Origin of the sequence: Kitasatospora sp. NPDC047058, assembly GCF_040643935.1 — a bacterium.
Classification (GTDB): Bacteria; Actinomycetota; Actinomycetes; order Streptomycetales; family Streptomycetaceae; genus Kitasatospora.
Genome location: NZ_JBEYVJ010000026.1, coordinates 1 through 45,109, shown reverse-complemented (window position 1 = coordinate 45,109; position 45,109 = coordinate 1). Strand labels below are relative to the sequence as shown.

Below are 45,109 nucleotides of genomic sequence, written 5' to 3'. Positions count from 1 at the left end.
CCCGTTCACCGTTTCCCGGCGAATGTTTCACGTGAAACACGGACCGGATCCATGGCAGTCTGGGCGGGTGGCGATCATCCCGGACCGGCGTCGGCGGGCACACCCTCACCGCCGACCTGCCGGCGGGCAGCACCGGGACGGCCCTGCTGTCCGTCCCGGCCACCACCGGCTGGACCTGCTCGGCCGGTGACGGGACGGCCGCGGCGCCGCGGTCCGTGCTGGGCATGATCGGGGTGCCGCTCGGCGCCGGCGCGGGCCGGATCGCGTGCTCCTTCCGCCCGCCCGGCCTCGCCGAGGGCCTCACCCTGGCGCTCGCCTCGGCCGCCGTGACCACGCTCGCCGCCGTCCTCGGCCGCCTCCGCCGCACCGCCGCGGAGGCGGCCCCGCCGCAGGAGCGGGAGTCCCGGTGACGACCCGCGCGGCGGGAACGGCACGGAGCCGCCGCCCCTGGCCGGGGCGGCGGCTCCTCGGGTGCGGGCCGGGGCGTCAGGGCAGGGTGAGGATCTGGCCCCGTCGGTCGTCGCGGTTGAAGTGGTGCAGGAGCAGCAGCCGGGACGTGCCGGCGTCGGCCCGGTGGACGTCGAGGACGGTGCCCGGCGGGAGGGCGGCGGCCATCGCGGCGGGGCCGCCCGGGCCGGTGCGGACGTCCACGGCGGGGTTCAGGACGTCGACGGCGAGGGTGGGCCGGACGCCGCGCAGGCCGACCGCCGAGAAGGCCTCGGCCGGGTCGGGCTTGCCCGTGGTCGCGGCGCCGGTCCAGAGGCCGTAGCGGACGGTGCTGCGGCCCGCCTGCACGCCCGGGAGGGCGGCGATCCGGACCGGGAGCACCAGGACGTCGCTGTCCAGCAGCGCGGTGTCGGTGTCGCCCCAGCGGGCGTTGAGCGGCTGGACGTCCAGTTCGGCGCCGGTCCGGGCGTCCAGGGTGCGGGCCACCAGGACGTCGCTGCCGCGCTGCCGGTCCGCCTTGACCAGGACGTCCGTGGTGCCGTCCCCGTCGGTGTCCAGCGAGGCCCGGACGCCGAAGACGCCGACCGGGGTGGCGGCGGGGGCCCAGACCTGGGCGGCGAGGTAGAGCATGCCCTGCCCTTCGGCGACGGCCGGGGCGTCCGAGGCGGCGCCGACCGCCCGCAGGTTGGCGGCCCGGTCGCCGGGGCGTTCGACGCAGACGTCCTGCGGGGCCTGCGCCTCGGTGCTGTCCTCGGGGACGATGCCCGCGCCGGGGCCGACCGCCGCGCCGCTGTCCGGCGGGCAGTCGGGCCAGCGGGCCCCCTCGCCGCCGAGCGCGAAGGCGCTGAGCAGTCCGGGCTGTCCGGCCGGCGCGGGGGTGCCGACGAGGGTGACCAGCGCCTCGGAGCGGCCGAGCCGGATCGGCGCGGCCCCGGTGAGGTCGGAGGCGGGCCGCGGGGCGGCCAGCACCGGGACCCGCAGCACGGGCAGCTCCTGGTCCGACTCGGGGGTGAGCAGCAGCCGGCCGGAGAGCTCGCCCCGGTAGCTGCGGGCCTTGCCGCCCTGGAGGGTGGCGATGGTCGGGTCGGGGGTGCGGCCGAGCTGTCCGGGGACGGCCAGGGTGACCCGGACCCGGGCGGTGCCGCCGGCCGGCACCTCGACCCGGCCGGGCGCGATCTCGTAGCGGGCGCCGGGGAGCTCGGTGGCGGCCGCGTAGCCGGTGCGGTAGGTGACGGCCGTGCCGGAGAGGTTGCGGACCTCGACCTCGCGGGTGGCGGTGAACGGCCCGCCGACCGCGACCGGGCCGAAGGAAACGCCGACGCTGCCCTCGACCGCGCCTTCACCGGCCGCGTAGGCCACGGCGGGGGTGCGGACGGCGGCGTCGACCCGGGCCCGGCCCGCGCCGGTGCGTTCGGGGCCGTAGACCGGGCCGGTGCCGCCGTCGCCGAGCCAGGTGTCCCCGGCGGTGTTCATCAGCGCGGCCTTGAGCTGCTCCACCGTCCAGTCGGGGTGGGCGGCGCGGACCAGGGCGGCCAGCCCGGCTACCAGCGGGGTGGCCATCGAGGTGCCGTCCTCGCGCTGGCCCCCGCTGCCGCTGCCGGCCTTGGCGGACCAGATGGTCTCGCCCGGCGCGGCCAGGTCGGGCTTGACGACCCCGGGGACCCCGATGCCGCGCGAGGTGAAGTCGGTGAGGGTGTCGGTGCGTTGCGGCTGGTCCTGGGGGACGACGCCGTGCAGCGGGTTGCCGGGCGCGGCGAGCCGGACGTCGACCGGGCCGGCGGCCGCGCCCTGACGCAGCCGTTCGCCGTCGGCGTGGGCGAGCAGGGCGGCCGGGATGCGGTCGTTGCCGGCGATCTCGGCGAGGTGGTCGTCGTCGGCGGCGAGCAGGACCCCGACGGCGCCGGCGTCGGCGGCGTGGTCGGCGCGCGGCCCGGAGCCGCAGGCGCGTTCGGACTCGCGGGTGCTCCACGCCAGGACGGCGATCCGGCCGGTGAGCCGCTGCCGGTCGGCCTCGGTGAAGGCGGCGCAGCCGTCGGACTGGTCGGCGGGCAGGGCCAGCCGACCGGTCACGTCGGCGGTGGACCAGTCCTGGTAGCGGCCGCTCCAGTGGGCCGGGACGGTGCCGGCCAGCGGCTCGGGGGCGAGCACGGTGATGCCGTCGGCGTCGCTGTGCGGGTCGACCGAGGCGGCGACGGCGAGGGCCCGGGCGGCGGTGCCGGGGCTGCCCCCGATGCCGTAGACGTCGCCCTCGTTGCCGGCCGCGGCGACCACCACGGTGCCCAGGGCGGAGAGCCGGTCGACGGCGACGGCGTCGGCGTCGTCGGGGGAGCCGAAGCGGCTGCCGAGCGAGAGGTTGACGACGTCGAGCCGGTCGCCGAGGTCGCCGTCGCCGTCCGGGTCGGCGGCGACGTCGAGGGCCTGGGCGAGCTGGTCGGTGGCGCCGTCGCAGCCGAACACCCGGATGGCGTAGAGCTGGGCGCCGGGCGCGGCGCCGGGGCCGACCTTGAAGCCCGCCGGGTCCAGGCCGGGCCGGTAGGGCCCGCGGTACGGCTGCCCGTCGGTGGTGACGCCGAGCCCGGCGGCGGTGCCGGCGACGTGCGTGCCGTGGCCGTTCAGCGCGCAGTCGATCGGGTTGTCGTCGGGGTGCGGGTCGGGCTGGTAGCCCGGGGCGGACGGGTCCGGGTTGTAGTCGTCACCGACCAGGTCGCGGCCGCCCACCACCTTGGCGGTGGGGTAGAGCCCGGCGGGGGCCGGCTTGGCGCCGTCGACCGACCGGTACGCCTCCTCGGTGCCGGGACCGCCGAAGTCGGCGTGGGTGTAGTCGATGCCGCTGTCGATGATCCCGATCCGGACGCCCTGCCCGGTGGTGCCGCCGGCGTCCGCCGAGCTGCCGGCCCAGACCCCGGGTGCGCCGGTCAGCGGGACGGAGTACGCGTTGTCCCGCTGCTTGCGGACGACCAGGTGGACGGCCCGGACACCGGGCAGCGCGCGCAGCGCGGGCAGCCGGTCGGCGGGCACGGTGACGGCGAGGCCGGTGAGCAGGGTGCGGGTGCGGTAGAGCTCGCGGGCCGTGGGCGCCGCGCCGTGGACGGCGGCGGCCAGCCGGTCGAGCGCGTCGGAGGCCCGGGCCCGCTGCCCGCCCCCGGCCCGGGCGGCCTCCCGGCGGACGGTCTCCGGGGGGCGCTGGGCCCGCCGTGCCTCGGCGGCCGCCCGCCGCCAGGCCGGTCCGGCGGCCTCGGTGGTGAGCTCCAGCAGGACGGAGGCCGGACGGTCGGGCGGGACCGCCGGCGGGCTGCCGGCCGCCGGGACCGCGCCGAGCAGCGCGGGCCCGGTCAGCAGACCGAGGATGAGTCCGATCCGGGCGATCGGACGACGGACGGGTGGCTGACGCACTGGGCCCTCTCCCCCGGCAAGGGGGACTGATCCGCACGCCGTGTCGCTGACGCCCGCCCGCGCGGACGTCGATCACCCCTCCGGGGCCCCACTTATAGGAGACCGCGCCGACGAGTGCGAGCAACGTCCCTCCAACGGGCGCCACAAGCACTCCCGCGGGTGACGGACACTCAATCCGTCCGGCCCATTCGGCAGATGAACGCCGCCGGGCGGGGGAACACCGCCGACCGGTGGACGCCGCCCGGCCGACCGGGGCTCAGAGGTGGCCGGTCACGCCGCCGTTGTCGCGGCGGTCCAGCGAGCGCTGCAGGGCGGCGGCCGCGAAGGGGCTCCGCTCGGTCGCGCGGCGGCGGCGCGGGGTGCGGGTGGGGGTGGCGGCGGGCGCGGGAGTGGCGTGACGGTCTGCGGTGGGGGGCATACCGGGCTCCTTGGATCGGATGCGCCGGGGCACCGGCGCAGGGCGTGCAGAGGGTGAGGAACGGGGGTACCGCACGGAGCACGTCGCGATGGGCGTGACGGCGGGAGCGGACGCCGGGCGGGGATCGCCTGCCCTTGGCGTACGGGCGCACACGGGCCGCACGCCCTGGCTACAGGGGCGGCACACCGTATGGCTCTTCCACGGTACGACCAGGGGCCTGCCGTGTCTGCACGAATACTTGGATTTCCTACTATCTGAGACGGGAGCCGCCCGGAGGCATGCAGCAGGGCCCGGACCGCCGGTACGACCGGTGGTCCGGGCCCTGCCGGAGAACTACTGCCGGGGCCGTGCTCAGGCGCCCAGGTCGACCGAACGGGCGAAGCGGGCGCCGATCTCGGAGGCGATGGCGGACAGCACGTCCTGCGGGATCTGGCTGTCCACGGTGATGGAGGCCAGCGCGCCGCTGCCGTCGCGGGCGACCTGCATGCCCGCGATGTTGATGCCCGCGTCGCCGAGGTGGCGGCCGAGGACGCCGACCACGCCCGGGCGGTCCTCGTACTTGAAGAACGCCATGTGGTCGGTGAGCGCGACGTCCACGTCGAAGGCGTCCACGCCGACGATCTTCTGGGTCTGCTTCGGGCCGGCCAGGGTGCCGGAGATGGCGATCTCGCCGCCGTCGGCCAGGGTGCCGCGGACGGTGATCACGTTGCGGTGCTCGGGGCTCTCGCTGGAGGTGGTCAGGCGTACCTCGACGCCGCGCTCCTGGGCGAACAGCGGGGCGTTGACGTAGGACACCGTCTCCGCCACGACGTCCTCGAACACGCCCTTGAGGGCGGACAGTTCGAGCACCTTGACGTCGTGCTGGGTGATCTCGCCGCGCACCTCGACGTCGAGCCGGACGGCCACCTCGCCGGCCAGCGCGGTGAAGATCCGGCCGAGCTTCTCCGCCAGCGGCAGGCCCGGGCGGACGTCCTCGGCGATCACGCCGCCCTGGACGTTGACCGCGTCCGGGACGAGCTCGCCGGCCAGCGCCAGGCGCACCGACTTGGCGACCGCGATGCCGGCCTTCTCCTGCGCCTCGTCGGTGGAGGCGCCCAGGTGCGGGGTGGCGACCACGTTGTCGAAGGCGAACAGCGGGGAGTCGGTGCACGGCTCCTTGGCGTAGACGTCCAGGCCGGCGCCGGCCACCCGGCCGTCGCGCAGGGCGCTGGCGAGCGCCTCCTCGTCCACGATGCCGCCGCGGGCGGCGTTGACGATGCGGACGGTCGGCTTGACCTTGTGCAGCGCCTCGTCGCCGATCAGGCCGATGGTCTCCGGGGTCTTCGGGAGGTGGACGGTGATGAAGTCCGAGACCTCCAGCAGCTCCTCCAGCGAGACCAGCTTGACGCCCATCTGGGCGGCGCGGGCGGCCTGGATGTAGGGGTCGTACGCGACGATCTTCATGCCGAAGGCGGACATCCGCTGGGCGACCAGCACGCCGATCCGGCCGAGGCCGACGACGCCGAGGGTCTTCTCGCTCAGCTCGACGCCGGTGTACTTGTTGCGCTTCCACTCGCCCTGCTTGAGCGCGGCGTTGGCGGGCGCGATGTTGCGGGCGACCGAGACCAGCAGGCCGCAGGCGAGCTCGGCGGCGGTGACGATGTTGGAGGTGGGCGCGTTGACGACCATGACGCCGGCCTTGGTGGCGGCGGACACGTCCACGTTGTCCAGGCCGACACCGGCCCGGGCGACCACCTTGAGCTTGCGGGCGGCGGCCAGCGCCTCGGCGTCCACCTTGGTGGCGGAGCGGATCAGGATGGCGTCCACGTCGGCGATCGCGGTCAGCAGCTCGGTGCGGTCGGCACCGTTGCAGTGGCGGATCTCGAAGTCGGGGCCGAGGGCGTCGACGGTTGCGGGCGACAGCTCTTCAGCGATCAGAACGACGCCATTTTTCACAGTGGAAGCAGTGCTCACGACAGTGTGTCCTTAACTGTCCGGTTCTCCCCGGCACGAAGGTGGCGTGGGTCCCGGGGGGAAGGTGGCATGCCGCGTAGGTAGACGCACGACGCTGTGAGCCTGACGCGCACTCGGAAGTGTATCGACGGGCCGGGTACCACGCTGCTCCCGTCCGGCGAAATCACCCGGACGGGAGCAGCCTAGTTGTACAAGGGCCCTACGGATTCGAACAGGGCCTCAGGCGGGCCGGGTTGGCCCGGAGGCTCAGGCCTCTTCCTTGACCCAGCTCATCAGCTTGCGGAGCTTCTTGCCGGTGGTCTCCAGCAGGTGGTCCTCGTCGGCCTTCTTGTACTCGTTGTACTTGGGCAGACCGGCCTTGTACTCGGCGATCCAGGTGTTGGCGAAGGTGCCGTCCTGGATCTCGGCGAGGACCTTCTTCATCTCGGCCTTGGTGGCGTCGGTGATGATGCGCGGGCCGGTGACGTAGTCGCCCCACTCGGCGGTCTCGGAGACCGACCAGCGCATCTTCTCCAGGCCGCCCTCGTACATCAGGTCGACGATGAGCTTCAGCTCGTGCAGGCACTCGAAGTAGGCGATCTCCGGCTGGTAGCCGGCCTCGACCAGGGTCTCGAACCCGGCCTTCACCAGGGCGGCGGTGCCACCGCAGAGGACGGCCTGCTCGCCGAACAGGTCGGTCTCGGTCTCCTCGGTGAAGGTGGTCTTGATGACGCCGGCCTTGGTGGCGCCCAGGCCCTTGGCGTAGGACAGCGCCAGCGCGAACGCGGCGCCGGAGGCGTCCTGCTCGACCGCGACGATCGCGGGGACGCCGCGGCCCTCCTCGTACTGGCGGCGGACCAGGTGGCCCGGGCCCTTCGGGGCGACCATGCAGACGTCGACGTCGGCCGGCGGCTTGATGAAGCCGAAGCGGATGTTCAGGCCGTGGCCGAAGAACAGGGCGTCGCCGGCCTTCAGGTGCGGGGCGATGTCGGCCTCGTAGACGTCGGCCTGGATCGGGTCCGGCACGAGGATCATGATGACGTCGGCCTCGGCCGCCGCCTCGGCGGGGGTGACGACGCGCAGACCGGCCTCCTCGGCCTTCTGACGCGACTTGGACTCCGGCTTCAGGCCGACCCGGACGTCCGCACCCGAGTCGCGCAGGGACAGCGCGTGGGCGTGGCCCTGGCTGCCGTAGCCGATGACCGCGACCTTGCGGCCCTGGATGATGGACAGGTCGGCGTCGTCTTCGTAGAACAGCTCGGCCACGGGGGCACATCTCCTTGCGTGATGGTCTTGCCGGGTACTGCATTTCCTACGGTACGTGGACCCGGCGGTGGGGTGGGGCGTTGCTTCAGGGGGTGAGACGGGTCAGGCGCTGCGGTCGAGGGCGCGCAGTGACCGGTCGGTGATGGACCGGGCGCCGCGCCCGATGGCGACCAGGCCGGACTGGACGAGCTCCTTGATGCCGTACGGCTCCAGCATCCGGAGCATCGCCTCCAGCTTGTCCGAACTGCCGGTGGCCTCGATGGTCACGGCGTCCGGGGACACGTCCACGGTCTTGGCGCGGAACAGCTGGACGATCTCGACGATCTGCGACCGGGTCTCGTTGTCGGCGCGGACCTTCACCAGGACCAGTTCCCGCTGGATCGCAGCGGACTGGTCGAGCTCGACGATCTTTATCACGTTGACGAGCTTGTTGAGCTGCTTCGTGACCTGCTCCAGCGGCAGGTCCTCGACGTTGACCACGATGGTCATCCGGGAGATGTCCGGGTGCTCCGTCGGGCCGACGGCGAGGGAGTCGATGTTGAAGCCCCGACGGGAGAACAGCGAGGCGATGCGGGCGAGCACGCCGGGCTTGTTCTCGACCAGGACGGAGAGGGTGTGCTTGGACATGTGTCTCTGTTTCCTCGGTCGTTGATACGTCGTTGATACGGGGCCGTCAGTCGGTGTCGTCGCCGAAGTCGGGACGGACGCCCTTGGCGAACTGGATCTCGTCGTTGCTGGTGCCGGCCGCGACCATCGGCCAGACCATGGCGTCCTGGTGGACGATGAAGTCGATGACCACCGGGCGGTCGTTGATCTCCATCGCCCGCTCGATCACGGCGTCCAGGTCCTCCGGGCGCTCGCAGCGCAGGCCGACGCAGCCCATCGCCTCGGAGAGCATGACGAAGTCCGGAATCCGGGTGCCCTGGGCCGGCGGCTCGATGCCGTCGTGGCCGGGGCCGGAGTGCAGCACGGTGTTGGAGTACCGCTGGTTGTAGAACAGGGTCTGCCACTGGCGGACCATGCCCAGCGAGCCGTTGTTGATGACCGCGACCTTGATCGGGATGTCGTTCAGGGCGCAGGTGACCAGCTCCTGGTTGGTCATCTGGAAGCAGCCGTCGCCGTCGATCGCCCAGACCACGGCCTCCGGCCGGCCCGCCTTGGCGCCCATCGCGGCCGGGACGGCGTAGCCCATGGTGCCCGCGCCGCCCGAGTTGAGCCAGGTGCCCGGCTTCTCGAACTGGATGAACTGCGAGCTCCACATCTGGTGCTGCCCGACGCCCGCGGCGTAGACCGCGTCCGGGCCGACCAGCTTGCCGATCCGCTCGATGACCTGCTGCGGGGAGAGCTCGCCGGACGGGGCCGGCTCGTAGCCCAGCGGGTAGGTCTTCTTCCACTCGTCGAGCTTGACCCACCAGTCCGCGTAGTCGCCCTTGTGGCCGGCGTCGAACTCGGCCTGGACGGCGACGATCAGGTCGGCCAGCACCTCGCGGGCGTCACCGACGATCGGCACGTCGGCCGGGCGGTTCTTGCCGATCTCGGCCGGGTCGATGTCGGCGTGGACGACCTTGGCACCGGGGGCGAAGCTGTCCAGCTTGCCGGTGACGCGGTCGTCGAAGCGGGCGCCGAGGGTGAACAGCAGGTCCGACTTCTGCAGCGCGGTGACCGCCGGGACGGAGCCGTGCATGCCGGGCATGCCCAGGTGCTGCGGGTGGCTGTCGGGGAAGGCGCCGAGCGCCATCAGGGTGGTGACCACGGGGGCGCCGGTCAGCTCGGCGAGGATCCGCAGCTCGGCCGTGGCGCCGGCCTTGATCACGCCGCCGCCGACGTACAGCACCGGCCGCTTGGCGCTGACCAGCATCTTCGCGGCCTCGCGGATCTGCTTGGCGTGCGGCTTGGTGACCGGGCGGTAGCCCGGCAGCGAGGTCTCGGCCGGCCAGCGGAAGGTGGTGGTGGCCTGCAGGGCGTCCTTGGCGATGTCGACCAGGACCGGGCCGGGGCGGCCGGTGGCGGCGATGTGGAAGGCCTCCGAGATCACCCGGGGGATCTCGGCCGGGTCGGTGACCAGGAAGTTGTGCTTGGTGATCGGCATCGTGATGCCGCAGATGTCCGCCTCCTGGAAGGCGTCGGTGCCGATCGCCTTGGAGGCGACCTGGCCGGTGATCGCGACCAGCGGGACGGAGTCCATGTAGGCGTCGGCGATCGGGGTCACCAGGTTGGTCGCGCCCGGGCCGGAGGTGGCCATGCAGACGCCGACCCGGCCGGTGGCCTGGGCGTAGCCGGTGGCGGCGTGGCCGGCGCCCTGCTCGTGGCGGACCAGGATGTGGCGCACCTTGGTCGAGTCCATCAGCGGGTCGTACGCGGGAAGGATGGCCCCGCCCGGGATGCCGAAGACGGTGTCCGCGCCCACGGCCTCCAGCGAGCGGATGAGCGACTGGGCGCCGGTCATGGTCTCGACGACGTGCTGGGGAGCGGGAGCGTTGGCGGCCGGGGCGTCCCCGCGACGGGGGGAAGCGGCGTGCTCAGTCATCTGCCTGTCTCTTCTCGGTTCTTGCCGGCCCGGGTGGTTTTCGGGCCCCGGTGGTTCGAGGGTGGGGTCCCGTGGTCGGGCCGATCGCCGGCTCTGCCCCAATCGTCCCGCTTTTCCCTCCGGAATCGGGAGGGGATCGGGCGGCCGGGGCCAGTGGTCTTGCGGAGTGGAACAGTGTCAGTGCAACAAAAAACCCCTCGTGCCAAGGGCATGCGAGGGGTGGCGCGTCGGTCTCTCACGAGTCGGGCATGGCCCGCTCAGCCGACGCGCCCGCCAAGTACGAGAATTCGGGTGCGCATGGCAACGACCTTCCTCCCGTGCGGGGTCGACTGTCAAGCAGGTGGGACGACAGTCTCGCCATGCGGACCATGCCCCGGACCTGCCACGGCACGGTGTTCGGGCAGGTCGGAGGCTCCGTGGTGATGTACGACACGCCCCGCCGTGGACTCCCCGCGGCCACTCGTACGGGTGTCCGCGGGGAGGTATCCGCGGCGCGCCGAGAGCGGGCCGACCGGCCGCGGCAGCGGGTAGACCCGGCGGGCCAGGGCGCGGCGCAGCCGGGACTCCTCCAGCGGCGGGGCGAAGGCCGACCCCTGGCCCTGCCGGCAGCCCAGCTCCTGGAGGACGGCCACCTGGCGCGGCAGGTCCACCCCCTCGGCGGCGGTGACCAGGCCGAGGTCGCGGCCGAGCCGCAGGGCGTGCCCGGCCAGCGTCCGGCCGAGCCCCGGGTCGCCGAGGTCCTGGACCAGCGTGCGGTCCAGCTTGAGCGCGTCGAAGGGCAGCCGGGCCATCGCGCCGAGCGAGCCGCTGCCGGCCCCGAAGCCGGCCAGCGCGGTGGAGACGCCGAGCCGGCGCAGGGCGGCCAGCCGGCGGCCGAGGTCGTCGGCCAGCCCGTCCGAGCCCATCCGGGCCACCTCGACCACCAGCTGGCCGGCCGGCAGCCCGGTGTCCCGCAGCGCGGCCACCACCGCCTCGTACATGCCGGGTGAGCAGAGCCGCTCGGCGGAGAGACGGACCGAGACGGGGACCGGGGCCGGGCCGGATCGGGTTCTGGCGGGCAGCCCGCGGCGCACGGCGGCGGCGGTCACCGCCTCGTGGATCAGCCAGCGGGAGAACCGGGTGGCGGCGTCGCCGTGCTCGGCGGAGCGCAGGAACTCGGCGGGGGTCAGCAGCAGGCCCTGGGCCGAGCGCCAGCGGGCCTGGGCCTCGACGCCGGTGACGGTGCCGGTGGAGAGGTCCACCACGGGCTGGTGCAGCAGGGTGAAGCCGCCCTCGCGGACGGCGACCCGCAGCCGCTCCTCCAGCTCGGTCCGGCGTTCCAGGTCGGCCCGCATGGCCGGGGTGTAGAGCACGACCCGGCCCTTGCCCTCGGACTTGGCCCGGTACATCGCGAGGTCGGCGTTGCGCATCAGCTCGTCGGCGGCGGCTCTGGGGTCGGCGGCCGGGCCGCGCTCGGGGGTGCCGAAGGCGATGCCGATGCTGGCCGCGACGGCCAGTTCGGCGCCGCCGATCCAGTACGGCTCGGAGAGTGCGACCCGGAGCCGCTCGGCGAGCTCCTGGACCTGCAGGCGGCCGAGCGGGCCGCAGACCAGGGCGGCGAACTCGTCCCCGCCGAACCGGGCCACGGTGTCCCCGCAGCGCACGGCGCCCTGGAGCCGGCGGGCGGCCTGCACCAGCAGTTCGTCGCCGACCTGGTGGCCGGCGCTGTCGTTGACCGCCTTGAAGCCGTCCAGGTCGAGGAAGAGGACCGCGATCCCGGCGCCCGTCGCGCCCAGCTGCCCGCGGGCGGCCAGGGCCCCGCGCAGCCGCTGCGCGAACAGCGCCCGGTTGGGCAGGTCGGTGAGCGGGTCGTGGAAGGCGTTGTGCTGCAACTGGGCCTGCAGTATCACGCGTTCGGTGACGTCCCGGCTGTTCAGGATCAGGCCGTCGCGGTACCGGTTGACGGTCGACTCGACGTGCAGCCACTCGCCGGTGCCGGCGCTGATCCGGCACTCGACCCGGGCCGCGGAGGGTTCCGCGGCGGAGCCCGGCGAGCGGTGCGCCAGCAGCCGGCCGCGGGCCAGGAAGCGGCGCACCTCCAGCAGCACCCGGTCCACGTCCTCGGGGTGGACGAGGTCCAGCAGGTTGCCGCCGACCAGTTCCTCCGGGTCCCGCCCGTAGACGCCGAGGGCGGCCGGGGAGACGTAGGAGAGCACGCCGCTGGCACCGGCGATCATGATGACGTCGCTGGAGCCCTGCACCAGGGAGCGGAAGTGCGCCTCCTTGTGGGCGAGCTCCTGGGCGAGCGAGAGGTTGTCCAGCAGCATGACGCCCTGCCGCAGGATCAGCGCCAGCCCGACCGTGCAGGCGGCCACGGCCACCACGGGGTCCATCGGACGCCCGCCGAGGGCGTTGTAGAGGATCCCGGCGGTGCAGACGGCGGCCGCCGCGTACGGGGTGAGGGCACTGAAGGTGGTGGCGACCCGGCGGCGCGGCAGGCCGCCGGCCGAGGGGTGCTCGCGCAGCGGACGGCGCCAGCGCGGGGACCACGGCGCCCAGGCGAGCAGCAGGCTGCCGGCGAACCAGCCGGCGTCCAGCAGCTCCCCCGAGCGGTAGCTGCTGCGCAGTTCGGGGGAGGTGAAGAGGGCGTCGCAGAGCACCGTGACGGCCAGGCCGACCATCGCGGTGTGCACCGCGGCCCGGTTGCCGTCCCGGCCGCCGAAGCGCAGCCCGACCACCAGGCTGACCAGCAGGATGTCCAGCACCGGGTAGGCCAGGTTGAGCGCGAGGCACAGCGGGGAGCCGTCCTCGCCGGCGGCGATCCGGCCGAGCGCGAGGCTCCAGCCGAGGGTGAACAGCGAGCCGGCCACCAGCCAGCCGTCCAGCAGCAGGCAGAGCCAGCCGGCGGCGTTGCGCGGGCGCTGGGCGAGGACCAGCACGCCGGTGATGGCGAGCGGGGCGAAGAGCAGGAAGGCGAACTCGGCGAGCGACTCCTGCGGCAGCGCGGTGCGTTCGACCAGCTCGTACCAGCCCCAGGTGCCGTTGCCGAAGGCGACCATCAGCGAGGAGAGGCCGAACAGCAGCCAGGCCGGGCGGGCGTGGCCGCCGACCGCGCAGCCGTACGAGAGGCAGGACAGCGCGGCCGCGAGGGCGGCCGCGGCAAGGCCGAAGTCCCCCATGAAAACCGCGAGTTGGCGGGAGCCCCAGCCGAGGGCCGCGCCCAGCGCGTAGGCCAGGCAGAGTCCGCCCAGGGCGGCGCCGGGCAGGCTCCGGCTGTGGAGCAGGCGGCGGACCGGGCCGCGCCGGACGGCCTCGGACACGTCGGCGTCCGGTACGCCCGGCAGTCCGGCTCCGGGCAGCACCGCATCGGTGGAGCTCACTCGGCCTCTCCCCCTCCGGCCCGGGGCCTCGCGCCCCGGCCACGGGCCACCGGCCGCGCAGCTGGTGGCCGTACGCGGTGACCTGGCGCCCCGTCAGGGCGGTGGCCCAGGGAGCGGCCGGCCTGCCGGCCGACGCACCGCACCGATGTTCCCGATCGGGACCCTACACCACTTCGGTCACTCAATGACACGCACACTCAACTTAGAGTAATGGCGTAGGGATGGGGAATTGCACCCGATTCCGCCGGAACGGGCCGATTGGCGGGGGCGCACGGGTGGGGGCACACGCGGCGCGCACGGGAGCACGCGAAGGCGCCCGGCGGCCGGCGGCCGGTCCGGACCGGGCGGCCGACGGGCGCCGACGGCGGGGCGGCTCAGCGGCCCGCCGGGGCGAGGTCGTCGGGGAAGAGCCGCAACCGGTGGGCCAGCGCGGCCGCTTCGACCCGGCCGGCCACCGCGAGCTTGCCGAGGATGTTGGAGACGTGCACGCTCGCGGTCTTCGGCGAGATGTACAGCTCCTCGGCGATCTGCCGGTTGGTGCGGCCCCGGGCGAGCAGCCGGAGCACGTCCCGCTCACGGGGGGTGAGACCGAACCCGTCGCCGGCCGGAACCGGCTCGGCCGGGGCGGCGGCGCGTCCGGGGCGCACGGAGAGCGTCAGACCGGCCCGTTCGGCCAGCGCGGTGATATCGGCCAGCAGCCGCCGGTCACCCCGTTCCCGGGCGAGTGCCCGGGCCTCGCGCAGCCGTTCGGCCCCGGCCTCGCGGTCGCCGGCCAGCACCTCGGCCTCGCCCGCCCGCAGCAGCACCAGCGCCAGCGGGTACGGCAGCCCGGTCGGCCGCAGCGCCTCGGCGGCCGCCGCCCAGTGCGCCGGGGTGTCCGCGCCCTCGGCGCGGGCGAGTTCGGCCTCCACCGTCCGGGCCCAGCCGTGGTGCACCGGGACCGTCGGGGTCAGCCCGGCGGCCGCTGCGGCGATCTTCGCCAGCACCCCGGCCCGGCCGGGCTCCATCGCGGGCAGACCGCGGTGGTCCGCCTCCATCCCCGCGCCGAGCGCCAGCAGCGGGTACAACGAGGACTCCGTCCCGGCCGGGAGGTGCTGGTCGATCACCGCGAGCAGTTCGGCCCGGGCCTCCTCCGGGCGGCCACTGCGGGCCGCGGTCACCAGCGCGAGCCGGGATATCGGCACGATGTGCTGGAACTGGCAGTTGTGCCGGAAGGCGCGGGCCTGGGCCAGCAGGCCGGTCGCGCTGGGCAGGTCGTCGCGCAGCAGGGCGAGGTCGCCGCGCAGCCGGTCCAGGAACTCGGCATGGCTGCCCGGGGGGTCGTGCCGCTCGGACGCGGCCAGCGCCTCGGCCGCCTCCTCGATCCGGCCGAGGTCGAGCAGCGCCTCGGCGAGGTTGCCGGTCAGGATGGTGCCGCTGTTGCGCAGCAGGCCGTTGCCGCCGGCCGCCTCCAGGCCCTCCCGGGCGAGCGCCACCGCCTCCTCCGCCCGGCCGAGCGACTTCAGCAGGCTGGCCAGGTTGTTGATCCCGCGCAGCAGGACGTCGGGGACGCCGAGCCCGCGGGTGGCGGCGATCGCCGCGGACAGCTCGGCGATGCCCCGGTCGGGGTCGTGGTCGAGGTCGTTGCGCAGCATGCCGAGGGTCATCCGGGCGTGCTGCTCCACCGAGTGCGCGCCGACCTGCCGGGCGATCGCGACGGCCCGCTCGGCCAGGGCGGCGTCCTCCTCGGTCGGGTCGTGCAGCACCGCGATGCCGGCGCTCAGCGCGAACACCTCGGCCTGCACCGCCGAGGGCGGCAGGTGCTCGACCAGACGCCGGGCGTGGGCCGCCTCGTCGTGGTTGCCCGCCCGGTTGAGGTGACCGAGCATCCGGGCCCGGTTCATCCGGAACCAGGCCGCCCGGGCCGGGTCGCGGCTCTCGTCGACCAGCTTCAGCGCCCGCTTGGCCAGGCTCAGCCCGCGCTCGCGGTCGCCGCTGCGCCGGGCCGCGACCACCGCCTCGGCCAGCACGTCGACCAGTTGCAGCCGCTCGCAGTCCTGGTCGTGCGGCTCCACGTCGCAGGAGCAGGGCGGGTAGCTCTCGGCCCAGTCGTACGGCCGCAGGGTGTGCGCGAGCGGGCCCTCGGGGACGTCGTCCCAGAGTTCGAGGGCGCGTTCCAGCATCCGCAGCTGCTCGGCGAAGGCGTTGCGCCGGCGGGCGGCCCGGGCGGCGTCCAGCGCGCTCGGCAGGGCCCGGGCCGGATCGTGCGCGTGGTACCAGTAGTTGGCCAGCCGGGCCGGGCGGACGTCACTGCCGACCAGGTGCGGGTGCTGCTCCAGCGCGGTGGCGAAACGGCGGTTGATGCGGTGCCGTTCGCCGGGCAGCAGGTCGTCCGAGACCGCCTCGCGGACCAACGCGTGCCGGAACCGGTAGCCGTCGCCGTCGGTGTCCGGCCGCAGGATGTTGGCGCCGACGGCCGCCCGCAGCGACTCGATCAGCTCCTCCTCGTCGTCCAGCACGGCGGCCAGCAGGGCGTGTTCGACGTAGGAGCCGCCCTCGGCGGCGATCCGCAGCACCCGCTGGGTCTCCTCGTCCAGCGCCTCGACCCGGACCAGCAGGATGTCCCGCAGCGAGTCGGTGAGGCCGGCCGAGCAGCCGTCCTGGAAGGCCGTGGCGAGCTCCTCGACGAAGAACGGGTTGCCCTCGGAGCGGCGGTGGATCCGGTCGACCAGCTGCCGGTCGGGGTCGGCGGTGCCGAGGATGCCGGCCAGCTGCGCGGCGACCTCGCCCGGGCCGAACCGTTCCAGCTCCATCCGCTGGACGGTGCGCAGCCGCTCCAGCTCGGCCAGGAAGGGCCGCAGCGGGTGCCGGCGGTGCAGGTCGTCGGTGCGGTAGGTGGCGACCAGCAGGACGCGGGCCCGGTGCAGGGTGCGGACCAGGTAGGCGAACAGCTCCCGGGTGGAGCGGTCGGACCAGTGCAGGTCCTCCACGGCGAGGACGAGGGTACGGTCCGCGCCGAGCCGTTCGAACAGCCTCGCGGTGTGCTCGAACAGCCGGGCCCGGCCGTACTCGTCGTTGGGTTCGCCGTCGGCCTCGCCGAAGTCGGGCAGCAGCCGCGCGAGATGACCCTCCATCCCGGCGGCGGCCACCTCCAGCTCGGAGCCCAGGCCGCGGTGCAGCCGGCGCAGCGCGGTGGCCAGCGGCGCGTACGGCAGGCCCTCGGCACCGACCTCCAGGCAGCCGCCGACCGTGGTGGCCACTCCCCCGCCGGCGCCGGCCAGGGCGAGGAACTCCTCCAGCAGCCGGGTCTTGCCCACGCCGGCCTCGCCGCCGATCAGGACGGTCTGCGGGCTCCCGGAGCCGGCCCGCCGCAGCGCGTCGGTCAGTTCGGTGATCTCGCTGCCGCGGCCGACGAAGACGGGACTCACCGATGTCTGCTGCATGGAGGCGAGCATGCCATAAGCCGACTGGCCCGGCCGAGGGGATATCCCGGTTCCCGTACACCCGGAAGGGGAGGTGCCCTGGTGCGGCACCTCCCCTTCCTTCTCCCGTCCGGCACCAGGGTGGTGCCGGTCCGTCAGCATTCGGCCAGGCGCGCGGGGCGCTGCTCGGTGCGGGCGGCCGGACGGCGGCGCCAGCTGCGGCGGCCGCCCTGGGCCTCACGGACCAGGCGCTGGTGGTCGGCGCGCTCCTGGAGTTCGCGGACCTGCTGCTGGATGAGCTCGTACTCGATCACTTCGGTTCCCCTTGTGGGTCTCACTGCGTTTCGCTGTCGAGTAAGAGCTTCCTCCCCCAGGTGGGGCCGTCACATCGGAAGCCTGACCGATCTTCCGGGCCCCGGATGCCTTAGACGGGGCCCCGGACAACGGCAAAGGCCCGGCCTCGCTCCGATTCGGAGGTAAAGCCGGGCCTTAGGCCCTACTTAGAGAGCCTTAGACGCCTTAGGTGCCTTAGGAAGCTCAGGGTGTCGAGCTACTCCAGGTGCCTACTGGCTGTGCCTACTGACCTTCCACGCCGAGGCGCTCCAGGCTGTGCCTACTGACCTTCCACGCCGAGGCGCTCCAGGATGAGGTCCTTGACGCGGGCCGCGTCGGCCTGGCCGCGGGTGGCCTTCATGACCGCGCCGACCAGCGCGCCCACCGCGGCGACCTTGCCGTCGCGGATCTTGGCGGCGATCGCCTCGTTGTCGGCGATGGCCTGGTCGACGGCGGCGCCAAGCGCGGAGTCGTCCGAGACGACGGCCAGGCCGCGCTTCTCGACGACCTCGTCCGGCTCGCCCTCGCCGGCCAGCACGGCCTCGATGACCTGACGGGCCAGCTTGTCGTTCAGCTTGCCCTCGGCGACCAGCGCGGTGACCCGGGCGACCTGCGCCGGGGAGATCGGCTGCTCGCTCAGCTCGGTGCCGGTCTCGTTGGCCCGGCGGGCCAGCTCGCCCATCCACCACTTGCGGGCCTGGTCGGCCGGGGCGCCGGCGGCGATGGTCTCCAGGATCGGCTCGACCGCACCGGCGTTCAGCACCGACTGCATGTCCTTGTCGGACAGGCCCCACTCGGCCTGGAGCCGGGCCCGGCGGACCCGCGGCAGCTCGGGCAGCCCGGCCCGCAGCTCCTCGACCCACTCGCGCGAGGGCGCGATCGGGACCAGGTCCGGCTCGGGGAAGTAGCGGTAGTCCTCGGCGTTGTCCTTGATCCGGCCCGAGGTGGTGCTGCCGTCCTCCTCGTGGAAGTGCCGGGTCTCCTGGATGATCGTGCCGCCGTCGATCAGCACGGTGGCGTGCCGCTGGATCTCGAACCGGGCGGCCCGCTCGACGCTGCGCAGCGAGTTGACGTTCTTGGTCTCCGAGCGGGTGCCGAAGGTCTCGGTGCCGTTCGGGCGCAGCGACAGGTTGACGTCGCAGCGCATCTGGCCCTTGTCCATCCGGGCCTCGGAGACGCCCAGCGCCTTGATCAGCTCGCGCAGCTCGGCGACGTACGCCCGGGCGACCTCGGGGGCGCGCTCGCCGGCGCCGGCGATCGGCTTGGTGACGATCTCGATCAGCGGGATGCCGGCCCGGTTGTAGTCGAGCAGCGAGTGGGTGGCGCCGTGGATGCGGCCGGTCGCGCCACCGACGTGGCTGGACTTGCCGGTGTCCTCCTCCATGTGGGCGCGCTCGATCTCCACGCGGAAGGTCGAGCCGTCCTCCAGCTGCACATCGAGGTAGCCGTTGAAGGCGATCGGCTCGTCGTACTGCGAGGTCTGGAAGTTCTTCGGCATGTCCGGGTAGAAGTAGTTCTTCCGGGCGAACCGGCACCACTCGGCGATCTCGCAGTTCAGCGCCAGGCCGATCTTGACGGCCGACTCCACGCCGACCGCGTTGACCACCGGCAGCGAGCCCGGCAGGCCCAGACAGGTCGGGCAGACCTGGCTGTTCGGCTCGGCACCCAGCTCGGTCGAGCAACCGCAGAACATCTTGGTCTTGGTGCCCAGCTCGACGTGGACCTCAAGGCCCATCACCGGGTCGTACGACGCGAGAGCGTCCTCGTAGGAGACCAGGTTCATGACGCTCACAGCGTCCCTTCGCTAAAAGTCTGTGGAGGTACGGGCCCGGCCGCGCACCACGGGTGCGGGCCGGGCCGGGGGCTTGCTCAGCCCAGCAGCACGTCGTCGTCGCCGAGGCGGCGCAGCTCGCGCACCAGCAGGGCGGTGCCGGTGATCAGGGCCGCGGCACCGACCAGGGCGTTGACCAGCTTGAGGGTGTCGCTCTCATCGCGGGCCCTCCGGACGTCCTTGACCACGGAGATCGCGCCGAAGGCGCTGGTGCCGATGGACAGCCAGAGGCCGGGCTTGGTGTGCTTGAAGCCCTTGGCCTTCTCGATCTTGCTCACAGTGCCGGTGCCTCCTCCAGCAGGGTGTGCCCCCACTTGTCGTTGAGTGCGGCCTCGACGGCGCCGCCCACGCGGTACAGGCGGTCGTCCGCCATCGCGGGTGCGATGATCTGCAGGCCGACCGGGAGATTGTCCTCCGGGGCCAGGCCGCAGGGCAGCGACATGGCCGCATTGCCCGCGAGGTTCGACGGAATCGTGCAGAGGTCGGCCAGGTACATCGCCATCGGGTCGTCGGCGCGCTCGCCGATCGGGAAGGCGGTGGTCGGGGTGGTCGGGGAGACCAGCACGTCCACGCCGGCGAAGGCGGCGTCGAAGTCCCGCGAGATCAGGGTGCGGACCTTCTGGGCCGAGCCGTAGTAGGCGTCGTAGTAGCCCGAGGAGAGGGCGTAGGTGCCGAGGATGATGCGGCGCTTCACCTCGGGGCCGAAGCCGGCCTCGCGGGTGAGGGCGGTGACGTCCTCGGCCGAGCGGGTGCCGTCGTCGCCGACCCGCAGGCCGTAGCGCATCGCGTCGAAGCGGGCCAGGTTGGAGGAGGCCTCGCTCGGGGCGATCAGGTAGTACGCCGGCAGCGCCAGGGTGAACGACGGGCAGGAGACCTCGACGACCTCGGCGCCCAGCTCGCGCAGCAGCTCCACGGACTCGTTGAACCGCTGCATCACGCCGGCCTGGTAGCCCTCGCCGGCGAACTCCTTGACCACGCCGATCCGCATGCCGCGGATGTCGCGCATCTTCGCCGCCTCGACCACGGCCGGGACGGGCGCGTCGATCGAGGTGGAGTCCAGCGGGTCGTGGCCGGCGATGGCCTCGTGCAGCAGCGCCGCGTCCAGCACGGTGCGGGCGCACGGGCCGCCCTGGTCGAGGCTGCTGGAGAAGGCCACCAGGCCGAAGCGGGAGACCGACCCGTAGGTGGGCTTCACGCCGACCGTGCCGGTGACGGCGCCGGGCTGGCGGATCGAGCCGCCGGTGTCGGTGCCGATCGCCAGCGGGGCCTCGAAGGCGGCCAGCGCGGCGGCCGAACCGCCGCCGGAGCCGCCGGGGATGCGCCCGAGGTCCCACGGGTTGCCCGTGGTGCCGTAGGCGGAGTTCTCGGTGGAGGAGCCCATCGCGAACTCGTCCATGTTGGTCTTGCCGAGGATGACCACGCCGGCGTCCTTGAGACGCGTGGTCAGGGTGGCGTCGTACGGCGGGATCCAGCCTTCGAGGATCTTGGAACCGCAGGTGGTCGGGACGCCCTTGGTGGTGAAAACGTCCTTCAGCGCGAGCGGGACGCCGGCCAGCGGGCCCAGCTCCTCGCCCTTGGCGCGCTTCTCGTCGACGGCCTTGGCGGCGTTCAGCGCGCCCTCGGTGTCGACGTGCAGGAAGGCGTTGACCTTCTTGTCGACGGCGTCGATGCGGTCCAGGTGCGCCTGGGCGACCTCGACGGCGGAGACCTCGCCCTTGGCGATGGCGGCGGCCGTCTCGGCGGCCGTGTAACGGATCAGCTCGGTCATCTCGGTCAGTCCTCCCCGAGGATCTGCGGCACACGGAAACGCTGCTCCTCGGCGGCGGGGGCACCGGCCAGCGCCTGCTCGGGAGTGAGCGACGGCCGCACCTCGTCCGCGCGCATGACGTTGGTCAGCGGGAGCGGGTGGGAGGTCGGCGGGACGTCCTGTCCGGCGACCTCGGAAACGCGGGCGACCGCGCCGATGATCACGTCGAGCTGCGCGGCGAAGTGGTCCAGCTCTTCGGCCTTCAGCTCAAGACGCGACAGCCGGGCGAGGTGGGCGACCTCCTCGCGCGTGATGCCAGGCATGCAGCGATCCTCAGGGTGAGTTCTGGTGAGGCCCGGCGGTGCGGTGAGGCGGTGCCGGACCCGGGCAGGAGCAGCCGGCTCGGCGCTCCCGTCCTCTTGGTCTGTGGGCCCCATCCTATGGGGCCCGGCCCGGCCACCGGCCAACGAGTAACGCGGGGCGCGGTCACCGTCCCCGCGGTACGGGTGCGGCACGGGCCCTCCGCGCGTGCTCCGCGGTGCTACTGCGGCCTGGTGGGAGCCCAGTTCGGGGCGACCGGGGCCTGGATCTCCAGCTGTGCGGCCTGGGCGGCCTGCACCACCGGCGGCAGGACCGGCGGGGTGACCGGGGTGATGCAGGGCGGGATCACCGGCGGCATCACGGGCTCGATCAGCGGCTCGATCCGGGGCTGGGGGACCGGTGGCAGCACGGGCTGGACCAGGGGCTGGGCCGCGTGCGGGATCGCCGGCTGGACCAGCGGCTGGGCGACCGGCTTGATCACCGGCTTGATCACCGGCTGGGCCAGGTGCTGGGCGACCGGCTGGGCGACCGGCTGGATGACCGGTTTGGTCACCGGTTTGGCTCCCGGCTTCGTCACCGGCTTGGCCCCCGGGGGCAGCTGCTGGACGGCCGGCGGCAGCTGGGCGGCCGCGGTGAGCCGCTCCACCGGCGGGGCGCCGGTGCGGTGCACCCGCAGCCACGCGGTGGCCTGCTCGGCCGGCAGCGCCGCCGACACCAGCCAGCCCTGGACGGCGTCCACCCCCATGCGGTGCAGCCGCTCCCAGGTCTCGTCGTCCTCGACCCCCTCGGCGACCACGGTCAGGCCGAGCGAGTGCGCCAGCTCCACCGAGCAGCGGACCACCGCCGCGTCGTGGTCGTCGGCGACCATCCGGGAGACGAAGGAGCGGTCGATCTTCAGCTCGCCGACCGGCAGGCTGCGCAGCCGCACCAGCGAGGAGTGGCCGGTGCCGAAGTCGTCCAGGGACATCCCGACGCCGTAGCCGCGCAGCTCGGCCAGGGTGTCGGCGGCGCGCCGGGAGTCGTCCAGCAGCAGCCGCTCGGTGATCTCCAGCTGGAGCGCGTGGGCCGGCACCTGGTGGCGGACCAGGTGGCCGGCCACCCGCTGCGCGAAGCCCGGGTTGAGCACGTCGCGCGGCGAGACGTTCACCGCGACCTGCACCTGGAGGCCCTGCTCCCGCCAGCAAGCGAGCTGGCCGACGGCCGCCTCCAGCACGTAGTCGGTCAGCCGGGGCATCAGGCCGCTGGACTCGGCCAGGCCGACGAACTCGTCCGGCGAGACCTTGCCCTGGCCGGGCCGCTCCCAGCGCAGCAGCGCCTCCAGCCCGACCACCCGGCCGTCGAAGGCCACCTTCGGCTGGTAGTGCAGCTGAACCTCGCCGGTCTCCAGGGCCCGCCGCAGGTCGCCGAGCAGCCCGATCCGGTACGGCGTGTCGGCGTCCTGGGCCTCGTCGTACTGCTCCACCGAGGTCCGGCCGCGCTGGGCGTGGCCCATCGCGACGTCGGCCCGGCGCAGCAGCGACTCGGCGTCCTGGGCGTGCTGCGGGTAGACGCAGACGCCCGCGCTGGCCTCCAGGACGAGCAGCAGCCCGTCGAGGCGGATCGGGGCGGCCAGTTCGGCGATCAGCGCGGTGGCGACCTTCTCCAGGGTGTCCGGGCTGCCGACGCCGGGCAGCAGGACGGCGAACTCGTCGCCGCCCATCCGGGCCACCAGCGGGCGGCCGCGCCGGTAGTGCCGGGGCAGCCCGGCGAAGACGTCGTCGATCGACTCCCGGGTGGCGCTGCCGGCCGGGCCGCTGGACCGCAGCGCCCGGTGCAGCCGGCGGGCGATGTGCACCAGCAGCCGGTCGCCGGCGGTGTGGCCGAGCGTGTCGTTGAGTGACCGGAACCGGTCGAGGTCGAGCAGTATCAGGCCGATGTTGTACCCGGGGTCGTGCTCGGCGATCGCCTCCTGGGCGGCCAGCAGTAACGCCTGGCGGTTGGGCAGGTCCGTCAGCGGGTCGGTGAGCTGGTCCCGGGCACGGTCGCGGGCGATCCGCCAGGCCGCGACCAGCACGGCCAGCGGCACCGCGAACAGCGGCAGCAGCTCGGGCTCGTACCGGTAGACCAGGACGGCCAGCGGAATGAGCGGCGCGGCGCCGGCCAGCAGCACGCCGAGCAGCAGGACCGCACCCGCCACCCCCTGCGGCGGGCGTGTGGGCGCGCCGCCGGTCGTACGATCCATAAGCCCTGTCCTCCGTCGGGCCCGCCCCGTCAGGCCGCCTTACGGTGAGGCACCGTGCTGGTGCCGGCAGCTGCCGGGCATGAGCGACCCCGCGGAGACCGGCTCAGCCGGTGCCCCCACCCCTGCTGACACTCTGTTGCGCTCCAGGGTATTCCGGGGTCCACCCGCCGGGCAGACTTTCGGACAACCGGGAACGCGCCACCGCGTTCGGGTGTCGCACGGTGACACAATGCCCGCTTTCACTGTGCGGCACCCGGTGACGTTGCATCAGGACGATAACAAGACGGATTCGGCGCTTCCGCGCGCGGGTCAGTCCCCGGCGGGCGCCTCCCCGGCGGACTCGCCGTCCTCGATGCCGAGGTGGCGCCGGGCGGCGTCCGGGCCCTGCTCCAGCAGGACGGCGAAGCCCGCGTCGTCCAGGACGGGCAGCCCGAGCTGGACCGCCTTGTCGTACTTGGAGCCGGGATTGTCACCGGCCACCACGAAGTCGGTCTTCTTCGACACCGAACCGGTCACCTTCGCTCCGCGCGAGGTCAGCGCCTCCTTGGCGCCGTCCCGGGTGTGCCCGGCCAGGGTGCCGGTGACCACGACGGTCAGGCCCTCCAGCGGGCGCTCGCCCTGCTCCTCGGCGGCCTCCTCGGTGAAGCGGACGCCGGCCGCGCGCCACTTCTCCAGGATCTCCCGGTGCCACTCCACCTGGTACCACTCGATGATCGAACGGGCCGTGCCGGGCCCGACGCCCTCGGTGGCGGCCAGGCGCTCCTCGTCGGCCGCGAAGACCGCGTCCAGGTCGCGGAACTCGCGCGCCAGCGCCTGGGCGGCCACCGGACCGACATGACGGATGGACAGCCCGTTGAGGTAGCGCCAGAGCGGGCGGTCCTTCGCGTTGCCGAGGTTCTCCAGCAGCAGGCCGGTGGTCTTCTTGGCCGCGCCGGTGGTGGTGGCGAAGAAGAACACCTCCTTCTCCTCGCCGGTGACGTCGTCCAGCTTGGGCATGCCGGTCTTCTGGTCCCTGACCAGCACCTTGATCGGCAGCAGCTGCTCCTCGGTGAGGCCGAAAATGTCGCCCTCGTTCCGCACCGGCGCCTCGGCCGGCGCCAGCGGCTGGGTCAGCGCGGTGGCCGCGACGTAGCCGAGACCCTCGATGTCGAGGCAGGACCGACCGCCGAGGAAGGCGATCCGCTCGCGGATCTGGGCCGGGCAGAACTGCGCGTTCGGGCAGCGCAGGTCGATGTCCCCCTCGGCCATCGGGCGCAGCTCGCTGCCGCACTCCGCGCAGTGCGAGGGCATCACGAACTCCTGCTCGGAGCCGTCCCGCAGGTCGTAGACCGGGCCGAGGATCTCCGGGATGACGTCACCGGCCTTGCGGAGCACGATGGTGTCGCCCAGCAGGACGTCCTTGGCCTTGACGACCTGCTGGTTGTGCAGCGTCGCGTACTGGACCATCGAGCCGGCCACCTTCACCGGCTCGGCCAGCACCGCGTACGGGGTGGCCCGCCCAGTGCGCCCGATGCCGACCTTGATGGCGGCCAGCTTGCCGGTGACCTCCTCCGGCGGGTACTTCCAGGCGATCGCCCAGCGCGGGGACTTGGAGGTGGCGCCGAGCCGGCCCTGGAGGGCGATCTCGTCCACCTTGACCACGACGCCGTCGATCTCGTGCTCGACCGAGTGGCGCTGCTCGCCGAACCGCCTGATGAAGGCGCGGACCTCGTCGAGCGTCCCCACCACCTCGTTGTGCCGGGCGGTCGGCAGCCCCCAGTCGTGCAGCAGCCGGTAGGCGTGCGACTGGTTGTCGATGTCGAGGCCGACCCGGGCGCCGATGCCGTGCACCACCATGTGCAGCGGACGGGAGGCGGTGACGTGCGGGTCCTTCTGGCGCAGCGAGCCGGCGGCGGCGTTGCGCGGGTTCATGAACAGCCGGATCATCGCCCGGGGCCGCCTGCCCTCCTCGGCGCGCTCCTCGTTCTCCTGTCTGCGGCGCTCGTTCTCCTCCGCGAACGAGGCGTTGAGCGCCTCGAACGCCTCGGTCGGGAAGTACACCTCGCCGCGGATCTCGACCAGCTCGGGGATGTCGTCCCCCTTGAGCTGGTGCGGGATCTCCTTGATGGTGCGGACGTTGGCGGTGATGTCCTCGCCGACCCGGCCGTCGCCGCGGGTCGCGGCCTGCACCAACTGGCCGTTCTCGTAGGTGAGGTTGACGGCCAGGCCGTCCACCTTGAGCTCGCAGAGGTAGTGGTACTCGATGCCCTGCAGCTCGGTGGCGACGCGCTCGGCCCAGGCGGCCAGCTCCTCGTCGTCCATCGCGTTGTCCAGGCTGAGCAGCCGCTCGCGGTGCTCGACGGCGGCGAACAGCTCCGTCGGGGCGCCGCCGACCCGCTGGGTCGGCGACTCCGGCGTGACCAGGGCCGGGTGCCCGGCCTCCAGCTCCTCCAGCTCGCGCATCAGCGCGTCGAACTCGGCGTCGCTGACGACCGGGGCGTCCTGCTCGTAGTAGCGGGCACGGTGGTCCGTGATCTCGGCCGCCAGCTCGGCGTGCCGCCTGCGCACCTCCGCCGGGACGTCCTCCCAGCCCTCGACAGCCACCACCGCAAGCCCTCCGTTACTTCCTACTCCGGGTTGTCCACCAGGCTCTGCGCCGCCCGCGCGCTGAGTGACAGCGCCTTGCGCGCGTACGCCGGGGAGGCACCGGCCAGCCCGCAGGCCGGCGTCACCAGCACCCGGCGGCCCAGCAGCTCCGGGGCGAACCCGAGCCTGCGCCACAACGTCCTGACACCCTGGACACTACCGGCCGGGTCCGACACCGCCTGGTCAGTGGAGGGGACGACACCGGCGAGGATCACCGTGCCCGCCTCGACGGCCTCGCCGAGGTCGTCGTCCGAGCGCTCCGTCAGCAGCGAGAAGTCGAGCGAGACACCGGCCACCCCGGCGCGGCGCAGCAGCGGGACGGGCACCTGCGGCGCGCAGCAGTGCACCACCACGGGGGCGTCCAGGCCGCGGATCAGCTCGCGCAGGTTCTCCTCGGCGACCTGCCGGTCGACCGCGCGCAGCCGCTGGAAGCCGCTGGCGGTCTTCACGGCGCCGGCCAGCACGGCGGGCAACGAGGGCTCGTCGAGCTGGAGGACGACCTCCGCCCCGGGGATCCGCCGGCGGACGTCGGCGAGGTGGCGGCGCAGGCCCTCGGCGAGCGAGTCCGCGATGTCGCGGCAGGCGCCCGGGTCGGAGAGCGCCTTCTCGCCGTGCTTGAGCTCGATCGAGGCGGCCAGCGTCCACGGCCCGACGGCCTGGACCTTCAGCGCGCCCCGGTACCCCTGGGTGAACTCCTCCAGCGCGTCGAGGTCCTCGCCGAGCCAGGAGTGGGCGCGCCGGGTGTCCCGGCCGGGGTGGTCGGTGAACCGCCAGCCGCTCGGCTCGGTCTGCGCGAACAGTTCGACCAGCAGGCCGGCGCCGCGCCCGATCATGTCGGCGCCCGGTCCGCGGGCGGGCAGCTCGGGGAGGAACGGCAGGTGCTCCAGCGCCCCGGTGGCCGTCTTCGCGGCATCCCGCGCGTCGGTGCCGGGCAGCGAGCCCACGCCGGTGGCGGCGCCGGGCAGGTCGGGGAAGGGGTGTCCGTTGCTCACCCCGGAAGCGTACGGGAGCGGCGGACACCGGCGTCCGGAGCCGGGCCGGGCCGGAAGGCTGCCGGGCTGCCGGGAACGCCCGCGGCCCCGGGCCGAGCGCGGGGCTCGGCACCGGGGCCACGGGGCGGCACTCAACGGGTCGCTCAGTACCCCTGGTAGCCGAACAGGTCGACCACGATGTGCGCCGGGGCGCCGCTGGAGTTGCGGATCGAGATCCTGCCGTCCTTGACCGGGACCACCACCTGGTTGGCGATGGTCTCGCCGCGCTCGAAGTTGAGGTTCGAGGCGTTCGGGACGGCCTGGCCGTACGGGTAGGCCGTCAGGAACCCGTTGCTGCCGGGCTCGGTCACGGTGACGTTCAGCGTGACGGCGGTGGCGTTCGGCGCGTCGATCGGGATGTCCAGCGTCTCGCCGGCCCCGACGGTGCCCGCCGGGCGCGCCCCGGACTCGTAGTTGACGTCCTCGCGGGTGTCCGCGATCCGCCACGGGCCGACCGGGTGGTAGCTGACCGTGCCCTGGGGCAGGGGGAGGTAGAAGCCCGCGAGGTCCGCGATCACGTGCACCGTGCCGCCGGAGGAGTTGTGGAACGACACGAAGCCGTCCTTGACCGGCACCGTCACCAGGTTCGAAATCGTCCGCCCGGCCGTCCAGTTCAGGTTCGACGCGTTCGGGGCCCGGTCACCGTGCGGGTACACGGTGAGGAAGCCCGCCTGGGTCGGCTCGGTCACCGTCACGTTCATGGTGACGGCCTTGACGAAGGGGTTGTCGTGACCGGCGAGGCCGGCCACGGGGAGGTCGATCGTGCCGCCGGCCGGGACGGCCTGCTTCTGCGGGACGCCGATCGGCTCCCGGGTGTCCAGCAGACGGGTCGGGCCCTGCGCGCGGAACAGGTAGCCCTTGGCGGAGTAGTAGCCGGCCAGGTCCGCGACCACGTGGGCGGTGCCGCCCGAGGAGTTGCGGAAGGAGACCTTGCCGTCCTTGACCGGGACGGTCACCAGGTTCGGGATCGTCAGCCCGGGCGTCCAGTTGAGGTTGGACGCGTTCGGCGCCTCGTCGCCGTGCGGGTAGACGGTCAGGACGCCGGACTGCTGGGTCTCGGTGACGGTGACGTTCATGGTCACCGCGGTGACGCCCTCGGCGGGGATGCCCGCCACCCCGGCGACCTGGAGGTCGACCGTGCCGCCGGCCGGGACGGCCGTCGTGCCCGGCACGCCGACCGCCTCACGGGTGTCCAGCAGACGCGTCGGACCGGCCGGCGTGAACGCCGAGCCCACGTCCAGGTCCTCGTACGCACCGCGGTCCCGGTAACCCTTGCCGGTACCGGTGTTGGGCACCGTCGGGTCGTCGGCGGGGGCGAACCCCCCGATCTCGACGGGCAGCATGCCGGGGGCGTTCTCGTCCGCCGAGTCGATCCGGTGGTCGGCCGGCACGCCCGGGCCCTTCCGGACGTAGCTGGGGGCCACGAAGTCGTGCGCGCCCTGCCCGGTGGCCGCGGTGAACGCCGCCTGGGTGCCGTACTTGGTGCCGGCCCAGTCGTACGCCGAGCCGCCGCTGCGCGAGTCCACCAGGTTGTAGTCCACCTTGGTGCCCGCGGTGGCGGCGGCCGCCACGGTGATCCCGGTGCCCTTCGCCGGGTCCGGGCACGCCTTCTCGTAGGACTGCGCGCTGTCGACCACGTTGTTCTCGACCACCGCGCCACCGGACCCGCCGGTGATCACGATCCCGGGGAAGCAGGACGAGTAGACGGTGTTGCTGACGATCACGGTGCCCGGGGCGTCGTTGACGGCGATGCCGGTCATCTCGTCGGCGTAGTTCCCCATGATGCCGTTGGTGGTCAGGACCGTCCCGGTGGCACCACCGTCCACCTTGAAGACCGGTCCCTGGCCGCCGACCTGGCCCCGCGCGTAGGTGACGCCCCGCGAGCCGTTGGTGACGTGGATCGGGCCGCCGCCACCGGCCGAGACGTTGGTGAAGCCCACGTCGTTCGAGGCGTCGACCAGGACCATGTCCTGGCGGAAGGTCCCGGCGATGGTCAGGTTCTCGAACCTGACGTGCTCCGCACCGCGGACCGTGATGCCCTTGCTGGGGCTGTTCCACCCGCCGAAGCGGGCAACGCCGCCGCCGGAGCCCCCGACGGGCGCGCTGCGGAAGGTGACCGGCGCCGCTTCGGTGCCGGACCGGGTGACCGTCAGGTCCTCGGCGTAGGTGCCCTCGGCGATCTCCACCGTCTGGCCGGGCTGGACCACGGCCGCCGCGGCACCGACGGTGCAGAACGGCGCGCCCGGTGCGCCGCTGCCGACGTCGGTGCAGTTCGCACCGGCCGCGTTGTTGACGTACAGCGTGCTGCCGGCCGCCGCCGCACCGACCGAACCGACGGCCGGAAGCCCGACCGAGCCGATCAGCGCAGCGCCGACCACCAGCGCCATGCGAGTCCTGGAAATGGGAAGCCCCCTGGGCTGGAAGAACGGCCCGAAGCCGCGTCAGACACCCTCCCCCGTGGAGGGCGCAGCGGATCATCCCACGCACGTTCGATACGTGCCAACACCATGACCGGCCTGCATGTTGACGGTCAGAACACGCGGCCCCGACTCCGGGCGGAAGGCTCGGAACCGGGGCCGCGAAGGCACGCACGTGCTCAGTACATCTCGTAGCCGAAGGTGTCGACCACGATGTGCACCGGGGCGCCGCTGTTGTTGCGGATCGAGATCTTGCCGTCCTTGCCGACCGGCACGACCACCAGGTTCGGGATGGTCTCGCTGCGCTCGAAGTTGAGGTTCGAGGCGTTCGGCGCCTCCTCGCCGTGCGGGTACACGGTGAGGAAGCCGTTGGTGCCCGGCTCGGTCACGGTGACGTTCAGCGTCACCGAGGCCATCAGGTTGATCTCGGAGACCGGGATGTCCAGCGTGCCGCCGGCCGGGACGGTGCCCGCCGGGCGCTCCTCCAGCTCGTAGCGGACGTACTCGCGGGTGTCCGCGACGCGCCACGGGCCCACCGGCAGGAAGGTCAGGTGGCCCTCGGCGGTGTAGTACCCGGCCAGGTCGGCGATCACGTGCACGGTACCGCCGGAGGAGTTGTGGAACGAGACCTTGCCGTCCTTGACCGGCACCGTCACCAGGTTCGGGATGGTGCGCCCCGCGGGCCAGTTGAGGTTGGAGGCGTTCGGCACGGCGTCGCCGTGCGGGTAGACGGTCAGGAAGCCCGCCTGGGTCGGCTCGGTGACCGTCACGTTCATCGTGACGGCGGTGACGCCGGACGCCGGGAGACCGGCGGTACCGGCCACCTGGAGGTCCACCGTGCCGCCGGCCGGGACGGCCGTCCGGCCCGCGACGCCGACCGCCTCACGGGTGTCCAGCACCCGGGTGGGGCTGTGCGGGTGGAACAGGTAGCCCTTGCCGCTGTAGTAGCCGGCCAGGTCGGCGATCACGTGCACGGTGCCGCCGGAGGAGTTGTGGAACGAGACCTTGCCGTCCCGCACCGGGACCGTCACCAGGTTCGGGATGGTGCGCCCGGCCGTCCAGTTGAGGTTGGAGGAGCTCGGCACCGGGTCGCCGTGCGGGTAGACCGTCAGGAAGCCGCTCTGCTGGGTCTCCGTCACCGTCACGTTCATGGTGACGGCGGTGAGGCCGGACGCCGGGATGCCGGCCACGCCCGCGACCTGGAGGTCGACCGTGCCGCCGGCCGGGACGGCCGTCCGGCCCGCGACGCCGACCGCCTCACGGGTGTCCAGCAGGCGGGTCGGGCCGGCCGGGGTGAAGGCGCTGTTGAAGTCCAGCGCCTCGTACGAGCCGCGGTCCCGGTAGCCCTTGCCGGTACCGCTGTTGGGCACGGTCGGGTCGTCGGCGGGTTCGACACCGTAGGCGTCGGCGGGGAGCATGCCGGGGGCGTTCTCGTCGGCCGAGTCGCGGCGCCGGTCGACCGGGGCGTTCTCGCCCTTCTGCACCCAGCTGTCCGCGACGTAGTCGTGCGCGCCCTGGCCGGTCGCCGCGGTGAGCGACTCCTGCGTCGAGTACGCGGTACCGGCCCAGCTGTACCGCACGCCGCCGCTGCGCGGGTCCACGATGTTGTAGTCGTATTTGGTGCCCGTGGCGGAGGTCGCGTCCACGCTGATCACGGTGGCCTTGACCGGGTCGGCGCACGGCTTGGTGTAGTCGTCCATGGTGTCGACCACGTTGTTCTCGACCACCGCGTTGCCCGAGCCGCCGCTCAGCACGATGCCGGCGTTGCAGTTGCCGTGGACGGTGTTGCTGACCACGACGGTGCCCGGCGCGTCCTTGACCACGATGCCGGTGACGCCCTCGAGCCCGGCACTGATCGAGTTGGTGCTCACCACCGTGCCGGTGGAGCCGCCGTCCACCAGGACCGGCGGCTTCCCGCGGGTCGGGCTCATCGTGCCGGCCAGGAACTGGACCCCGCTGGAGCCGTTGGTGACGTGGAGGTCGGCGCGGTAGAGGTCGAGGCGGGTGAACACCACGTCGTGGCCGCCGTCGACCAGCACGCTGCCTTCGAGGCCCGGCGCCACCACGATGTGCTCGAACCGGAGGTTCGAGGCGCCGCGCACGGTGAGACCCCAGGCCGCGGCGAGCGAGGAGCCGTCGCCGCCGCTGCGGAAGGTGATCGGCGCCCCGACGGTGCCGGAGCGGGTGACCTCCACCGTCTCGCGGTAGGTGCCGGGCTGGATCTCCACGGTCTGGCCGGGCTGCACCACGGCGGCCGCGGCGTTCACCGTGCAGAACGGCGCGGCCTGGGTGCCGCTGCCGGCGTCGGTGCAGTCGGCACCGACGGTGTTGTTCACATGGAGGGTCGTGATGCCCCCGGCGACCGCGTCGGCCGCCCCGACGGCCGGCAGGCCGATCGAGGCGGCCAGCACGGCACCGGCGGCCAGCGCTGTACGAGTCCTGGAAATGGGATGCCCCCCTGGGCAAACGAGCCGGCCGAACCGGCTGGACGACCCTCGGAACGCCGGATCACGGCGGAGGGCGAACGGATGCTCCCACGGGGGGTTCGCGATGTGCCACTCGGATTTCCCGGGCAAATGCGGCGGAGCGGAAAGCCGGCCGGTCCGACTTCCCGCTCCGCATGCGGACGGCCGGGTCCCTTCCGGCCCGGGTGCTACTTCCCCGGGCGGACGGTGATCTCGGTGATCTCCGCGTCCCGCGGCAGGTCCAGCGCGGTGAGCAGGGCCTTCACCACGGACTCCGGGTCGATCCAGCGCTCGGCGTCGTACTCCTTGCCCTCCTGCTGGTGCACCTTCACCTGCATCGGCGTGGCCGTGCGCCCCGGGTAGACGGAGGTGACCCGGACGCCGGCCGCGTGCTCCTCCTGGCGCAGCGAGTCGGCGAGTGCCTTCAGGCCGTGCTTGCTCGCCGCGTACGACGACCACTCGGCGCCCGCGCTGAGGCCGGCGCCGGAGTTGACGAACACCACGTGGCCCTTGCTCAGGCGCAGCGAGGGCAGCAGCAGCCGGGTCAGCTCGGCGGGGCCGACCAGGTTGACGTTCAGAGTCTCCTGCCAGGCCTTGACCGGCAGTTCGCCGACCTTGCCCAGCTCGACCACGCCCGCGACGTGCAGCAGCGAGTCCAGCTCGACGGGCAGGGCCTGGTGGCCGAAGGCCCAGGAGAGCTTGGCCGGGTCCTTGAGGTCCCCGACCAGGGTGTTCGCCCCGGGGAAGCGCTCGCGCAGCTCGGCGGCCCGGCGGGCGTCGCGGGCCAGCAGCCAGAGGTCGTCCCCGCGCTCGGCGAGGCGCTCGGCGAGGACGGCGCCGATGCCGGAGCCCGCGCCGGTGATCAGATGTGCAGCCATGGGCCCGATCCTCTCAGGCCTTCAACTGCTCGAAGACCTGCGCCGGGGTGTCGGCGAAGGTGACCAGGTCGCCGAGCGGCCGGGGCAGGAAGCCCTCGGCGTCCATGCGCTCCAGCTGGGTGCGCATGCCGCTGTAGAAGCCCTCGGTGTCGAGGACGACGACCGGCTTGTCGAACATCCCGTGCTTCTTGAGCTCCAGCACCTCGGTGACCTCGTCCAGCGTGCCCAGCCCGCCGACCAGGACGACGATCGCGTCGGCCCGGGCGGCCAGCTCCGCCTTGCGCTCCGCGAGGTCCCGGGTCATGACCAGCTCGTCCGCGCCCACGTACCCCTTGTGCCGGAGCATCTCGACCATCACGCCGACCAGCGTGCCGCCGGCCGCCTTCACCTCGTCGGCGAGCAGCCCCATCAGCCCGGCGTTCGAGCCGCCCCAGACCAGGGTGTGCCCGCCCTCCCCCAGCAGCCGGGCGAATTCCGCGGCGGGGACGGAGTAGCGGTCGTCGAGGGAGTACGCGGAGCAGAAGACAGTGATGTTCATAGTGCTGTCCGGTGTATCACGCCCGGGGCCCCCTCTTCACCGGCTTTGCGCACAGCCCGGCCGCCGCGGCGATGCCCCGGTCCGGTCAGTCCGCCTGAGCGGCGTCGACCGGGGCCTCCCGGTCGACGCCTCATGCGCAGGAGGACAGGAGCCCCGCGCCGCCGCGGGCATGTCGCTCCGCGAGCAGCCCCAGGACGGCGACCAGGTCTGCGGCGAGACGGTCCGCGGGGGCGGCGTCGGGCGCGTTCTCGGGCCGGTGGGATGCCAGACGGGCGGCCAGCCAGCCCGGGGACGCCCAGCCGGCCTGGAGCGCCATGACGGTGACCCGGCGCAGCAGGTCGTCCTCCGGGACGGCGCGGGCGGGCTCCTGGAGGTCGGGCGGCAGGTGCCCGGTCATCCGCTCCCAGGACAAGGAGCCGGGCGGGGCGGGCCGTTCGCCCGCGCGCGGAGTGGTGGCTGTCACTTCAACAGCAACCATCCGCTCGTCCTGGTAAGGGACTTCCTGGTTCTGTCCGCACGTGCGGAGCTTCGAGCCTTCACGTGCGGACCGGGCCGGCTCCGCACGTGCGGACATCCGCTCACCACAGCGCGGCTGCGGCAGCACCGCACGTGCGGACCTGTGGGACTCCGCACGTGCGGGCTTGCCGGTGGAACAGCGGAGCAGCTCCTGCTTGACGCGCCGGGCGTCGGCGCGCAGGACGGTGAGGGCGGCGTCCCAGTCGGGGGCGCCGCCCAGGGGCATGGTGACGGCGTAGCCCCGCACCCGGGTGCCGGAGGGACCGTGGACGAGGGCCATCACTCCGGCGGCCTCGGCGGCGCGGTAGAAGCCGGGGACGGAGTCCTTGGAGACCCGGCAGGCGCGGGAGAACCAGAGGTTGGACGGCGGGCAGTGGAGGTTGGTCCCGTCCGCGTCGGCCTTCTGTGCGGCGTGCATGAGGAAGAGGACGAAGGAGGGGCCGAGCGACTTCCAGGGCCCGCCCGTCGGGACGCTCTGCATCCACTGGCCGATGCGGACCCGGAACTCGTTCGCGGGTGGGGTGCCGGTGGGGCGGGCGAGGGCGAGGGAGTCGGTGGCGACGACGTGCACGTTCAGCCTTTCGTGGCCGATATACGAGCCGGAAGGCAGCCTGGCTGGCATACTGGCCGAGCTTTGGAGTGCGCGGACGTCGGAACCGCCAAGTTGCAGACGCACGCGCAGTAATGGCCACCACCCAACTGGGTGGTGGCCATTGCATTTTACGCCGAGAGAGCGGCAGATTTGACGGACAGTCATAGATTCACTGCGGTGAGTGCTCGTACGCCGGGCTGCTCGCCGCACGAGGCGGACCTTCCGCCCCACTCCAGCCAGGTCACCGACCGCTGCGGGTTGCCTGATGGACTCGGTTGTGAGGCCGGCCGCCGAGGCGCTCCGCCATACCGTCAGGCTATGCCGCGAGCGATCCGGTACGGCCCGAGGTAGAAGGACAACGCGGCGTGCGACGGCCCGTCCGGAACGCCTCCGCTGGTCAGCAGTTTCACGACCTCGGCCTCCGACATCCACTCAACCCGCGTCGCTTCGGACACGTCGGTCGGCTCGCCGATCCTCGTACAGCCGGTGATGTGGAATGCGGTGAAGTGCATCGTCGAGATTCCGGCAAGTGCGTCGTACTCGGTCAGCGACTCCACTTGCCCCGGTCGCCAACCGGTCTCTTCCTCGACCTCGCGGGCGATCGCCTCGACAAGGTCCTCGCCCGGCTCCACCCATCCAGCCGGAACCTCCCAGCCCCACCGGCCGGTGATGAACCGGTGCCGGTAGATCAGCAGGAACTCGCCGGCTTCGTTGGTGACAACCGAGGTCACCGATGGCTTGGGCATCCGAACGACGTGGTGGTCGATCCGGCCGACACCAGGGATGTCGACGTCGTCGAGCCACACCTCGACCCACGGGGAGTCGTAGACCCTCCGCCGGCCGTACGACGTCCACTCCACTCCGAGCCCTCCTCAAGCGCGTGCGAGCTGGTGTTCCGACTCTCTCACGCGCGTTGCGAGTTCTCGCACCGGACCTGCGGACCGCCAGGGACTAAGAGCGGTCTGGAATGAGCGAGCACGCAGGATGAGCGGTTGGACGACCGTGCTTCCGGCGAGATCGAATGCGGCATGCGCCAACTCGCACGCGGCGTCGAGGTCACCCTGGCCGAGGCGACACTCGGCAAGGTCGATCGTGAGCACAGAGCGACCTTTGATGTCGGCCTCGGCGCGGCGCCCGATGGCCGCCTCCAGGAGTTTGGCAGCAGCCCCGTACTCGCCGAGGTGCACGTACGTCTCCCCGGCGATGCCATCAAGCCTTGCACTGGTGAAGAAGTCGAGGCCTCCGATGGGATAGTCGGCGGCTGTGTTGAGCAGGTGTGCGGCTTGGTCAAGTGCCGCACAGGCCTCCGCTCGGTCTCCCCGCGCGGCCAGCGCCCGCGCATGGTTCGCTGCGACCCACGCACGGCGTCGCGGGCCAGCACCCGCGGCCAGGGCTACGGCCTGCCGGAGAAGCTCAGCAGCGTGCTCCTGGCGGCCAGCGGTGTACTCAACGATGGACCGAATGGCCAGCAACCACGCTGTCAGCTCGTCCGCCTCGCCCTCATCGGAAGCGGTGCGGCCAAGGTGAAAGTGGGCGTCCGAGCGTCGGCGGTCGCCAAGATCGTGGTTGGCGAGACCGAGAAGGCCTGAGACGACGGCCAGTATCCTTACGCTTCGGCGCCGGGCGGCAAGCGACTGCGGGCGTCCGAGCAACTCGTGCACGCCAACAAGCTGCCGCTGGAGGACGGGAACCGATTCTGCCGGCGGCGTCATCGGGTACCGGTAAGCAGCATCAGCAACCGCAGCCTCAAGGTGCGCGAGGGTGGCGTCGGACGCAGTCGAGCGGCTGAGCATGTCCAGCACTTCCCAGGTCTCTGGTACCGACGCGACTTGGTAGACCGCCGGCCCCGGCGTCGCCTCCCACGGTCGGTCTGCGAGGCCCAGCATGCGCCCGGGGATCCGAAGGCCATCGGCGATGCGTTCAATGACGTCCATGCTCGATACCGTGCGACCACCGGTCGTGATTTCGGTGACCCGACTGGTGGACAGGCCGGTCCGGCGAGCGATCTGCGCGGGACCGATGCCCGCGCGCTTGGCCGCTTGGAACACAGCAGCGATCCGACGGGTGGCGCATGCCGCCGCGAACTGCGGATCCACGAGAAGATGCGCGGGGAGCGGTTGCGGTGCCGACACGAAGCCTCCCGAAACTGATGCCTGTTGCGAGCGTAGCGGTCACGCCGACTTCACCGTGGGTACTCACCGCGACCCTGCCGGAAGCCCGAGCACCGGACGATTCTGGACTGGTGACGACCAATCAGGCATTGCCGTCCGGGACCAAGCCAGATCGGGAGCTAGCCTCCGTTCTTCCCGGAGCAATGCCCACGCCCACTCCCCCCATCGGAGTTGTCATGTCGCGCGCGCTGCTGGCGACCCCCGCATCCCTCGTTACTGAATCACAGACGCCGATACTCTCGTCAGGAGAGGCTCTGTTGCCATATCGGCCCGAGTCGGCAGGACGGGCTCGGCGGTTGGTCCGTGCGACGCTCACGGCATGGGGGCTGTCCCACCTGATCGACACCGCCGCGTTGGTCACCAGCGAGTTGGTGACCAACGCGGCGAAGACGGGGTGCCAGCTGGCCATGACGGTCAGCATCGAGCTCATCGCCCACGCCACCGTCCGAATCTCGGTGCGGGACGGCTCGCGCTCCCTCCCCGTGCTTCTCCGCGCCTCCGACGACGACGAATGCCACCGTGGGCTCGCTCTCGTCCACCAACTCACCGACGGACGGTGGGGCGTCACCGTCGAACCGCTCGGCAAGGTCGTCCACGCCGACATCTCCTGGTGACGGAACCGCCCCTGAGGCCGGACGGGTCGCATCCCCTCTGGACCGCGTGTGCCGTGTCGGCAGCAGCCCTGATCCACCTCGTCGCGGCGGCACTCGTGCTGGCCGGACACATCCGCTCATCTCCCGCGCGTCCCGCCGCTACCGAAAGGAGCACTACCGTGACCACTCCGCAGCCCCCGCCCCCCACGCCGAAGCCCGACGGCCTTCCCTCGCCCCGGCCCCCGGACCGGTAGCGCGGGCACTCCCGAAACCCAGGCAGCACCCGGCAGGCGACCGCCTGCCGGACCAACAGCCAGCACGGAGGTACGGACATGGGCAAGCACGGAGGCGGCTCCGGCAACGGCAAGGGCGGCGGCCAGCAGGACGACAGCAACAAGGGCGCCGGGCACGGCGGCGGCGGTTCGGACGAGGGCGGCAACACCTCCGACGGCTCGTCCCCGGCGAGCGGCGGCGGCAAGTGACCGGCGGGACGCACCGGGAGGCGGGCCCACAGGGGCTCGCCTCCGCGCTGGTGGCCGGCGGCGCGCTCTCCTCGGACTGGCTCCCCTCCTTCAAGGCCGTACCCCGCGAGCTCTTCGTCCCGGACCGCATCTGGCCGGGCATCGCGGACGGCACCGGGCAGAACCCCGCGGTGTCCCGGTCGCAGGACCCCGAAGCCTGGCGGCGGGCCGTCCACTCGGACATCCCGCTCACCACGCAGTGGGACGACGGCGACCACGAGGGCGACGGGCTCGGCACGACCCCGAGCTCCTCCAACTCGATGCCGACCATGGTCTTCTCGATGCTCCGGGACCTGGACGTGCACCCCGGCGACAGGGTGCTGGAGATCGGCGCCGGGACGGGCTGGAACGCCGGTCTTCTCGCCCACCGCCTGGGCGGCCGCAACGTGGTCACCGTCGAGTTCGACCCGGACGTCGCCCGCGGCGCCCGGCGGAACCTGGACCGGGCCGGACTCGGACCGACCGTGATCGAGGGCGACGGGCGCCTGGGGTGGGCCGAGGGTGCTCCGTACGACCGGGTCATCGCCACGTGCTCCCTGCTGGAGATCCCTCCGGCGTGGCTGGAACAGACGTCCCCCGGCGGGATCATCCTCGCCCCGTTCGGCACCGAGTACGGCGGCGAGCAGATCGTCCGTCTCACGGTCCACGACGACGGAAGCGGCGCGAGCGGCAGGTTCACCCGGGGCTCCGCGTTCATGCGGCTGCGGCAACAGCGCACGGACCGGCCGCCCTTCGCCGACTACCTGCACGGACGGGAGTGGCCGGCCGACGGGGTGAGGAGCCTGACCACCCTCGCCCCTCCGGAGACCGGAGGGTGGTTCGAGCAGTTCGTTATCGGGTCCGGCGTCCCCGGCACGTTCTGGCGGGCGGAACGGTACGAGGACGGCGCCTACACGCTCTGGCTCTACAGCCGCGACACGCTGTCGTGGGCCTCGGTCGACCACGAGCGGGGCCGCACGGAGTACGAGGTGTACCAGTCCGGCCCCCGCAGGCTCTGGGACGAGGTGGCCGCCACGTACCGGTGGTGGGCCGGCCGGGGCCGCCCCGGGTACGAGCGGTTCGGACTGACGGTGACCCCGTACGGGCAGTACGTGTGGCTGGACACCCCGGACAACCCCGTTCCGCAACAATGAACGGCCCGGCCGTCCGGTGCGGACGGCCGGTGCGGACGGCCGGGCCCGGGGCAACCCGGACGCACCCGTACCACTGGGCGGTCCCGTTGCCGGGCGTCCGGGTCGGCGTCCTCCAGGGCGACTGACAGCGGAGGCCGATGAACTTTAGGCTGGAGTGGTCTCACGGCCCAGCGGTCTGCAAACGAGGAGGAGCCGACCATGAGCACTGCCCCGGATTTGCCGCTTCCGCCGCGCCGCCCCGACGAGCCGCATCCTCTGCGGACGATCCGGGAGATCCGGGACTCCCTGCCTGCAGACCAGGTCGAGCATTTCGACGCCGAGCTGGCCGACACCGACATCGACGCGCTGCCCGCCATGCTCCACCGCTGGGCGACGCTCGGAAGCGACGGGTTTCTCGACCAGTTGCTGTCGGCCCCGTTCGAAGGGCTGGACTTCGGGGAGCGCTCCTATGACGACGCGGCGGGCGGCGAATGATCTACCTGCTCGACACCAACGTGGTCGCCGAGATCACCACCCGGCCGAAGCCGGCGGCACCCGACCCGCTACGACGGGCTGGGTTCGAGCGGGCACTTGAGGGCATTCGCGATACCTACCGAGACCGGATCGCTGCCGTCGGCGAGCGTGAGGCGCTCGCGTACCTCGCCGTCCACCGGCAGCTCAAGAGCTCCGGAACGAGTATCGACCCGCCGGACGCACTGATCGCTGCGACCGCCCTCGCCAACGGCTGGACGCTGGTGAGCCGCAACATCAAACACCTGGCACGGACAGGAGCCCTCGTGCTCAACCCATGGGAGTACGAGGCGTAGGGGCCCGACGGTCCGACCGGGATGTCAAGCAGCCGTGCAGGTGCGAACACCAATGTGGCACGGGCGGGCTGGTCGGCGTCCGCCTAGCCCGCCCGTGTCGTCGGACTACGCGTTGACGGCCGGGCGTTCGGTGGTGGCGATGGTGGCCGAGCCGACGACGCGGGTGCCGTCGTAGAGGACCACGGCCTGGCCGGGGGCGATGCCGCGCACCGCGGAGTCCAGGCGGACGTGGAGCTCGCCGTCCACCACCGAGGCGCTCACCGGCACCTCCTCGCCGTGGGCGCGGAGCTGGGCGGTGTAGCGGCCGTCGGCGAGCGGCTCGGTGCCGCACCAGCGGGGGCGGATGGCGGTCAGCGCCGTCACGTCCAGGCCCTCGACCGGGCCGACCGTCACGGTGTTGTTCACCGGGGAGATGTCCAGCACGTAGCGCGGCTTGCCGTCCGCGGCCGGGCGGCCGATCCGCAGGCCCTTGCGCTGGCCGATGGTGAAGCCGTACGCGCCGTCGTGCTCGCCGAGCTTGGTGCCGTCGGTGTCCAGGATGTCGCCGGTGGCCGTGCCGAGGTGCTTCGCCAGGAAGCCCTGGGTGTCGCCGTCCGCGATGAAGCAGATGTCGTGGCTGTCCGGCTTCTTCGCGACCGCCAGGCCGCGGCGCTCGGCCTCCTCGCGGATGACGTCCTTGGTGGTGTCGCCCAGCGGGAAGAGCGAGTGGGCGAGCTGGTCGGCGTCGAGCACGCCCAGCACGTAGGACTGGTCCTTCGCCGCGTCCACGGCCCGGTGCAGCTCGCGCGTACCGTCCGGCAGGTCGACGATCCGGGCGTAGTGGCCGGTGCAGACGGCGTCGAAGCCGAGCGCGACCGCCTTGTCGAGCAGCGCGGCGAACTTGATCTTCTCGTTGCAGCGCAGGCAGGGGTTCGGCGTCCGGCCGGCCGCGTACTCGGCGACGAAGTCGTCGATGACGTCCTCGCGGAACCGCTCCGCGAGGTCCCAGACGTAGAACGGGATGCCGATCACGTCGGCCGCCCGCCAGGCGTCCCGGGAGTCCTCGATGGTGCAGCAGCCGCGCGCGCCCGTACGGAAGGACTGCGGGTTGGCGGACAGCGCCAGGTGCACGCCGGTCACCTCGTGCCCCGCTTCGACGGCGCGGGCGGCGGCGACGGCGGAGTCGACTCCGCCGGACATCGCCGCGAGCACGCGCAGGCGGCCGGTGGACGGAGTGGTCGGGGCACCCGGGAAGTCAGTCATGATGCCGACAAGCCTACGTGCTCGGCCGACTGTTCCCCGAGCCGATATCGGCGCCGCACGGACACCGGCGCGGCCCCGGCGGCAGCCGCCGCCCCGGCCTCAGCGCCGCACCGACGCCAGGCCGGCGTTCCGCGCCCGCTCGACCACCGGGCCGATGGCCTTCGCGAGCGCCGTCACGTCCTCCCGCACCGAGGTGTGCCCGAGCGAGAAGCGGAGCGACGCCCGCGCCAGCAGCGGGTCGACGCCCATCGCCAGCAGCACGTGGCTGGGCTGCGGGACGCCCGCCGAGCAGGCCGAACCGGTGGAGCACTCGATGCCCTGGGCGTCGAGCAGCATCAGCAGCGCGTCGCCCTCGCAGCCGGGGAAGGAGAAGTGCGCGTTGGCGGGCAGCCGCCCGTCGGCCGCCGGGTCGCCGTTGAGGACGGCGTCCGGGACGGCGGCCAGCACCGAGGCGACCAGCTCGTCCCGCAGCGCGCCGAGGGTGACCGTGTGCTCGGCCCGCCGTTCGACGGCCAGCGCGGCGGCGGCCGCGAAGCCCGCGGCGGCGGGCGCGTCCAGCGTGCCGGAGCGGACGTCGCGCTCCTGCCCGCCGCCGTGCAGCAACGGGACGGGGGCCGCGCCACGCGACAGCAGCAGGGCGCCGATGCCGTACGGGCCGCCGATCTTGTGGCCGGTGACGGTGAGCGCGGTGAGCCCGGACCCGGCGAAGGCGACCGGCACCTGGCCGAGCGCCTGGACCGCGTCGGCGTGCATCGGGATGCCGTACTCGGCGGCCACGGCGGCGAGTTCGGCGACCGGCTGGACGGTGCCGACCTCGTTGTTGGCCCACATCACGGTGACCAGGGCGACGGACGCCGGGTCGCGCTCGATCGCCTCGCGCAGCGCCGCCGGGTGCACCCGGCCGAGCGCATCCACCGGCAGGTACTCGACGGTGGCGCCCTCGTGCTCGGAGAGCCAGTGCACCGCGTCCAGCACCGCGTGGTGCTCGACCGGGCTGCTCAGCACCCTGGTCCGGACCGGGTCGGCGTCCCGGCGGGCCCAGTACAGGCCCTTGACCGCGAGGTTGTCGGACTCGGTGCCGCCACCGGTGAGGACGATCTCGCTCGGACGGGCGCCCAGCGAGTCGGCGAGCGACTCGCGGGCCTCCTCGACCACGCGGCGGGCCCGGCGGCCGGAGGCGTGCAGGGAGGAGGCGTTGCCGACGACCCCCAGGTGCGCCGTCATCGCGGCGATCGCCTCGGGCAGCATCGGCGTGGTCGCCGCATGGTCCAGGTATGGCATAACCATCCGATTGTAGAGGGCCGCCCGGCACCGCCAGGGCCACCGTCGCAATCCGGCCACGGCCGCCGTGACGGGGGCCCACCGACCGGACGTCCGCGTCCGGTTCCGGTTTGGCCGGGTGCCGGGGCGAGCGGATAGCCTGACGGCCCACCGCAAATGCGGCCGAACGGGACAGGACTGGGGGCGGGGATGTCGCAGTCGGTCGATCGCGCGCTCACCATCCTCGGCTCGCTCGGCGACGGCCCGGTGACCCTCGAACAGGCCGCGACGGGCATCGGCGTGCACAAGTCCACCGCGTTGCGGCTGCTGCGCACGCTGGAGGAGCACGGCTTCGTCCACCGCCAGTCCGACCGCCGCTACCGGCTCGGCGGCCGGGTGCTCTCACTGGCCCACCGGGCGCTGGAGGAGATCGACGTCCGGCAGATCGCGGCGCCCTACCTGGCGGCGCTCCACCAGCGCTTCGGCGTGACCGTCCAGCTCGCCGTGCTGCAGGACGGCGAGGTGCTCTACCTGGACGAGCTGGCCGGCCGGTGGCGGGCGGGTGCCGCCCGGCCGTCCCGGATCGGGCGGCGGGCACCGGCGGCCGGCACCGCGATCGGCCGGGTGCTGCTGGCCGGCCTGCCCTCGGACGGGGTGCGCGAGGAGGAGCTGCCGCCCGAACTGGCCAGGGTCCGCCGCCAGGGCTGGGCCGCGGAGTCGGCCGAGCTCCGGGAGCCGGTGGCCTGTCTGGCCGCGCCGGTGGCCGGCAGCGCCGGACGGCCGGTGGCCGCGTGCGCGGTGAGCGCCCCGACCTACGAGATGGCCCCGTTCGAACTGGTCCGGCTGCTGCCGGAGCTGCTCTGCACGACCGAGGCGATCTCGCTGGCGTACGGCGGCTCCCCTACTCCTCGCTGGTGCGAGAACCGTTGCGGTGCCACGCCCGCGGTGCGCGCCAGCCGTACTTGAGGGCGAACATCCGCAGCAGGAAGGCGGCCAGTGCGGCGGCCGTCCCGGTGAGCGCCGTGAGGTGGTCGACGGCGATCAGCACCGCGACCAGCGCGGCGCCGACCAGTGCCGGCACGGCGTAGATCTCGCGGTCCCAGCGGAGCAGCGAGGGGATCTCGCCGGCCAGGACGTCGCGCATCACGCCGCCGCCGGCGGCGGTCACCATGCCGAGCGCGACCGCGGCGACCGCGCCGAGGCCGAAGTCGTGGGCCTTGGCGGTGCCGGTGACGCAGAACAGGCCGAGCCCGAGCGCGTCCAGGGTCTGCACCGCGCGGTTGATCCGTTCGACCTCGGGGTGCAGGAAGAACACCACCAGGCCGGCCGCGAGCGGGGTGACGAAGTACCCCAGGTTGGTGAACGCGGCCACCGGCGTAGCCCCGATGACGAGGTCGCGCATCACCCCGCCGCCCAGCGCGGTGACCTCGGCGAGCACGCAGATCCCGAAGATGTCCATGTTCTTGCGGACGGCGAGCAGCCCCCCGGAGAGGGCGAAGACGAAGATGCCGACCAGGTCGAGCGTCTGCTGGATGTCGGAGGGGAATATCTGCGAGCTCACCGAACATGTGTACCTGATCGCCGCAAATCGACCATGGGCCGGTCCATGATCACGTTCCGGCCACGGTCTCTACACGTGGGGACATTCACACTCCCCCGCTCGTTGAAGCGGATTCGACCTGGGCTAGCCTCCGCCTGTGAACCCGATCGAACGCGCATCGAACCGGCGCACCGGCCGCACCACGGCCTCCGGTGCCCCCTCCCCCACCGCCGCGCGGCTCGGCTGGCTCGACGCCCTGCGCGGCATAGCCGCGCTGTCCGTTGCGGCCTACCACCTGGCGCTGCCGTTCCTGTGGGTCCCCCACGGCAGCCGGGTGCCGCACTACCTGGACCCCGGCATCTTCGGCGTGATGCTGTTCTTCCTGGTGAGCGGGTACATCATCCCCGCCTCGCTGGAGCGGCGCGGCGACGTCCGGGCGTTCTGGGCCGGGCGGTTCTTCCGGATCCTCCCCGTGGTGGTCGTCGCCGTGACCGGCAGCCTGCTGGTCCTCCCGCGCAACTTCTCGGCGGTGCAGGGCTGGGCCTTCGACCACCCGCTGCTCACGCTGGCGGGCAACGGGATGATGCTGCAGGACATGATGGGCATCACGAACGTCATCGGGGTGATGTGGACGCTCACCTACGAGATGCTCTTCTACTACTTCGTGACGGCCCTGTTCGTCATGAACTGGCACCGGCGCAGCGCCCCGGTGGCACTCGCCTTCGCGGCCTTCGCGCTGCTCCTGGGCTCCTGGCTGGGGCTGGGCACGATCTCCACCGACCTGGCCTCCACCCGGCACCTGGTGGCCGCGGGCGGCGTCGTGGTGGTCATGGCGATGGTCTGCATCTTCTCCGGCCGGGCGGACCTGGCCCGCTGGGGCGGGCTGATGCTGGGCGGCCTCGGCCTGACGCTGATCCTGCTCAACAGCCGGTCCACCGCCTTCGAGACGATGATCATCTTCGCCACGATGTTCGCCGGAACGGTGCTCTACCGGCTGGAGCACGGCCAGATCGAGCGGCTCCCGGCCGTCCTCTGCTGCGCGTTCGTGGCCACCGCGGGCGTCCTCTCCGGCTACCTGTACAACCGCGGCCCGGCCCTGTGGCGGACGTGGACCGGCTCCTGGATGGCGTTCTCGTTCGCGTACCTGGCCGCCTGGACGGTGTTCGTGGCCGGCATGCTGCTGCGCAAGCGCCGCTTCCCGCGGGCGCTGAGCTGGCTGGGCGCGATCAGCTACTCGGTCTACCTGCTGCACAACCCGCTGATCCACGGCATGGAGTGGATGCTGGACGGCCACGGGCCGGTCACCGGGTGGAAGGACAAGAGCCTGCAGCTGGCCGGCTTCACGGTGGCGCTGCTGGTGATCAGCTACCTCAGCTACCGGCTGGTGGAGATCCCGTTCCAGAACCTCGGGCGCCGCGTGATGAAGGCCGTCGACCGGCGCTTCCCGGCGGAGCCGCTGCCGGCCGTGGTCGCCGCGAAGGCGGCAGCGGCGCAGGTGAACGTGCCTCGGCTGGTCTTGAACGTTGCCACGAGGTTCTCGGCCATGGAAGTCCTTCCTGAGGGGCGAAACCGGGATCAGCCTGCC

34 protein-coding genes are annotated in these 45,109 nt (G+C 72.9%); 8 read left to right on the top strand and 26 right to left on the bottom strand.

Annotated features, from left to right (window positions below):
• The first annotated feature begins 224 nt into the window (after positions 1-224).
• The gene (locus ABZ885_RS06430) at positions 225-410 is read left to right on the top strand and encodes a hypothetical protein (RefSeq protein WP_360183999.1); all 186 of its coding nucleotides are present in this window, start codon (positions 225-227) and stop codon (positions 408-410) included.
• Positions 411-486: 76 nt separating this feature from the next.
• On the opposite strand, the gene ABZ885_RS06425 is transcribed toward ABZ885_RS06430, so the two are convergent.
• The 23 genes from ABZ885_RS06425 to ABZ885_RS06315 all read right to left on the bottom strand — a co-directional run bounded on the left by ABZ885_RS06425 (position 487) and on the right by ABZ885_RS06315 (position 36,354).
• Entirely contained in the window at positions 487-3,840 is a 3,354-nt protein-coding gene (locus ABZ885_RS06425; protein WP_360183997.1) for a S8 family serine peptidase, read from the bottom strand.
• A 256-nt stretch (positions 3,841-4,096) separates the two neighbouring features.
• Positions 4,097-4,258 carry a hypothetical protein gene (locus tag ABZ885_RS06420; RefSeq protein ID WP_360183995.1) on the bottom strand — a complete coding sequence of 54 codons (162 nt, stop codon included), beginning with the start codon at positions 4,256-4,258 and terminating at the stop codon, positions 4,097-4,099.
• A gap of 351 nt (positions 4,259-4,609) precedes the next feature.
• Entirely contained in the window at positions 4,610-6,193 is a 1,584-nt protein-coding gene (gene serA / locus ABZ885_RS06415) for a phosphoglycerate dehydrogenase (RefSeq protein WP_360184005.1), read from the bottom strand.
• 264 nt (positions 6,194-6,457) lie between these two features.
• Entirely contained in the window at positions 6,458-7,456 is a 999-nt protein-coding gene (gene ilvC / locus ABZ885_RS06410; protein WP_360183993.1) for a ketol-acid reductoisomerase, read from the bottom strand.
• Between the two features lie 102 nt (positions 7,457-7,558).
• On the bottom strand, positions 7,559-8,083 hold the full coding sequence (ilvN, locus tag ABZ885_RS06405) for an acetolactate synthase small subunit (protein ID WP_360183991.1): 525 nt from the start codon (positions 8,081-8,083) through the stop codon (positions 7,559-7,561).
• Between the two features lie 46 nt (positions 8,084-8,129).
• A complete protein-coding gene (locus ABZ885_RS06400) occupies positions 8,130-9,983 on the bottom strand; it encodes an acetolactate synthase large subunit (RefSeq protein WP_360183989.1) in 1,854 nt (617 codons plus the stop codon).
• A gap of 332 nt (positions 9,984-10,315) precedes the next feature.
• Complete coding sequence (locus ABZ885_RS06395; protein ID WP_360184003.1) at positions 10,316-13,246, bottom strand: EAL domain-containing protein; 2,931 nt, start codon at positions 13,244-13,246, stop codon at positions 10,316-10,318.
• 470 nt (positions 13,247-13,716) lie between these two features.
• Positions 13,717-16,764, bottom strand: a complete 3,048-nt coding sequence (locus ABZ885_RS06390) for an AAA family ATPase (RefSeq protein ID WP_360183987.1) — start codon at positions 16,762-16,764, stop codon at positions 13,717-13,719.
• 134 nt (positions 16,765-16,898) lie between these two features.
• Positions 16,899-17,057: a hypothetical protein gene (locus tag ABZ885_RS06385; protein WP_360183985.1), complete on the bottom strand. Its 159-nt coding sequence runs from the start codon at positions 17,055-17,057 to the stop codon at positions 16,899-16,901.
• A gap of 299 nt (positions 17,058-17,356) precedes the next feature.
• Positions 17,357-18,868 (bottom strand): Asp-tRNA(Asn)/Glu-tRNA(Gln) amidotransferase subunit GatB, encoded by a 1,512-nt coding sequence (gene gatB, locus ABZ885_RS06380; protein ID WP_360183984.1) that lies wholly within the window; start codon positions 18,866-18,868, stop codon positions 17,357-17,359.
• Positions 18,869-18,945: 77 nt separating this feature from the next.
• Entirely contained in the window at positions 18,946-19,185 is a 240-nt protein-coding gene (locus tag ABZ885_RS06375) for a hypothetical protein (protein ID WP_360183982.1), read from the bottom strand.
• Entirely contained in the window at positions 19,182-20,675 is a 1,494-nt protein-coding gene (gene gatA, locus ABZ885_RS06370; RefSeq protein WP_360183980.1) for an Asp-tRNA(Asn)/Glu-tRNA(Gln) amidotransferase subunit GatA, read from the bottom strand. Before gatA ends, ABZ885_RS06375 begins: the two co-directional genes overlap by 4 nt.
• A gap of 5 nt (positions 20,676-20,680) precedes the next feature.
• Positions 20,681-20,977 (bottom strand): Asp-tRNA(Asn)/Glu-tRNA(Gln) amidotransferase subunit GatC, encoded by a 297-nt coding sequence (gene gatC / locus ABZ885_RS06365; protein ID WP_360183978.1) that lies wholly within the window; start codon positions 20,975-20,977, stop codon positions 20,681-20,683.
• A gap of 218 nt (positions 20,978-21,195) precedes the next feature.
• Positions 21,196-23,196, bottom strand: a complete 2,001-nt coding sequence (locus ABZ885_RS06360; protein WP_360183976.1) for an EAL domain-containing protein — start codon at positions 23,194-23,196, stop codon at positions 21,196-21,198.
• Between the two features lie 309 nt (positions 23,197-23,505).
• Complete coding sequence (ligA, locus tag ABZ885_RS06355) at positions 23,506-25,779, bottom strand: NAD-dependent DNA ligase LigA (RefSeq protein WP_360184001.1); 2,274 nt, start codon at positions 25,777-25,779, stop codon at positions 23,506-23,508.
• A 23-nt stretch (positions 25,780-25,802) separates the two neighbouring features.
• Complete coding sequence (locus ABZ885_RS06350) at positions 25,803-26,813, bottom strand: methionine synthase (RefSeq protein ID WP_360183974.1); 1,011 nt, start codon at positions 26,811-26,813, stop codon at positions 25,803-25,805.
• A 143-nt stretch (positions 26,814-26,956) separates the two neighbouring features.
• Positions 26,957-29,239, bottom strand: a complete 2,283-nt coding sequence (locus ABZ885_RS06345) for a right-handed parallel beta-helix repeat-containing protein (protein ID WP_360183972.1) — start codon at positions 29,237-29,239, stop codon at positions 26,957-26,959.
• 209 nt (positions 29,240-29,448) lie between these two features.
• On the bottom strand, positions 29,449-31,680 hold the full coding sequence (locus ABZ885_RS06340; protein ID WP_360183970.1) for a right-handed parallel beta-helix repeat-containing protein: 2,232 nt from the start codon (positions 31,678-31,680) through the stop codon (positions 29,449-29,451).
• Between the two features lie 242 nt (positions 31,681-31,922).
• Positions 31,923-32,612: an SDR family oxidoreductase gene (locus ABZ885_RS06335; RefSeq protein ID WP_360183968.1), complete on the bottom strand. Its 690-nt coding sequence runs from the start codon at positions 32,610-32,612 to the stop codon at positions 31,923-31,925.
• Between the two features lie 13 nt (positions 32,613-32,625).
• Positions 32,626-33,150, bottom strand: a complete 525-nt coding sequence (locus ABZ885_RS06330) for a TIGR00730 family Rossman fold protein (RefSeq protein WP_360183966.1) — start codon at positions 33,148-33,150, stop codon at positions 32,626-32,628.
• A 130-nt stretch (positions 33,151-33,280) separates the two neighbouring features.
• On the bottom strand, positions 33,281-34,237 hold the full coding sequence (locus tag ABZ885_RS06325; protein ID WP_360183964.1) for a hypothetical protein: 957 nt from the start codon (positions 34,235-34,237) through the stop codon (positions 33,281-33,283).
• A gap of 332 nt (positions 34,238-34,569) precedes the next feature.
• A complete protein-coding gene (locus ABZ885_RS06320; protein WP_360183962.1) occupies positions 34,570-35,118 on the bottom strand; it encodes an NUDIX hydrolase in 549 nt (182 codons plus the stop codon).
• Between the two features lie 12 nt (positions 35,119-35,130).
• Positions 35,131-36,354: a helix-turn-helix transcriptional regulator gene (locus tag ABZ885_RS06315; RefSeq protein ID WP_360183960.1), complete on the bottom strand. Its 1,224-nt coding sequence runs from the start codon at positions 36,352-36,354 to the stop codon at positions 35,131-35,133.
• Between ABZ885_RS06315 and ABZ885_RS06310 the strand changes: the two genes are divergently transcribed.
• The 5 genes from ABZ885_RS06310 (at position 36,330) to ABZ885_RS06290 (ending at position 39,482) form a co-directional block, all read left to right on the top strand.
• Positions 36,330-37,043, top strand: coding sequence for an ATP-binding protein (locus tag ABZ885_RS06310; protein ID WP_360183958.1), 714 nt, complete (start codon positions 36,330-36,332; stop codon positions 37,041-37,043). The genes ABZ885_RS06315 and ABZ885_RS06310 overlap by 25 nt on opposite strands.
• A gap of 311 nt (positions 37,044-37,354) precedes the next feature.
• Positions 37,355-37,504, top strand: a complete 150-nt coding sequence (locus tag ABZ885_RS06305; protein ID WP_360183956.1) for a hypothetical protein — start codon at positions 37,355-37,357, stop codon at positions 37,502-37,504.
• Positions 37,501-38,676 (top strand): methyltransferase domain-containing protein, encoded by a 1,176-nt coding sequence (locus ABZ885_RS06300; protein WP_360183954.1) that lies wholly within the window; start codon positions 37,501-37,503, stop codon positions 38,674-38,676. The genes ABZ885_RS06305 and ABZ885_RS06300 overlap by 4 nt, the downstream gene beginning before the upstream one ends.
• Positions 38,677-38,874: 198 nt before the next feature.
• Positions 38,875-39,150: a hypothetical protein gene (locus ABZ885_RS06295; RefSeq protein ID WP_360183952.1), complete on the top strand. Its 276-nt coding sequence runs from the start codon at positions 38,875-38,877 to the stop codon at positions 39,148-39,150.
• Positions 39,147-39,482: a PIN domain-containing protein gene (locus ABZ885_RS06290; RefSeq protein ID WP_360183950.1), complete on the top strand. Its 336-nt coding sequence runs from the start codon at positions 39,147-39,149 to the stop codon at positions 39,480-39,482. The genes ABZ885_RS06295 and ABZ885_RS06290 overlap by 4 nt, the downstream gene beginning before the upstream one ends.
• A gap of 105 nt (positions 39,483-39,587) precedes the next feature.
• Here the strand turns inward: ABZ885_RS06290 and mnmA are convergent, their stop codons facing one another.
• Together mnmA and ABZ885_RS06280 are read right to left on the bottom strand one after the other, a co-directional pair.
• Entirely contained in the window at positions 39,588-40,724 is a 1,137-nt protein-coding gene (mnmA, locus tag ABZ885_RS06285) for a tRNA 2-thiouridine(34) synthase MnmA (protein ID WP_360183948.1), read from the bottom strand.
• Positions 40,725-40,823: 99 nt separating this feature from the next.
• The gene (locus tag ABZ885_RS06280; protein WP_360183946.1) at positions 40,824-42,005 is read right to left on the bottom strand and encodes a cysteine desulfurase family protein; all 1,182 of its coding nucleotides are present in this window, start codon (positions 42,003-42,005) and stop codon (positions 40,824-40,826) included.
• A gap of 189 nt (positions 42,006-42,194) precedes the next feature.
• Between ABZ885_RS06280 and ABZ885_RS06275 the strand changes: the two genes are divergently transcribed.
• Positions 42,195-42,950, top strand: a complete 756-nt coding sequence (locus ABZ885_RS06275) for an IclR family transcriptional regulator (protein WP_360183944.1) — start codon at positions 42,195-42,197, stop codon at positions 42,948-42,950.
• Here the strand turns inward: ABZ885_RS06275 and ABZ885_RS06270 are convergent.
• Positions 42,886-43,545 carry a trimeric intracellular cation channel family protein gene (locus ABZ885_RS06270; RefSeq protein ID WP_360183942.1) on the bottom strand — a complete coding sequence of 220 codons (660 nt, stop codon included), beginning with the start codon at positions 43,543-43,545 and terminating at the stop codon, positions 42,886-42,888. The two genes, ABZ885_RS06275 and ABZ885_RS06270, sit on opposite strands and share 65 nt — an antisense overlap.
• A gap of 136 nt (positions 43,546-43,681) precedes the next feature.
• On the opposite strand from ABZ885_RS06270, the gene ABZ885_RS06265 reads away from it, so the two are divergent.
• Positions 43,682-45,109 (top strand): acyltransferase (locus ABZ885_RS06265; protein ID WP_360183940.1); only part of this gene is annotated, 1,428 nt, incomplete at its 3' end.

What these genes read in the sequence shown, in the direction of transcription:
- ABZ885_RS06430 (WP_360183999.1), top strand. Translation starts at nt 225, where the DNA reads ATGATCGGGGTGCCGCTCGGCGCCGGCGCGGGCCGGATCGCGTGCTCC.
- ABZ885_RS06420 (WP_360183995.1), bottom strand. Translation starts at nt 4,258, where the DNA reads ATGCCCCCCACCGCAGACCGTCACGCCACTCCCGCGCCCGCCGCCACC.
- ilvN (WP_360183991.1), bottom strand. Translation starts at nt 8,083, where the DNA reads ATGTCCAAGCACACCCTCTCCGTCCTGGTCGAGAACAAGCCCGGCGTG.
- ABZ885_RS06400 (WP_360183989.1), bottom strand. Translation starts at nt 9,983, where the DNA reads ATGACTGAGCACGCCGCTTCCCCCCGTCGCGGGGACGCCCCGGCCGCC.
- ABZ885_RS06390 (WP_360183987.1), bottom strand. Translation starts at nt 16,764, where the DNA reads ATGCAGCAGACATCGGTGAGTCCCGTCTTCGTCGGCCGCGGCAGCGAG.
- gatA (WP_360183980.1), bottom strand. Translation starts at nt 20,675, where the DNA reads ATGACCGAGCTGATCCGTTACACGGCCGCCGAGACGGCCGCCGCCATC.
- gatC (WP_360183978.1), bottom strand. Translation starts at nt 20,977, where the DNA reads ATGCCTGGCATCACGCGCGAGGAGGTCGCCCACCTCGCCCGGCTGTCG.
- ABZ885_RS06360 (WP_360183976.1), bottom strand. Translation starts at nt 23,196, where the DNA reads ATGGATCGTACGACCGGCGGCGCGCCCACACGCCCGCCGCAGGGGGTG.
- ABZ885_RS06345 (WP_360183972.1), bottom strand. Translation starts at nt 29,239, where the DNA reads ATGGCGCTGGTGGTCGGCGCTGCGCTGATCGGCTCGGTCGGGCTTCCG.
- ABZ885_RS06335 (WP_360183968.1), bottom strand. Translation starts at nt 32,612, where the DNA reads ATGGCTGCACATCTGATCACCGGCGCGGGCTCCGGCATCGGCGCCGTC.
- ABZ885_RS06330 (WP_360183966.1), bottom strand. Translation starts at nt 33,150, where the DNA reads ATGAACATCACTGTCTTCTGCTCCGCGTACTCCCTCGACGACCGCTAC.
- ABZ885_RS06310 (WP_360183958.1), top strand. Translation starts at nt 36,330, where the DNA reads ATGCCGCCGCGAACTGCGGATCCACGAGAAGATGCGCGGGGAGCGGTT.
- ABZ885_RS06305 (WP_360183956.1), top strand. Translation starts at nt 37,355, where the DNA reads ATGGGCAAGCACGGAGGCGGCTCCGGCAACGGCAAGGGCGGCGGCCAG.
- ABZ885_RS06295 (WP_360183952.1), top strand. Translation starts at nt 38,875, where the DNA reads ATGAGCACTGCCCCGGATTTGCCGCTTCCGCCGCGCCGCCCCGACGAG.
- ABZ885_RS06290 (WP_360183950.1), top strand. Translation starts at nt 39,147, where the DNA reads ATGATCTACCTGCTCGACACCAACGTGGTCGCCGAGATCACCACCCGG.
- mnmA (WP_360183948.1), bottom strand. Translation starts at nt 40,724, where the DNA reads ATGACTGACTTCCCGGGTGCCCCGACCACTCCGTCCACCGGCCGCCTG.
- ABZ885_RS06280 (WP_360183946.1), bottom strand. Translation starts at nt 42,005, where the DNA reads ATGCCATACCTGGACCATGCGGCGACCACGCCGATGCTGCCCGAGGCG.
- ABZ885_RS06275 (WP_360183944.1), top strand. Translation starts at nt 42,195, where the DNA reads ATGTCGCAGTCGGTCGATCGCGCGCTCACCATCCTCGGCTCGCTCGGC.